This is a genomic window from Streptomyces sp. TAA204 (genome assembly GCF_000424965.1).
The window spans coordinates 285943-343613 of the sequence record NZ_AUKW01000005.1 but is presented as its reverse complement, the minus strand read 5'-3'; the positions used below and the strand labels follow the sequence as shown (position 1 = coordinate 343613).

At 70.3% G+C, this 57671-nt stretch carries 50 protein-coding genes (2 of these 50 only partly in view); 25 read left to right on the top strand and 25 right to left on the bottom strand.

From position 1 onward, the window contains the following. The 3 genes from H343_RS0112300 to H343_RS0112290 form a co-directional block, all read left to right on the top strand. Positions 1-58 carry the 3' end of an ABC transporter permease gene (locus tag H343_RS0112300; protein WP_078505529.1) on the top strand. Its footprint begins 665 nt before the window's first position, so only the last 58 of its 723 coding nucleotides appear in the window; the start codon falls outside the window, past its left edge; its stop codon occupies positions 56-58. Between the two features lie 125 nt (positions 59-183). After that, positions 184-1257, top strand: coding sequence for a COX15/CtaA family protein (locus tag H343_RS30280; RefSeq protein WP_051265109.1), 1074 nt, complete (start codon positions 184-186; stop codon positions 1255-1257). Positions 1258-1414: 157 nt separating this feature from the next. After that, on the top strand, positions 1415-1744 hold the full coding sequence (locus H343_RS0112290; RefSeq protein ID WP_028431393.1) for a hypothetical protein: 330 nt from the start codon (positions 1415-1417) through the stop codon (positions 1742-1744). A 116-nt stretch (positions 1745-1860) separates the two neighbouring features. Here the strand turns inward: H343_RS0112290 and H343_RS0112285 are convergent, their stop codons facing one another. After that, a complete protein-coding gene (locus tag H343_RS0112285; RefSeq protein ID WP_028431392.1) occupies positions 1861-2802 on the bottom strand; it encodes a heme o synthase in 942 nt (313 codons plus the stop codon). 401 nt (positions 2803-3203) lie between these two features. Between H343_RS0112285 and tkt the strand changes: the two genes are divergently transcribed. From tkt to H343_RS35280, 11 genes are all read left to right on the top strand, one after another. Beyond that, a complete protein-coding gene (gene tkt, locus H343_RS0112280; RefSeq protein ID WP_028431391.1) occupies positions 3204-5279 on the top strand; it encodes a transketolase in 2076 nt (691 codons plus the stop codon). Between the two features lie 50 nt (positions 5280-5329). Further along, positions 5330-6472, top strand: coding sequence for a transaldolase (gene tal, locus H343_RS0112275; protein WP_028431390.1), 1143 nt, complete (start codon positions 5330-5332; stop codon positions 6470-6472). A gap of 5 nt (positions 6473-6477) precedes the next feature. Next, entirely contained in the window at positions 6478-8004 is a 1527-nt protein-coding gene (zwf, locus tag H343_RS0112270) for a glucose-6-phosphate dehydrogenase (protein ID WP_028431389.1), read from the top strand. Then, entirely contained in the window at positions 8001-9125 is a 1125-nt protein-coding gene (gene opcA, locus H343_RS0112265) for a glucose-6-phosphate dehydrogenase assembly protein OpcA (RefSeq protein WP_028431388.1), read from the top strand. Before zwf ends, opcA begins: the two co-directional genes overlap by 4 nt. Positions 9126-9166: 41 nt before the next feature. Further along, on the top strand, positions 9167-9910 hold the full coding sequence (gene pgl / locus H343_RS0112260; protein WP_486586888.1) for a 6-phosphogluconolactonase: 744 nt from the start codon (positions 9167-9169) through the stop codon (positions 9908-9910). Positions 9911-10175: 265 nt separating this feature from the next. Next, a complete protein-coding gene (locus H343_RS0112255) occupies positions 10176-11003 on the top strand; it encodes a Scr1 family TA system antitoxin-like transcriptional regulator (protein WP_028431386.1) in 828 nt (275 codons plus the stop codon). Further along, complete coding sequence (locus H343_RS0112250) at positions 11000-11206, top strand: DUF397 domain-containing protein (RefSeq protein ID WP_028431385.1); 207 nt, start codon at positions 11000-11002, stop codon at positions 11204-11206. Before H343_RS0112255 ends, H343_RS0112250 begins: the two co-directional genes overlap by 4 nt. 246 nt (positions 11207-11452) lie before the next feature. Continuing rightward, on the top strand, positions 11453-12112 hold the full coding sequence (locus tag H343_RS0112245; protein WP_028431384.1) for a hypothetical protein: 660 nt from the start codon (positions 11453-11455) through the stop codon (positions 12110-12112). Then, positions 12112-16713 (top strand): putative T7SS-secreted protein, encoded by a 4602-nt coding sequence (locus tag H343_RS30275; RefSeq protein WP_051265050.1) that lies wholly within the window; start codon positions 12112-12114, stop codon positions 16711-16713. Before H343_RS0112245 ends, H343_RS30275 begins: the two co-directional genes overlap by 1 nt. Before the next feature lie 4 nt (positions 16714-16717). Then, positions 16718-17134: a hypothetical protein gene (locus tag H343_RS0112235; RefSeq protein ID WP_158679556.1), complete on the top strand. Its 417-nt coding sequence runs from the start codon at positions 16718-16720 to the stop codon at positions 17132-17134. Positions 17135-17245: 111 nt separating this feature from the next. Next, positions 17246-17614 carry a hypothetical protein gene (locus H343_RS35280; protein ID WP_158679555.1) on the top strand — a complete coding sequence of 123 codons (369 nt, stop codon included), beginning with the start codon at positions 17246-17248 and terminating at the stop codon, positions 17612-17614. A gap of 167 nt (positions 17615-17781) precedes the next feature. Here the strand turns inward: H343_RS35280 and pgi are convergent, their stop codons facing one another. From pgi to H343_RS0112175, 12 genes are all read right to left on the bottom strand, one after another. Further along, positions 17782-19431, bottom strand: a complete 1650-nt coding sequence (gene pgi / locus H343_RS0112230) for a glucose-6-phosphate isomerase (protein WP_028431382.1) — start codon at positions 19429-19431, stop codon at positions 17782-17784. Positions 19432-19706: 275 nt separating this feature from the next. Beyond that, complete coding sequence (locus tag H343_RS0112225; RefSeq protein ID WP_028431381.1) at positions 19707-19994, bottom strand: RNA polymerase-binding protein RbpA; 288 nt, start codon at positions 19992-19994, stop codon at positions 19707-19709. 288 nt (positions 19995-20282) lie between these two features. Continuing rightward, entirely contained in the window at positions 20283-20513 is a 231-nt protein-coding gene (secG, locus tag H343_RS0112220) for a preprotein translocase subunit SecG (protein WP_028431380.1), read from the bottom strand. 170 nt (positions 20514-20683) lie between these two features. Next, complete coding sequence (tpiA, locus tag H343_RS0112215; RefSeq protein ID WP_028431379.1) at positions 20684-21460, bottom strand: triose-phosphate isomerase; 777 nt, start codon at positions 21458-21460, stop codon at positions 20684-20686. Between the two features lie 127 nt (positions 21461-21587). Continuing rightward, positions 21588-22802 carry a phosphoglycerate kinase gene (locus H343_RS0112210; protein ID WP_028431378.1) on the bottom strand — a complete coding sequence of 405 codons (1215 nt, stop codon included), beginning with the start codon at positions 22800-22802 and terminating at the stop codon, positions 21588-21590. 202 nt (positions 22803-23004) lie between these two features. Continuing rightward, complete coding sequence (gap, locus tag H343_RS0112205) at positions 23005-24009, bottom strand: type I glyceraldehyde-3-phosphate dehydrogenase (RefSeq protein WP_028431377.1); 1005 nt, start codon at positions 24007-24009, stop codon at positions 23005-23007. 153 nt (positions 24010-24162) lie between these two features. Beyond that, the gene (whiA, locus tag H343_RS0112200; RefSeq protein ID WP_028431376.1) at positions 24163-25140 is read right to left on the bottom strand and encodes a DNA-binding protein WhiA; all 978 of its coding nucleotides are present in this window, start codon (positions 25138-25140) and stop codon (positions 24163-24165) included. Continuing rightward, positions 25131-26165, bottom strand: coding sequence for a uridine diphosphate-N-acetylglucosamine-binding protein YvcK (locus tag H343_RS0112195; RefSeq protein ID WP_028431375.1), 1035 nt, complete (start codon positions 26163-26165; stop codon positions 25131-25133). Before H343_RS0112195 ends, whiA begins: the two co-directional genes overlap by 10 nt. A 17-nt stretch (positions 26166-26182) precedes the next feature. Then, complete coding sequence (rapZ, locus tag H343_RS0112190; RefSeq protein WP_486586882.1) at positions 26183-27145, bottom strand: RNase adapter RapZ; 963 nt, start codon at positions 27143-27145, stop codon at positions 26183-26185. Between the two features lie 25 nt (positions 27146-27170). Then, the gene (gene uvrC, locus H343_RS0112185; protein WP_028431373.1) at positions 27171-29207 is read right to left on the bottom strand and encodes an excinuclease ABC subunit UvrC; all 2037 of its coding nucleotides are present in this window, start codon (positions 29205-29207) and stop codon (positions 27171-27173) included. Positions 29208-29293: 86 nt separating this feature from the next. Further along, positions 29294-29416, bottom strand: a complete 123-nt coding sequence (locus tag H343_RS35900; RefSeq protein WP_486586881.1) for a DUF397 domain-containing protein — start codon at positions 29414-29416, stop codon at positions 29294-29296. After that, the gene (locus tag H343_RS0112175) at positions 29379-30293 is read right to left on the bottom strand and encodes a Scr1 family TA system antitoxin-like transcriptional regulator (RefSeq protein ID WP_028431372.1); all 915 of its coding nucleotides are present in this window, start codon (positions 30291-30293) and stop codon (positions 29379-29381) included. Before H343_RS0112175 ends, H343_RS35900 begins: the two co-directional genes overlap by 38 nt. A gap of 269 nt (positions 30294-30562) precedes the next feature. Here H343_RS0112175 and H343_RS30270 point away from each other — a divergent pair, with 269 nt between their 5' ends. Continuing rightward, the gene (locus H343_RS30270) at positions 30563-30958 is read left to right on the top strand and encodes an ATP-binding protein (RefSeq protein WP_037903569.1); all 396 of its coding nucleotides are present in this window, start codon (positions 30563-30565) and stop codon (positions 30956-30958) included. 232 nt (positions 30959-31190) lie between these two features. Here H343_RS30270 and H343_RS0112165 read toward each other — a convergent pair whose 3' ends face one another. After that, positions 31191-31847 (bottom strand): MBL fold metallo-hydrolase, encoded by a 657-nt coding sequence (locus H343_RS0112165; protein WP_028431371.1) that lies wholly within the window; start codon positions 31845-31847, stop codon positions 31191-31193. A 96-nt stretch (positions 31848-31943) separates the two neighbouring features. Continuing rightward, positions 31944-32675 (bottom strand): maleylpyruvate isomerase family mycothiol-dependent enzyme, encoded by a 732-nt coding sequence (locus H343_RS0112160; protein WP_051265048.1) that lies wholly within the window; start codon positions 32673-32675, stop codon positions 31944-31946. Positions 32676-32874: 199 nt separating this feature from the next. Here H343_RS0112160 and uvrA point away from each other — a divergent pair, with 199 nt between their 5' ends. Together uvrA and H343_RS0112150 are read left to right on the top strand one after the other, a co-directional pair. Continuing rightward, complete coding sequence (gene uvrA / locus H343_RS0112155; RefSeq protein WP_037903469.1) at positions 32875-35847, top strand: excinuclease ABC subunit UvrA; 2973 nt, start codon at positions 32875-32877, stop codon at positions 35845-35847. A gap of 511 nt (positions 35848-36358) precedes the next feature. After that, positions 36359-39661, top strand: coding sequence for a phosphodiester glycosidase family protein (locus H343_RS0112150; protein ID WP_051265046.1), 3303 nt, complete (start codon positions 36359-36361; stop codon positions 39659-39661). 79 nt (positions 39662-39740) lie between these two features. Here H343_RS0112150 and H343_RS30265 read toward each other — a convergent pair whose 3' ends face one another. The 4 genes from H343_RS30265 to uvrB form a co-directional block, all read right to left on the bottom strand. After that, positions 39741-40751, bottom strand: a complete 1011-nt coding sequence (locus tag H343_RS30265; RefSeq protein WP_051265044.1) for a TerC family protein — start codon at positions 40749-40751, stop codon at positions 39741-39743. Between the two features lie 231 nt (positions 40752-40982). Continuing rightward, the gene (locus H343_RS0112140) at positions 40983-43061 is read right to left on the bottom strand and encodes a TerD family protein (RefSeq protein ID WP_028431367.1); all 2079 of its coding nucleotides are present in this window, start codon (positions 43059-43061) and stop codon (positions 40983-40985) included. 57 nt (positions 43062-43118) lie between these two features. Next, a complete protein-coding gene (locus H343_RS0112135) occupies positions 43119-43697 on the bottom strand; it encodes a TerD family protein (RefSeq protein WP_028431366.1) in 579 nt (192 codons plus the stop codon). Positions 43698-43853: 156 nt separating this feature from the next. Next, complete coding sequence (gene uvrB, locus H343_RS0112130) at positions 43854-45989, bottom strand: excinuclease ABC subunit UvrB (RefSeq protein WP_028431365.1); 2136 nt, start codon at positions 45987-45989, stop codon at positions 43854-43856. Positions 45990-46148: 159 nt separating this feature from the next. Here uvrB and H343_RS0112125 point away from each other — a divergent pair, with 159 nt between their 5' ends. The 3 genes from H343_RS0112125 (at position 46149) to H343_RS0112115 (ending at position 49344) form a co-directional block, all read left to right on the top strand. Further along, complete coding sequence (locus tag H343_RS0112125; protein WP_028431364.1) at positions 46149-47039, top strand: glycerophosphodiester phosphodiesterase family protein; 891 nt, start codon at positions 46149-46151, stop codon at positions 47037-47039. Between the two features lie 173 nt (positions 47040-47212). Further along, entirely contained in the window at positions 47213-47818 is a 606-nt protein-coding gene (locus H343_RS0112120) for a methylated-DNA--[protein]-cysteine S-methyltransferase (protein WP_028431363.1), read from the top strand. A 221-nt stretch (positions 47819-48039) separates the two neighbouring features. Continuing rightward, on the top strand, positions 48040-49344 hold the full coding sequence (locus H343_RS0112115; protein ID WP_037903562.1) for an MFS transporter: 1305 nt from the start codon (positions 48040-48042) through the stop codon (positions 49342-49344). 104 nt (positions 49345-49448) lie between these two features. On the opposite strand, the gene H343_RS0112110 is transcribed toward H343_RS0112115, so the two are convergent. The 3 genes from H343_RS0112110 to H343_RS0112100 all read right to left on the bottom strand — a co-directional run bounded on the left by H343_RS0112110 (position 49449) and on the right by H343_RS0112100 (position 51903). Beyond that, positions 49449-50201, bottom strand: a complete 753-nt coding sequence (locus H343_RS0112110; RefSeq protein WP_028431361.1) for a PIG-L deacetylase family protein — start codon at positions 50199-50201, stop codon at positions 49449-49451. A gap of 85 nt (positions 50202-50286) precedes the next feature. Continuing rightward, a complete protein-coding gene (locus H343_RS0112105) occupies positions 50287-51111 on the bottom strand; it encodes an MHYT domain-containing protein (RefSeq protein WP_486586880.1) in 825 nt (274 codons plus the stop codon). 321 nt (positions 51112-51432) lie between these two features. Then, the gene (locus H343_RS0112100) at positions 51433-51903 is read right to left on the bottom strand and encodes a type II toxin-antitoxin system PemK/MazF family toxin (protein WP_199778915.1); all 471 of its coding nucleotides are present in this window, start codon (positions 51901-51903) and stop codon (positions 51433-51435) included. Positions 51904-51975: 72 nt separating this feature from the next. Here H343_RS0112100 and H343_RS0112095 point away from each other — a divergent pair, with 72 nt between their 5' ends. Further along, positions 51976-52713: a type 1 glutamine amidotransferase gene (locus tag H343_RS0112095; RefSeq protein ID WP_028431358.1), complete on the top strand. Its 738-nt coding sequence runs from the start codon at positions 51976-51978 to the stop codon at positions 52711-52713. A gap of 25 nt (positions 52714-52738) precedes the next feature. Here H343_RS0112095 and H343_RS0112090 read toward each other — a convergent pair whose 3' ends face one another. Further along, a complete protein-coding gene (locus H343_RS0112090) occupies positions 52739-53380 on the bottom strand; it encodes a uridine kinase (protein WP_028431357.1) in 642 nt (213 codons plus the stop codon). A 174-nt stretch (positions 53381-53554) separates the two neighbouring features. Between H343_RS0112090 and H343_RS0112085 the strand changes: the two genes are divergently transcribed. After that, positions 53555-54031: an excalibur calcium-binding domain-containing protein gene (locus H343_RS0112085; RefSeq protein WP_037903467.1), complete on the top strand. Its 477-nt coding sequence runs from the start codon at positions 53555-53557 to the stop codon at positions 54029-54031. Here H343_RS0112085 and H343_RS0112080 read toward each other — a convergent pair. Next, the gene (locus H343_RS0112080) at positions 54028-54480 is read right to left on the bottom strand and encodes a GNAT family N-acetyltransferase (protein ID WP_028431355.1); all 453 of its coding nucleotides are present in this window, start codon (positions 54478-54480) and stop codon (positions 54028-54030) included. The two genes, H343_RS0112085 and H343_RS0112080, sit on opposite strands and share 4 nt — an antisense overlap. 217 nt (positions 54481-54697) lie before the next feature. Then, on the bottom strand, positions 54698-55045 hold the full coding sequence (locus H343_RS30260; RefSeq protein ID WP_037903560.1) for a hypothetical protein: 348 nt from the start codon (positions 55043-55045) through the stop codon (positions 54698-54700). A 189-nt stretch (positions 55046-55234) separates the two neighbouring features. Between H343_RS30260 and H343_RS0112070 the strand changes: the two genes are divergently transcribed. The 3 genes from H343_RS0112070 to H343_RS0112060 form a co-directional block, all read left to right on the top strand. Then, on the top strand, positions 55235-55543 hold the full coding sequence (locus H343_RS0112070; protein WP_028431354.1) for an acylphosphatase: 309 nt from the start codon (positions 55235-55237) through the stop codon (positions 55541-55543). Between the two features lie 13 nt (positions 55544-55556). Further along, positions 55557-56348, top strand: coding sequence for a Mut7-C RNAse domain-containing protein (locus H343_RS30255; protein ID WP_078505459.1), 792 nt, complete (start codon positions 55557-55559; stop codon positions 56346-56348). A gap of 222 nt (positions 56349-56570) precedes the next feature. Next, positions 56571-57671, top strand: the 5' portion of a protein-coding gene (locus H343_RS0112060) for an alpha/beta hydrolase (RefSeq protein ID WP_028431353.1). The gene runs 576 nt beyond the window's last position; 1101 of the gene's 1677 nt are visible here — the first part of the coding sequence; it begins with the start codon at positions 56571-56573; the stop codon falls past the right edge of the window.

Below are 57671 nucleotides of genomic sequence, written 5' to 3'. Positions count from 1 at the left end.
GGCCGTCTGGGCGGTGGCCTCCCTCGCCGCCGCGGCGCGCTTCTTCAGGTGGGAGTGAGCGGGGCGGGGCCAGCTGCTGGAACGGGCCCGGCCGCACCCGGTGAGCAGCCCGCGGGGGCGGCCCCGCCGGCGGACCCCGCCCCTCGTGAAAGTGCGCACAAGCACCAGCCGTACGATGTGCCCGTGCCGAATCTGCTCGAACTGCTGCGCAACCCCGTCGCGTACATCGCAGCCCGCTGGACGCCCTCCCGGCGCACTCTCCGGCGGGCCACCCTCTCCGCGCTCGCCATGAGCGTCTTCATCATCGTGACCGGCGGCGCCGTACGGCTGACCGGTTCCGGCCTGGGCTGCGACACCTGGCCCAAGTGCACCGGCGACAGCCTGTACGCCACCTCGGAGATGGGCCTGCACGGCGCGATCGAGTTCGGCAACCGGATGCTGACGTACGTGCTCAGCGCGGCCGTCGGCTGGGCCATCGTCGCCTCGCGTTCCGTGAAGCCGCGGCGGCGCGGCCTCAGCCGCCTGGCCTGGTCGCAGTTCTGGGTGGTGGCGGGAAACGCCGTCATGGGCGGTGTCACCGTACTGACCGGTCTCAACCCCTACACCGTCGCCGGGCACTTCCTGCTCGCCCTCACGCTGCTGACCGTCACCACGGTCACCTGGGTGCGTGCCGGCGAGGGCGATGCCGAGCCACGGCCGCTGACCGGCCGGACGGCCCGGCGGCTGGTGCTGGCTCTGACGTTCTTCTCCGGGGCGCTGGTCGTGGCCGGGACGGTCGTCACCGGTGCCGGGCCGCACGCCGGGGACAGCAGCGACGTGCCGAGGATGCCGGTCGACTGGAACTTCGTCGCCCAAGTGCACGCCGAACTCGCCTGGGCCGTGGTGGCTTTGACGCTCGTGCTGTGGTTCGTCCTGCGGGCGCAGGCCGCCCCGGCCGGCCCGCGCCGTCGTACGGCCGAACTGATGGCGGTCCTGCTCGCACAGGGCGCCATCGGCTATGCGCAGTACCTCACGGAGCTGCCCGAGGTGCTGGTGGGCCTGCACCTGTTCGGAGCGGCGGTGACCTGGATCGCGGTGCTGCGGCTGCTGCTGTCGGTGCGCGAGCGCGGGCTGCCGCCGGGTGCCGGCGCGGGCGACGCGGACGGTGAGGACGGTGAGGTCTCAGGCGCGGGGAGCGGCGAGGGAGCATCTCTCCCCTCCCCGTCCCCCTCCCCCGTCGGCGGCGAGCGGGAGCAGTCCGCCACCGCCACCTCCTGACGGCCGGCCCGGCCACCGCCGCCGAGATGACGCGGCTGAGCGGGGCTGCAGCCGGGCGGCAGCCCAGCGAGGTCCCAGGAGGGCCGGCGTGTGTCGTGGGTCTCCCGGCCGCGCGAAGGCGTGGCCAGGTCGCTTACCCCTCGGTAGCATCGGTGTCATGGCAGAGAGCAGCAAGCGGGCGGCCAAGCTCGCCGGTCAGATCACCGCGTTCGCGAAGCAGCACGGCGGCGGCGCGGAGGGCCAGATCGCCTACGTGGGACAGGCCGGGGCCCGCATCGTCCTCGTCGGGGCGGACGGCGTCTGGGGCGACCTGATGGCGGACTCCGTCGCCACCGCGCGGCAGGCGGCCGAACAGGCAGGCATCACCGTGCAGGAGACCTTCGACGGCGCGATGGCGGAGAAGGTGCGCACGGGCCCGTACGAGTGGAGCCGGATGGCCGGCATCCAGCTCGGCGGACCGCCGCAGCCGACGGCGCAGGCCGGCTGAACACACCGGCAGTGAGGGCCCGGACCACCGTCACAGGTCCGGGCCCTCACACGTGTGCACGCCAGGGCGCAGAGAGTTCCCCCGCAGCGCGCGGCCCTTGTCCCCCGGTGCGGGAATCAGCGCACGAAGGGGTCGATCGCGACCGCCACGAACAGCAGTGAGACGTACGTGATCGACCAGTGGAAGAGGCGCATCTCCTTCAGCTTCGCGCCGTTCGCACCGGCCTTCGCACGGGACTGCAGCGCGTGTGCCTCCCAGAGCCACCAGCCGCCCGCGGCCAAGGCCACAGTGGTGTAGAGCCACCCGACGTACCCCAAGGGCCACAGCAGCAGCGAGACCGCGACCATCACCCAGCTGTAGAGCACGATCTGCCGGGCCACGGTCACGTTGCCCGCCACGACGGGCAGCATCGGCACGCCGACCCGCCGGTAGTCCTCCCGCACCTTCATCGACAGCGGCCAGTAGTGCGGCGGAGTCCAGAAGAAGATCACGAGGAAGAGGATGACGGCGGCCCAGCTCAGTTCGTTCTCGACGGCGGACCATCCGATGAGTACGGGCATGCAGCCCGCGATCCCGCCCCAGACGATGTTCTGCGACGTGCGCCGCTTGAGCACCAGCGTGTAGACAAGGACGTAGAAGAGCAGCGCGCCCAGGGACAGCGCCGCCGAGAGCCAGTTGACGAGCAGTCCGAACCACAGCGTCGAGACGACGGCCAGCGCGAGACCGAAGACGAGCCCCTCGCGGGGGGTGACGATCCCCGTGACCAGCGGGCGGCTCTCGGTGCGGTGCATCAGCGCGTCGATGTCGCGGTCGGCGTACATGTTCAGGGCGTTGGCGCCGCCCGCCGAGAGGTAGCCGCCGACGCAGGTGGCAGCCACCAGCCACAGGTCGGGCACACCCCGCGCGGCAAGGAACATCACCGGAATCGTGGTGATGAGCAGCAGCTCGATGATGCGGGGCTTGGTCAGCGCGACGAACGCACCGACCCGGGCGACGAACGACCGGTCCACGGTGCTGTCCTCGCGCACCCCCGCAGGACGGGATCCGACGGCCGTCACGAACACCCCTGATCACTCCAAGAAAAGCGAGCGTTAACGGTGCAGAGTCGTAAAGCTCGCGCGTACCACGCCACTTTAGACGGCGCCGGAACCGGCTCCTCGCGCGGGGTGCTCCGTGTTGACGGGCCTGCGCCGGCCCGGCGGAGCGCCGCGTGAACTGCCCGTGCCGCGGCGCTCCCACGCACGACGGCGAGTGAGCGGGCACCGGTACACCGGCGGCCTCGCGGGGTACACGGACAAGGCCGGGAGGGAATGCGACCTGCGCTGTTCCTGTTCCAGCAAAGCGGGGTCACCGTAGTGCGAACACCGGACGGCACGGGCGTAGCACAGGGGTACGCTCGACACCGCCGGTGAGCGAAACGCACCGGCCACCGACATGTGGAGAGGAGCCCTGACGCAGGGTGAGCACCAAGCCGACCACCACAGACCTTGAGTGGACCGATCTGGACCAGCGGGCCGTCGACACCGTACGCGTCCTGGCCATGGATTCCGTGCAGAAGGTCGGCAACGGCCACCCCGGCACGGCCATGGCACTGGCCCCCGCGGCGTACCTGGTCTTCCAGAAGCTGATGCGGCACGACCCCTCCGACCCCGCCTGGACCGGACGCGACCGCTTCGTGCTCTCCGTGGGCCACTCCAGCCTGACGCTCTACATCCAGCTCTACCTCGCGGGCTACGGCCTGGAGCTGGAGGACCTGGAGAGCTTCCGCACCTGGGGCAGCAAGACCCCCGGGCACCCCGAGCACGGTCACACCGTCGGCGTCGAGACGACCACGGGTCCGCTGGGCCAGGGCGTCGCCAACGCGGTGGGCATGGCGATGGCGGCTCGCTACGAGCGCGGCCTCTTCGACCCCGGCGCCGCCGACGGCGAGTCCCCCTTCGACCACACCGTCTGGGCGTTCGCCAGCGACGGCGACCTCCAGGAAGGCGTCTCCGGCGAGGCGTCCTCGCTCGCGGGCCACCAGAAGCTCGGCAATCTGGTGGTGATGTGGGACGACAACCACATCTCCATCGAGGGCGACACCGAGACGGCCTTCTCCGAGGACACCGTCCAGCGGTACGAGTCCTACGGCTGGCACGTCCAGCGCGTCGACCCGCTGCCCAACGGGGACCTCGACCCCAAGAGCCTGTACGCCGCGTTCGAGGCGGCCAGGCAGGAGACCTCGCGTCCCTCCTTCATCGCCGTGCGCTCCATCATCGCCTGGCCCGCGCCCAACGCGCAGAACACCGGCGCCGCGCACGGTGCCGCGCTCGGCGCGGAGGAGGTCGCCGAGACGAAGAAGATCCTCGGCTTCGACCCGGAGCAGAACTTCCAGGTCGGCACCGACGTCCTGGAGCACGCCCGCAAGGCATGGGAGCGCGGCCGGCAGGCGCGGGAGTCCTGGGACAAGCGGTTCGCGGAGTGGCGCTCGGCCAACCCGGAGCGGGCCGCCGAGTTCGACCGCATCCGCGCGGGCGAACTGCCGGACGGCTGGGAGAAGGCGCTGCCGGTCTTCGACGCCGGTGAGGCCGTGGCCACCCGCAAGGCGTCCGGCGCGGTACTCAAGGCGCTGGGCCCGAAGATTCCCGAGCTGTGGGGCGGCAGTGCCGACCTTGCGGGCTCCAACAACACCTCCTTCGCGAAGAGTTCCTTCCTTCCGGAGGGCAACCCGCTGCCGGGTGCCGACCCTTACGGCCGTACCGTCCACTTCGGCATCCGCGAGCACTCCATGGGCGCGACCATGAACGGCATCGCGCTGCACGGCAACACCCGCGTCTACGGCGGCACCTTCCTCACCTTCTCCGACTACATGCGTCCCGCCGTCCGTCTCGCGGCCCTGATGCGGGCGCCGGTGACATACGTGTGGACGCACGACTCGATCGGTCTCGGCGAGGACGGCCCCACCCACCAGCCGGTCGAGCAACTGCCCGCGCTCCGCGCCATCCCCGGGCTCAACGTCGTCCGCCCCGCGGACGCGAACGAGACCTCCATCGCGTGGGGCGAGGTGCTGCGCCGCCACACCCGGCAGCCGGCGCCGCACGGCCTCACGCTGACCCGGCAGAACGTGCCCACCTACGAGCCCGATCCCGAGGCCGCCAGGGGCGGTTACGTGCGCTTCGAGGCCGAGGGCGGCGAGCCGCAGGTGATTCTGATCGGCACCGGTTCCGAGGTTCAGCTGGCCGTGGAGGCACGGGAGACGCTGCAGGCCGCGGGGGTGCGTACGCGCGTCGTGTCGATGCCGTGCGTGGAGTGGTTCGAGGAGCAGGACCAGGCCTACCGGGACTCGGTGCTGCTGCCGGGGGTCCGCGCGCGGGTCGCGGTCGAGGCGGCGGTCGGCCAGACCTGGTACCGGTACGTCGGTGACGCGGGGCGGATCGTCTCGCTGGAGCACTACGGCGCGTCCGCCGACTACAAGACGCTCTACCGCGAGTTCGGTCTCACCGCCGAGGCCGTGGTCACGGCGGCGAGGGAGTCCCTCGAGGCCGTGGAGCGCTGACGCCACACACGGACAGCTGCGAACTACGACAAGCAGGAGATGCAATTCCCATGACAGACGCTCTCAAGCGCCTCTCCGACGAAGGCGTCGCGATCTGGCTGGACGACCTGTCGCGTCACCGGATCACGTCGGGCAACCTCGGCGAACTCATCGACGAGCAGCATGTGGTGGGTGTCACCACGAACCCGACGATCTTCCAGAAGGCCATCTCGTCCGACGACAAGTACGACCAGCAGGTCTCGGACCTGGCGGCCCGCGGCGTCACCGTCGAAGAGGCCCTCCGCATGATCACCACCTCCGACGTACGCGACGCGGCGGACGTCCTGCGTCCCGTCTTCGACGCCACCGGCGGCAAGGACGGACGGGTCTCCATCGAGGTCGACCCGCGGATGGCGCACAACACCAGGGCGACCATCGCCGAGGCTCGCCAGCTGGCCTGGCTGGTGGACCGGCCCAACACCTTCATCAAGATCCCGGCCACGAAGAAGGGCCTCGCCGCGATCACCGAGACGATCGGCAGGGGCATCAGCGTCAACGTCACGCTGATCTTCTCGCTGGAGCGGTACCGCGAGGTCATGGACGCCTTCCAGTCGGGCCTGGAGAAGGCCAAGTCGCTGGGCATGGACCTCTCCACGATCCACTCCGTGGCGTCCTTCTTCGTCTCCCGCGTCGACACCGAGATCGACAAGCGTCTGGACGCTCTGGGCACCGACGAGGCGAAGGAGCTGAAGGGGAAGGCCGCCATCGCCAACGCGAGGCTCGCCTACCAGGCGTACGAGGAGGTCTTCGGCTCCGCCGACCGGTCCGTGGAGCCTTCCGAGCGCTGGCAGACCCTGGAGCGTGCGGGCGCCAACAGCCAGCGGCCGCTGTGGGCCTCCACGGGCATGAAGGACCCCTCGCTGCCGGACACCCTGTACGTCACGGAGCTGGTCACCGCCAACACGGTCAACACCATGCCCGAGGCCACGCTGAACGCCGTCGACGACCACGGCGAGATCAGCGGTGACACGGTGCGCGCGAACTACGCGGACGCCAAGGCGGCGCTGGAGGCCATCGGCGAACTCGGGATCTCCTACGACGACGTCGTGCAGGTCCTGGAGGACGAGGGCGTCGAGAAGTTCGAGGCGTCCTGGAACGAACTGCTCGCCTCCACCGAGGCGGAACTCAAGCGCCTCACGCCGAAGGAGGCGTAAGCAAGTTGAGCAACGCAGCCAATCCGCTGCGTGACGCACTGGACCGGCGGCTCCCGCGCATCGCGGGGCCGTCGGGCCTGGTCATCTTCGGCGTCACGGGCGATTTGTCACGTAAGAAGCTGATGCCGGCCGTTTACGACCTGGCCAACCGGGGTCTGCTCCCCCCGGGCTTCTCACTCGTCGGCTTCGCCCGGCGCGACTGGGAGCACGAGGACTTCGCACAGGTCGTGCACGACTCCGTCAAGGAGCACGCCCGCACTCCGTTCCGCGAGGAGGTCTGGCAGCAGCTCTCCCAGGGGATGCGGTTCGTGCCCGGCGTCTTCGACGACGACGCCGCCTTCCAGACGCTGAAGGCCACCATCGAGGAGCTCGACAAGTCCCGCGGTACGGGCGGCAACTTCGCCTTCTACCTCTCCGTACCACCCAAGTTCTTCCCCACCGTCGTCTCCCAGCTGAAGAAGCACGGCCTCTCGGACGGCGGCGAGGGCTCCTGGCGGCGCGCCGTCATCGAGAAGCCCTTCGGGCACGACCTGCGCAGCGCACAGGAACTCAACGCGGTCGTCCACGACGTCTTCAAACCCGACCAGGTCTTCCGCATCGACCACTACCTCGGCAAGGAGACCGTCCAGAACATCCTGGCGCTCCGCTTCGCCAACACGATGTTCGAGCCGCTGTGGAACCGCAGCTACGTCGACCACGTGCAGATCACCATGGCCGAGGACATCGGCATCGGCGGCCGCGCCGGCTACTACGACGGCATCGGCTCCGCCCGCGACGTCATCCAGAACCACCTGCTGCAGCTCCTGGCACTGACCGCCATGGAGGAGCCGGCGTCCTTCGGTGCCAAGGCGCTGCTCGCGGAGAAGCTGAAGGTGCTCAACGCCGTACGGCTGCCGCGCGAACTGGGAAAGCACACGGTGCGCGGCCAGTACACCGCGGGCTGGCAGGGCGGCCAGAAAGTACGCGGGTACCTGGAGGAGGAGGGCATCGACCCGCACTCCAAGACGGACACCTTCGCGGCGATGCGCCTGGAGATCGACAACCGCCGCTGGGCGGGCGTCCCGTTCTACCTGCGTACCGGCAAGCGCCTCGGGCGCCGCGTCACCGAGATCGCGGTCGTCTTCCAGCGGGCGCCGCACTCCCCCTTCGACGCCACCGACACCCAGGAACTCGGCCAGAACGCCCTGGTGATCCGTGTGCAGCCCGACGAGGGCATCACCATCCGCTTCGGCTCGAAGGTGCCCGGCACGCAGATGGAGATCCGGGACGTGACCATGGACTTCGCCTACGGCGAGTCCTTCACCGAGTCCAGCCCGGAGGCCTACGAGCGCCTCCTGCTCGACGTGCTCCTCGGCGACGCGAACCTCTTCCCGCGCCACCAGGAGGTCGAGCGGTCCTGGGAGATCCTCGACCCCGTCGAACACTACTGGGACAAGCACGGCAGGCCCGAGCAGTATCCCGCCGGGACCTGGGGCCCCCGGGCCGCCGACGAGATGCTCGCACGAGACGGACGGAGCTGGCGCCGGCCATGAACATCGACCTCACGGACACCACCTCCAGCCAGATCAACACCGCGCTGGTCAAGGCGCGCCGCTCCATCGGCTCGCCCGCCGTCGGCATGGTGCTCACACTCGTCATCGTCACCGACGAGGGCAACCACTACGACGCGCTGCGAGCCGCCAGCGAGGCGTCCAAGGAACACCCCTCGCGCATCCTCGTGGTGGTGCGCCGTCCCGGCCGCTCCCCGCGCGACCGTGCCGTGGCCCGGCTCGACGCCGAGGTGCGGGTCGGCAGCGACTCGGGGACGGGCGAGACCGTGCTGCTGCGTCTGCACGGCGAACTGGCCTCGCACGCCTACAGCGTGGTGCTGCCGCTGCTGCTCCCGGACGCCCCGGTGGTCGTCTGGTGGCCGGAGGACGCACCCGGACACCCCTCGGAGGACAAGCTCGGCACCCTCGGCCAGCGCCGGATCACCGACGCCGCGGCGGCCGAGGACCCCATCGCCGCCCTGGGGCAGAGGGGCGAGACCTACGCGCCCGGCGACACCGACCTGTCCTGGACCCGTCTGACGCCCTGGCGCAGCGTGCTCGCGGCGGGACTCGACCAGCAGTCGCTGAAGGTGCGCGCCGCGGTCGTCGAGGGCGAGGGCTACAACCCCTCGGTGGAGCTGCTCGCGCTGTGGCTGTCCGAGCGGCTGCGCGTCCCCGTGGACCGGAAGGTCACCGAAGGCCCCGGCATCACCGCCGTACGGATGGAGACCGCGAACGGCCAGATCTGCCTGGACCGGGCGGACGGTTCCCTCGCCGAACTCGCCGTCCCCGGACAGCCGGACCGTCATGTGGCGCTGCACCGGCGCGGCACGGCCGAGCTGATCGCGGAGGAGCTGCGGCGTCTGGACCCGGACGAGGCGTACGCGACGGCCGTGCAGTACGGCTCGAAGCAGCAGGGCAAGGGGCCGCGCGAGGGCGGCACCAGCGGCAGCCCCGCCCGTGGACGGGCCCGGGCGAAGACGCAGGCGGAGCCGGAGCAGGACCCGGCACCGGCGGAGGGAGAGCCGGAAGAAGGCTCCGGCCGGGGGCGGCGGCCCGCGAAGCAGTCACCGGCGGCGAAGAAGGCCGCCAAGCAGTCGCCGAAGGGACGGGCGAAGAAGTGAGCGGTACGCCCGAGGTGTTCGTGCACCGCGACAAGGAGGAGATGGCGCGAGCGGCCGCCGCCCTGCTCGTCGCCCGCGTCGCCGACGCGCAGTCCGCACGCGGAAGCGCCTCCGTGGTGCTGACCGGCGGCCGCAACGGCAACGGCATGCTGGCCGCCCTCGCCTCGGCCCCCGGGCGCGACGCCGTCGACTTCTCCCGGCTGGAAGTGTGGTGGGGTGACGAGAGGTTCCTGCCCGAGGGCGATCCGGAGCGCAACGTGACCCAGGCCCGGGAGGCGTTCCTGGACCAGGCGCCGCTGGACCCGGCACGGGTGCATGCGATGCCGCCCTCGGACGGCCCGTACGGCAGCGACGTCGACGCCGCGGCCGAGGCGTACGCGGCCGAACTCGCCGCCGTCGCACGGGCGGAGGACGCCGCGTCCGCTGTCCCCTCCTTCGACGTGCTGCTGCTGGGAGTCGGCCCGGACACCCACGTGGCGTCGCTCTTCCCCGGGCAGCCCGGTGTGCGGGAGGCGGAGCGTCCGGTGGTCGCCGTGCGGGACGCGCCGAAGCCGCCGCCCGTGCGCATCTCGCTCACGCTGCCCGCGATCCGCTCCGCCCGCGAGGTGTGGCTGCTCGCGGCCGGCGAGGACAAGGCGGAGGCGGCCGCGCTCGCCCTGTCGGGCCCGGCCCCGGAGCGGGCGCCCGCTGCCGGGGCGTACGGGTGTGAGCGCACCCTGTGGCTGCTGGACGAGGCGGCGGCGTCCGCGCTCCCACCGGAGCTGCGGCCTGCGACCGGTTCCTGAACGGACCTGCGCCGCAGCCTGGTTCGCACTCGCGAAAGCGAGCAGGTCCCTCAGCCGTCCTGCCGGTCTCCTTATGCCCATTGAGCACCGCGAACCGCAGCGGAGCACCCGTCCCGTGCCTGCGGTAGACCAGCACGGACGCGCAGACGGGGAGCGTTGTACGCGCCGGGCGTGGGCGCTGTCGGCGAGACGGAGCGTAACCGGTGGCGGGGTGCGGCACGTTGGGCCGCGCGAGGGCGGTGCCGACACGGGAGGAGCGGGGCACATGGAGGAACAACAGGAGTCCGAGCCCACAGGAGGATCGGGCATCCTGCGGGTCTTCGGACAGCAGCTGAAACTCAGCCGTCTACGGGCGGGGCTGGAACGGCCCGAACTGGGAGCGCAGACCGGCTACTCGGCCTCGACCATCGCCTCGTACGAGCAGGGCCGCCGCATCCCACCGCCCCGCTTCATCGACCAGGCCGACGAACTCCTCGACGCGGGCGGCATGCTGCGGGCCGGCAAGGAGGAGGTCGCACGGGCCCAGTACCCGGCGTTCTTCCAGGACGCGGCCCGGCTGGAGGCGGAGGCCGTCGAACTGCACGTGTACGCCACACAAGCCGTGCCGGGGCTGCTGCAGACCGAAGAATACGCGCGGTCGGTGTTCGCCATGTGGCGCCCGCTCCTTGATGACGAGACCATCGAGCGACGGGTGGCGGCACGCCTTGCGCGGCAGGAAGTCTTCACTCGACGCCCGGCACCTCATCTGAGCTTCGTCCTCGAAGAGGCTGTTCTGCACCGTCAGCTCGGCGGACAGACCGTATGGCACAACCAACTTGAGCAGATGCGGCTCGTGAGCCTGAAGCGAAACGTAGAGATCCAGATCATGCCTCTGGCACGCGAGGAGCACGCCGGGCTGGCCGGTCCCTTCACCTTGATTGAGGACGACGGAGGGCAGAGGATCAGTTACACGGAAGTGCAGGGGGACAGCCGCGTCCGTACGGAACGCGGCAAGGTCCGAGAACTGGAGGCGGCGTACGGAGTTCTCCGTGCCCAGGCCCTTGCTCCGACTGAGTCCCTTGCCTTGATCGAGAGGTGGCTGGGAGAGCGATGAGCGCGGCAAAGACCGGGCAGGCCGGCAAGGGCCTGACATGGGTCAAGAGCAGCTACAGCGCCGGTGACGGCGGCGAATGCGTCGAGGTGGCTGCCCAACCAGGCACCGTGCACGTCCGCGACTCGAAGGCCGCAGCAGGCCCGATGCTGTCCGTGTCCGACGCTGGCTGGGCGTCGTTCGTCGCCTTCGCCACGCGGCGCTGACCCCGCACGGACAGCACCGCCACCGGACGGTCCTGTGGCGGGGCGCATTGCTGTGTACGCGCCTGTGCGCGCGGCCGATCCGTCTCGTCCCGTTGCGTCATTCACCAGGACTTGACCGCGGCTCAACTCCCGAACGCAACGGTGTTGAGTACTGGGTCGGCAACAGGTCTTCATTCCTGCTTGCTCGTGCCTCTTCGGCTGTGGGTATTTTTCTGTGGTGAGGGTCATCGGGGATGGGGGCCGGGTGTGGGTGACGACGGGGATCTGAAGTTCGACAAGGAGTCGCTGGCTCTGATCACGAAGGGCCTCAACTCGGCGATCGGTGAGCTGAAATCGGCCGGTGGCGGGGCGACGGGGTCGTTGCAGGGCAGCGGTTTCGATGAGCTGTCGCTGTCGAAGATGGAGGCCGGGGACAAGGGCCTGGCCGATGACTTCGAGGGGTTCTGCGAGCGCTGGGAGTGGGGGGTGCGGGCGCTGATCCAGGACGCCAACACCCTTGCCGCGAAGCTGGGGTTGGCCGCGGGGATGCTCCATGAGGAGGACGAGTACTGGGCGGGGACGTTCAAGGTGGGTGTGAACTCCCTGATCGGCAACCCTCATGCGACGGAGGAGGAAGTCGCCGAGCAGAGCTGGGGCGAGACCTTCACGCCGGGCTATCTGAATCCGGACTACAGCCAGGAGTCGTTCGAGACGGCCCGGCAGGAGATGGGCCAGACGTGGAAGGACACGGGCCGGGCGCTGACCGAGGACGGCATGGGCGGGGCCCAGCACGACTTGTTGATGGACCGTGCGGGCATCTCGGAGGAGCAGCAGGAGCAGGCGCGTGACGACCTGTTCGGCCCGTCGCCGGAGGAACGCGCCGAGCAGCAACAGCAGCCAGGTCGGGATTCGGGGGGCGAGGGCTGATGGGTCTGGGGGATCTGGTTCCGGACTCGGTGGAGGACTGGGCCGAGGACCGGGTCGAGGACGTCGGTGAGGGCATCGACGTCGCCTCGGACTGGGGTGCGGACCAGCTGGACGACGTGGGCTGGGAGTCAGGCGCCGACTGGGTACGGGACAAGGGCGACTCGCTGGCCAACACCCTGGGCGCGGACGTCGACGAGATGCAGCTGGGGCAGACGGAGGACGAGAAGAAACTCGTCCACGGCAGCCCGGACAAGCTGCGCTCCACGGCGTCTCATCTCTCCGATTTCCAGAAGGCGTTCACGAACGTCGGCAACGGCCTGAAGGGCCTGGACTCCTCCAGCGTGAAGGGTGCGGCGGCGGACGCCTTCCGGGAGAAGGTGGCGGTCGAGCCGAAGAAGTGGTTCACGGCGGCGGACGCGTGCGAGAAGGCGGCCAAAGCGCTGAAGGACTTCGCCACGACGGTCTCCTGGGCCCAGGGTGAGGCAAAGGAGGCCATCGCCCTCTACAACAAGGGCAAGAAAGCCTCCGACGCGCATCAGGGGAAGGTGGATTCGTACAACAAGGCCGTCGACTCCTACAACGCGAAGCCGGCCGCCGACCGGGACCCGAAGTCGCTGCCGGACAAGCCGCCGGAGAGTGATCCGGGGGCGGCGGATGTCAAGGCGGCGCAGGAGAAACTGGCCGAGGCGCGGCGGCAGCGCAACGAGGCGGCCTCCCCTGCGCGTTCGGCGGTGCAGGCCGCGCGGGACGCGGCTCCGGACAAGCCGTCGTACTCCGAGCAGGCCATGGACGGCCTGGAAGGTATGGCGCTGGACTCCTCGCACCTGCTGGGCGGTGTGGTCAAGGGCACCGCCGGGGTGGTGAACTTCGCGCGGAGCGTGAACCCCACCGACCCGTACAACATCACGCACCCGGCCGAGTACGCCATGAACCTCAACAGCACCGCGGCCGGCCTGGTGCGGATGGGCAACGACCCGCTGGGCACGGCCAAGACGATGTACGACGAGTTCAAGAAGGACCCGGCCGAAGGCATCGGCCGCCTCATCCCGGAACTCCTCGGCACCCGCGGCATGGGCGCCGTCAAGAAAGCCGCCACCGCCGCCAAACACCTCCCGGACAACAAGCCGCCCGGGCGGGGGCAGTTGGACAGCGACGGCCCAGGGCAACACGACACCCCGGACGCTCAGCGTGACACGAAGGGCTCGGACCCGGTCGATTTCGCGACGGGGAAGATGTTCCTGCCGCAGACCGATGTGACCCTGCCGGGGACCCTGCCTCTGGTGTTCCGGCGGCGGGTGGAGTCGGGCTACCGGGCGGGGCGCTGGTTCGGCCGGTCCTGGTCGAGCACGATCGACCAGCGCCTGGAGATCGACGCGAAGGGCGTCGTCTTCATCACCGAGGACGGCCTGCTGCTGCACTTCCCGCACCCCGCACCCGGAGTACCAACGAAGCCCGACAGCGGCCCGCGCTGGTCGCTGGAGCACGATGGTCAGGGCGACTGGACCGTCAACGACGCCGCGACGGGGCGCACATGGCACTTCACCGGCCCCGCCGGAGGCGAGGACGGCGAGGCGCTGCCGGAGCAGATCACCGACCGCAACGGCAACCGCATCACCTTCGAGTACACGCCCGAGGGGACCCCGCTCGGACTGGTCCACTCCGGCGGCTATCACCTCAAACTCACCACGGCCGAAGACCGCGTCACCGCCCTCTCCCTGGCCGGAGCCGGCCCGGACGGCACGGACCAGGTGATCAAGAACTACGGCTACACCGACGGCAATCTCACGTCCGTCACCAACTCCTCCGGTCTGCCACTGCGGTTCGAGTACGACGAACGCCGCCGCGTGATCGCCTGGACCGACAGCAACGACCGCCGCTACGACTACGTCTACGACGACCAGGACCGCTGCATCGCCGAAGGCGGCACCGAAGGCCACGTCTCACTGCGCATCAGCTACGACAACACCGACCCGGCCACCGGCTACCGCATCACCGAAGTCACCACGCCCGACGGCCACACCACCCGCCACCTCGTCGACCACACCCACCGCACGGTCGCCGTCACCGACCCGCTGGGCCACACCGAACGCACCGCACGCGACCCGGCCGGCAACGTCATCTCCCGCACCGACGCCCTCGGCCGCACCACCACCTGCACCTACGATGAGGCAGGCCGTCTCACCACCCTGACCCGCCCTGACGGGCGCAGGGCCGAGGCCGAAATCAACGACCTCGGGCTGCCCGTCACCGTCACCGAGGCCGACGGCGCCCGCTGGCGGCGCGAGTTCGACGACCGCGGCAACATCACCTCGCTGACCGATCCTGCCGGCCACTCCACTCACTACGCCTACGACTCGCGTGGCCAACTCTGCGCGGCCACCGACGCGTTGGGCGCAACGACCCGGGTGCAGTGCAACCCGGCAGGCCTGCCGGTCGAGATCACCGACCCGCTGGGCGCGACCACGCTCTACCGGCGCGACGCCTTCGGCCGTCCCACAGCCATCGTCGATCCACTGGGCGCCACCACACGTCTGGCCTGGACCGTCGAAGGCGAACTGGCCCGCCGCACGGGCCCGGACGGGGCGGAGGAATCGTGGACGTACGACGGCGAGGGCAACTGCACGCACCACGTGGACGCGGGCGGCGGCGTCACCTCCTTCGAGTACACCCACTTCGATCTGCTCTCGGCCCGGACCACCCCCGACGGCGTCCGTTACGTCTTCGACCACGACACCCAGTTGCGGCTCACCCGGGTCACCAACCCCCAGGGCCTCACCTGGGACTACGCCTACGACGCTGCCGGACGGCTGATCTCGGAGACCGACTTCGACGACCGCTGCCAGGACTACAGCCACGACGCGGCCGGCCAACTCGCGGCCAGAATCGGCCCGTCGGGTGAGACGGTCATCTTCGACCGCGATGTGCTGGGCGACATCGTCCGCAAACAGGCCGGTGAGAGGGTCACGACCTTCGCCTACGACCCGGCCGGGCGGATCGTCGAAGCGCTCGGCCCGGACGACGAAGTCCGGTGGCAGCGCGACAAGATGGGCCGAATCAAGTCGGAGATGACCTCCAGGGGCGTCCTCTCCCACACCTACGACGCGCTCGGCCGGCGCACCCGCCGGGTGACACCCAGCGGCGCGGTCTCCACCTTCACCTACGACGAGGCCGGCAACCGCACCTCGGTGACCGCGAACGGGCACGGACTCGACTTCACCCACGACGCCGTGGGCCGCGAGACCGGCCGCAGCATCGGCGACCACGTCACCCTCTCCCAGATGTGGGACCCGGCAGGACGCCTGAGCACCCAGACCCTCTCCGGCCAGGACACGCCGAGCATCCAGCACCGGACATACACCTACCGCGCCGACGGCCACCTGACCGGCATCCAGGACCAGCTCGCCGGCACCCGCACCTTCGACCTGGACGCGGCCGGTCGCGTCACCGCCGTCCACGCACGCGGCTGGACGGAGACCTACGCCTACGACGAAGCAGGCAACCAGACCCACGCCGCCTGGCCCGCCACCCACGCCGCACCCGAATCCGCCGGAGCCCGCAACTACACCGGCACACGCATCACTTCAGCGGGCAGAATCCGCTACGAACACGACGACGCCGGACGCATCACACTGCGCCGCAAGACCCGCCTGTCCAAGAAACCCGACACCTGGCGCTACACCTGGGACACCGAGGACCACCTCACCACCGTCACCACCCCCGACGGCACCCTCTGGCGCTACCTCTACGACCCCCTCGGACGCCGCACCGCCAAACAACGCCTCGCAGAAGACGGCGAAACCGTCGTCGAACAGGTCGACTTCACCTGGGACGGCCCCACCCTCATCGAACAGACCACCACCGCACCAAACTTGCCGCACCCGGTCACCCTCACCTGGGACCACGACGGCTTCACACCGCTGGCCCAGACCGAACGCCTCACCGACGCCACCACCCAGGCCGAGGTCGACTCCCGCTTCTTCGCCATCGTCACCGATCTGGTCGGCACACCCACCGAACTCCTCGACGAAACCGGCGACATCGCCTGGCACACCCGCACCACCCTGTGGGGCACCACCACCTGGAACACCCACGCCACCACCTACACACCCCTCCGCTTCCCCGGCCAGTACTACGACCCCGAAAGCGGCCTCCACTACAACTTCCACCGCTACTACGACCCCACCACAGCCCGCTACGCCACCCCCGACCCCCTCGGCCTCACCCCCGCACCCAACCCCGCCACCTACGTCCACAACCCCCACGCAGCGACGGATGCACTGGGGCTGGCACCGGATGCGTGTCCGGATAAGGAGATCTCACCCGAGGCCAGAGAGATCGCCAGGCATGCAAACAACGAGGCGATCCGCCCAGACGGAAATGGCACGCATTACGTCAGGGGCGTACACCCAGATGCCTTGCGATTCTATGTCGACGGCGTCATGGACGGCGACGTCCCCAATGTAGAGAGCAGGTGGGATCTCAGAAATGGAAGAATCGCGCACTGGGACCCTGACAAGGGCGCAGTCGTGATCGAGGACGGCAGCAAGGGCACTGTATTCACTCCTAAGCTGGGTAAGCAGTTCTTCGATGACCTCGAATAGAAGGGTGTTCGTGATGCCAGGTGAAGTAGAAGCGCAACTCAGTCTGAGTCCTGCCGATTTCAGAACGGTGTTGCAACTCACCCACGAGTTGTACAACTTTCCAGACGTTCGACTCAGAGGACTCGGCATCGACCCCGAGGCATTGAGAGAGTTCCTTCTGGCTCTGAGTGCCGCGAAGCGTCAGATTTCGGACGAGACCGAGGAGGTTCGCATCTCTGCGGTGAGCGAGGAGAATCTCCCGTCCTCGAAGGTCCGAGAGAAGGCATTGGTGAGAGCGAGTGCCCCGTACCGGCTCATGCAATTGTGGCCCGAAAGCTTGAGCTATGTTCTGGACAAAATGAGCCCGGAGGAAATGTACCTGCGTACCGGATGCCGAACGGAAGAGCTGCGTCAGGCCATTGAGAAAGTGCGTTTCACTTGATTCCAGAGACCTTGCCTCGGGAATTGCCGCAACTGATACGGCCGAGATTGAGAGAGCAGCTGCAGGAGTCGTGCAGTGAAGGCTGCAAAACCGTGATGTTCAGGAGTTGAATTGCGGGTCACATTCGCACCGAGCAAGTCGCTGGACGAGCACGCACTTCAGGGGTCGGGGGCACTGAGGCAGGGCGAAGAGTACACGGTGCTGGAAGTCTCGGCGCAGCATGGCGGCAGCATGAACTTCAGAATTGAGTACTCCGAGCAAGAGCGTTGTGTGCTCTTCGACAGTCGACTCTTCGTGATGACGTCAACAGCCATCCCGCCAAGCTGGCGCTTTTTTCTACTTCCAGGCGGATCCTTTCGCCTGCGGCCACCTGCGTGGCACGAGGAAGGATTCTGGGAGGCGTTTTTCGATGGTGAGCAATGGGCTCAAGTCGTCTACGAGGAAGAGCGGGAGAGAATTGCCAATGCGCCGAAGGGCTGATCCGAAGCAGACCCCGCCGGTAGGGCGGGGTCTGCTTCTCCGGTCTCCTGTGCCGAACCGAACCACCCTGGGAAACGCAGGCAGTTGAGCAGTCACCGCTCTCCCCGACAACAACCCGACGAGGCCGGGCAGGCTCGGGAACGGCCCCTCAGGCAGCCCCGGCCCCCTCAGCGCCCCCGCAGCTCCCGGTAGCGGCCCACCAGGGACGCCGTCGAGGCGTCCAGGCCCGCCACGTCGGCACCGTCCGTCAGGGCCGGCTCAAGGCGCTTGGCGAGGACCTTGCCCAGCTCCACACCCCACTGGTCGAAGCTGTCGATGTCCCATACGGCGCCCTGCACGAAGACCTTGTGCTCGTAGAGCGCGACGAGCTGCCCCAGCACGGACGGGGACAGCTCCGAGGCGAGGATCGTGGTCGTAGGGCGGTTGCCGGGGAAGGTGCGGTGCGGCACCTGCTCCTCGGCCACGCCCTCCGCGCGTACCTCCTCGGCGGTCTTGCCGAAGGCGAGTGCCTGGCCCTGTGCGAAGAGGTTGGCCATGAGCAGGTCGTGCTGTGCGGCCAGTTGACCCAGGCCGGGTGCGGGGCGGGCGATGCCGATGAGGTCGGCGGGGATCATCTTGGTGCCCTGGTGCAGCAGTTGGTAGTAGGCGTGCTGGCCGTTGGTGCCGGGCGTGCCCCACACGACGGGGCCCGTCTGCCAGTCCACGGGACGGCCCTCCCGGTCGGTGGACTTGCCGTTCGACTCCATGTCGAGCTGCTGCAGGTAGGCAGTGAACTGGGAGAAGTAGTGGCTGTAGGGCAGCACCGCGTGCGACTGCGCGTCGAAGAAGTTGCCGTACCAGAGCCCCAGCAGGCCCATGATCATGGGGGCGTTGGCCTCGGGGGGCGCTGAGCGGAAGTGTTCGTCGACGAGGTGGAAGCCCGCCAGCATCTCGCTGAAGTGGTCGGCGCCGATCGCGACCATGAGGGAGAGTCCGATGGCCGAGTCGTAGGAGTAGCGCCCACCGACCCAGTCCCAGAACTCGAACATGTTCTCCGTGTCGATACCGAACTCGGCGACCTTCTCGGCGTTCGTGGAGACCGCGACGAAGTGCTTGGCCACGGCAGCCTGTTCGCCCCCCAGGCCGGACAGCAGCCATTCGCGGGCCGCTTTCGCGTTGGTGATGGTCTCGATGGTGGTGAAGGTCTTCGAGGCCACCACGAACAGCGTCTCGGCGGGGTCGAGGTCGCGCACGGCCTCGTGCAGGTCGGCACCGTCCACGTTGGAGACGAAGCGGAAGTTCATGTCCCGTTTCGTGTACGGGCGCAGCACCTCGTACGCCATCTTCGGGCCCAGGTCGGAGCCGCCGATGCCGATGTTGACGACGGTCCTGATCCGCTTGCCGGTGTGGCCCGTCCAGTGGCCCTCGCGCACCTTGCCCGCGAAGAGCGCCATCTTGGCCAGCACCGAGTGCACCTTGGGCACGACGTTCTCACCGTCGGTCGTGACGGAGGCCGAGACGGGCGTACGCAGCGCCGTGTGCAGGACGGCGCGGTCCTCGGTGACGTTGATCCGCTCGCCGGCGAACATGGCGTCCCGCAGCCTCGCGACACCGGTGGCGGTGGCCAGCTCCCCCAGCAGCCGAAGCGTGTCGTCGGTGATGAGGTGCTTGGAGAAGTCCAGATGCAGGTCGCCCACCTGCAGGCCGTAACGCTCCGCGCGCCGTACGTCGTTGGCGAACAGCTCGCGCAGATGCGTGCCGCCGAAGTCCTCACGGTGTTCGGCCAGTGCCTGCCACTCGGGCAGTCGGTCGGGCCGGGTGCGGTCTGCTGCGTTCATCTGCGATCGTCACCGTCTTCTCTTGGTCATCTCGTGCGAATCCCGCCGCGCACCAACCTAGATGACCGAAGGCCCGGCTGCGCGCACCGCATGGGCGGTGGCGGCGGCCGGGCCGTGCGAAGGGCCCTCGTCGCGAAGCCGGTGGAGGTGCTGTGTGGCGATGGGGCCGGTGGTACGGGTGAGGCGGATGAGCCGACGGCACGGGTGAGGCGGGTGCTCACGCCTGGGCCGCTCGTGCGGGTGGACGGGCCAGGCAGGACCTCACGCCCGAAGCCTCAGACCTCGCCCCGCAGTTTGGCCAGGGCCTCTGCGAGGATCGCCTCGCCGTCCTCGTCGCTGCGCCGCTCACGGACGTAGGCGAGGTGGGTTTTGTACGGCTCGGTACGCGGCGGGTCCGGCGGATTCTCCTGGTCCTTGCCGGCCGGGAATCCACAGCGCGGGCAGTCCCAGGTCTCCGGAACCTGCGCGTCGCTGGCGAAGCTGGGCTGGGTCTCGTGCCCGTTCGAACACCAGAAGGAGATGCGCAGACGCGGCGCGGACTCGCCCCGCTCGGCCTCCCCCATCGGCCCCGCCCCGACCCGGCTCCCCCGGATCGCGTTGCCACCACCACTTGCCACGGTCGTAACTCCCTGCCTCACGTTGCTGCGGAGCACCGGTAAGGAGCTCCGCTGCGGGCGCCCCGGTGTATGTAGGGCCCAACGCGCGTCCAGTGACCGGAGTTACTGCGTCGGCTCCGGGCGCGAGCCTCATGATAGGCCGCCTTCGGCGACTTGCGGCTGTTCTTGCAAGTCCGGGCACCTTCCGGTGCCCACCGCGGCGGCGGAGGACCGGTCATCCCGCAGGCGCGGTGATCAGGTCTGGAACTTCATCAGCAGCCCGAGCACGACGATGATGGCGAACCAGATCAGACCCACCACGATCGTCAGCCGGTCGAGGTTGCGCTCGGCGACGGACGAGCCGCCGACGGACGACTGCATGCCGCCGCCGAACATGTCGGAGAGGCCGCCGCCCTTCCCCTTGTGCATCAGAACCAGCAGCACCATCAGGCCGCTGAAGGCGAGGAGGGCGATAGAGAACCCCATGATCACGGCTGGACCAACTCTCTCGGTCTGGTCGGAAGACTTGAATCTGTCGGGGCCGGAATCATCTCCGGCCCCGACAGGGTACGACGGGTCACGGCCCGCCGTCATGCGCGTGCCTGTGCCCGTACCGCCTGTGACGCGGAGCGCGCCGCAGGCGGTACGGACCGGGGCTACTGGTCGCGGAAGCGCACGATCTTGACGAACTCGTCGGCGTCCAGCGCGGCCCCGCCCACCAGCGCACCGTCGATGTCGGGCTGCGCCATGATCTGCGCGACGTTGCCGGACTTCACCGAACCGCCGTACTGGATTCGGACCTCGTCGGCCAGGCCCTGCCCGTACAGCTCGGCGAGACGGCCGCGGATCGCACCGCAGACTTCCTGGGCGTCCTCCGCCCCGCAGGTCTTGCCGGTGCCGATGGCCCATACCGGCTCGTACGCGATCACGATGGTGGCGGCGCGCTCGGCGGGCACGTCCTTCAGCGCGCCGTCGACCTGGGCGAGGGTGTGCGCGACGTGGTTGCCCGCCTCGCGCACCGCCAGCTCCTCCCCGACGCACAGGATCGGCGTCAGCTCGTGCTGGAACGCCGCCTTCACCTTCGCGTTGACCAGCGGCTCGTCCTCGCCGTGGTACTGGCGGCGCTCGGAGTGGCCGACGGTGACGTAGGAGCAGTTCAGCTTGGCGAGCATCGGACCGGAGACCTCACCGGTGTACGCGCCGGAAGGGTGCGCCGAGATGTCCTGCGCACCGTACTTGATCTTCAGCTTGTCGCCGTCGACCAGCGTCTGCACGGACCGCAGGTCGGTGAAGGGCGGCAGGACTGCGACCTCCACGGCCGCGTGGTCCTTCTCCGTCAGTGCGAAGGCGAGCTTCTGGACGTGCGCGATGGCCTCGAGGTGGTTGAGGTTCATCTTCCAGTTTCCCGCCATCAGCGGGGTGCGGGTGGTCACGTCGGGCGTCCTCCGTTGTCGGCTCCGCCGCGGGAGCGGTTCTGGCTCGTGTCACAGGCGCCCCTGCGGCGCAGAGGTGCAGGCATCGTAGTGGGCTGTCGCCCGCCGTCCGTACGGGCGGCAGCGCTCACCGGTCCTCCAGAGCGGCCAGGCCCGGCAGCTCCTTGCCTTCGAGGTATTCGAGGCTGGCGCCGCCGCCGGTGGAGATGTGGCCGAAGGTGCTCTCGTCGAAGCCGAGCAGCCGGACGGCGGCCGCGCTGTCGCCGCCGCCGACGACGGTGAAGGAGCCGGAGTCCAGCAGCCCCTGTGCCACCGCCCGTGTGCCCTCCGCGTAGTCGGGGTGCTCGAACACGCCCATCGGGCCGTTCCAGAAGACCGTGGCGGCGTCGGCGAGCTTCGCGGCGTACAGCGCACGGGTCTCAGGCCCGATGTCCAGCCCCATCAGACCGGCGGGGAACGCCTCGACGGAGACGGCAGCCGGGTCGGCCGGAGCCTTGGTCTTCAGGTCCGGGAAACTCTCCGCGGCCAGCACGTCCACCGGCAGCACGAACTCCACGCCCAGCTTCTCGGCCCGCTCCAGGTAGCCCTTGACCACGGGGACCTGGTCCTCCTGCAGCAGCGACGTGCCGATCTCGTGGCCCTGGGCCTTGAGGAAGGTGTAGGCCATGCCGCCTCCGATGAGGATCCGGTCGGCCTTCTCCAGCAGGTGGTCGATGACGCCCAGCTTGTCGGAGACTTTCGCGCCGCCGAGCACGACGGCGTACGGGCGCTTGACGTCCTCGGTGAGCTTCTTCAGCACACCGACCTCGGTGGCGATCAGGCCGCCCGCGGCGTGCGGGAGACGCGCCGGGAGGTCGTAGACGGAGGCGTGCCTGCGGTGTACCGCGCCGAAGCCGTCCCCGACGTAGAGGTCGGCCAGCTGGGCCAGTTCGTCGGCGAAGGCGCCGCGCTCGGCGTCGTCCTTGCTGGTCTCGCCCGCGTTGAAGCGAAGGTTCTCCAGCAGCGTGACGTCGCCGTCCGCGCCGGCGGTGACGGCGGCCCTCGCTTGCTCACCGACGGTGTCGGCGGCGAAGGTGACATCGCGGCCGAGGAGCTCACCCAGCCGCTTCGCGACGGGCTCGAGGGAGAACTGCGGGTCGGGCTCGCCCTTGGGGCGGCCCAGGTGCGAGGCGACGACGACGCGGGCGCCGCCGCCGGCCAGCTTGCTGATGGTGGGGACGGCGGCCCGGATACGGCCGTCGTCGGTGATGGTCGCCCCGTCGAGGGGAACGTTGAGATCGGCGCGGACGAAGACCCGCTTGCCGGCCACGCCCTCGTCGAGAAGCTCGTCGATCGTCTTCATGCTTGCTGGACTCCCTGGACTCCTTGGACTTCGGACCCTGGACTGCTGACCCTCGCGGGGATACCCGCGGACCGCCCCGGCGCCCGGGCGGTCACCACGGCGGTCCCGACGGAACAGGGCCCGCCGGACGCGTCGCCGCGCCCCGCGAGCCCTGCCACGGTCTGCCCTGTACCGACGACGCCGCGCCTGCTGCGGGCAGCCGTCAGAGCTTGCCGCCGACGAAGGTGGTCAGGTCGACGAGCCTGTTGGAGTAGCCCCACTCGTTGTCGTACCAGCCGACGATCTTCACCTGCTTGCCCTGCGACATCGTCAGCGACGAGTCGAAGGTGCAGGACGCGGGCCAGTTGACGATGTCCGAGGAGACGATCGGGTCCTCGGTGTACTCCAGGACGCCCTTGAGCTGGCCCTCGGCGGCCTTCTGGAACGCCGCGTTGATCTCGTCCCTGCTCGCCTCACGGTCGAGCTCGAGGACCAGGTCGGTGACGGAGCCGGTCGGGACCGGGACGCGCATGGCGATGCCGTCCAGCTTGCCCTTGAGCTGCGGGAGCACGAGCGCGGTGGCCTTGGCGGCGCCGGTGGAGGTGGGGATGATGTTCTCGGCGGCGGCGCGGGCGCGGCGCAGGTCCTTGTGCGGGAAGTCCAGGATCTGCTGGTCGTTGGTGTAGGCGTGGACGGTCGTCATCATGCCCTTGACGAGGCCGAAGTTCTCGTCGATGACCTTCGCCATGGGCGCCACACAGTTGGTGGTGCAGGAGGCGTTGGAGATGACGTGGTGCTTGGCGGCGTCGTAGGCGTCCTCGTTGACGCCCATCACCACGGTGATGTCCTCCTCCTTGGCCGGGGCCGAGATGAGGACCTTCTTCGCGCCGGCGGCGAGGTGCTTGGCCGCGTCGTCGCGCTTGGTGAAGATGCCGGTGGACTCCACGACGATGTCCGCCCCGAGCTCGCCCCACGGGAGCTGGGCCGGGTCGCGCTCCGCCATCGTCCTGAAGGTCTGGTTGCCCACCGTGATCGTGTCGTCGGTGTGGCTGACCTCCTGCTTGAGGCGGCCCAGGATGCTGTCGTACTTCAGCAGGTGCACCAGGGTCGCGTTGTCGGTCAGGTCGTTGACACCGACGATCTCGATGTCCGCACCCTGCTCAAGGAGCGCACGGAAGTAGTTGCGGCCGATGCGGCCGAAGCCGTTGATTCCTACGCGGATCGTCACGAACCGATCTCCTCGTTGGTACGCCGGTACGGACACCGGCAAGGCTGTATGGGATGTCCCCGACCGCCCCCGACCCTACCGCGCTCCACTCCTTACGGTGACATCGGCCACCCGGGTGGACGAGCGGGCCGGCGGGCGGCAGGTGGCGGCCGGTCAGCCGACCATCTCCTCGGTGAGGCTGGTCTCCGTGCCCGGAATGCCGAGATCCTGCGCCCGCTTGTCGGCCATCGCCAGCAGCCTGCGGATGCGGCCGGCGACCGCGTCCTTGGTCAGCGGGGGGTCGGCGAGCGCGCCCAGTTCCTCCAGCGACGCCTGCTTGTGGTCCATGCGCAGCCGGCCGGCCGCGGCCAGATGCTCCGGCACGTCGTCCGCGAGGATCTCCAGCGCGCGCTGCACCCGGGCGCCCGCGGCGACGGCTGCCCGTGCGGAGCGGCGCAGGTTGGCGTCGTCGAAGTTGGCGAGCCGGTTGGCGGTGGCGCGGACCTCGCGGCGCATGCGCCGCTCCTCCCACGCCAGTACGGACTCGTGCGCGCCCAGCCTCGTCAACAGCGCGCCGATGGCGTCACCGTCCCGGACGACCACCCGGTCAACACCCCGCACCTCGCGGGCCTTGGCGCCGATCTGCAGCCGCCGCGCCGCACCCACCAGCGCCAGGGCCGCCTCCGGCCCCGGGCAGGTGACCTCCAGCGAGGAGCTGCGGCCCGGCTCCGTCAGCGAACCGTGCGCCAGGAAGGCTCCGCGCCAGGCGGCCTCCGCGTCACAGGTCGCCCCCGAGACCACCTGTGGCGGAAGGCCGCGGATCGGCCGGCCCCGGCTGTCGACCAGCCCCGTCTGGCGCGCGAGCTGATCACCGCCCGCGACGACCCTTACGACATAGCGGCTGCCGCGGCGCAGCCCGCCGGGAGCCATCACCACCAGATCCGACGCGTGCCCGAAGATCTCCAGTACGTCCTTGCGCAGCCGCCGGGCTGCGATGCCCGTGTCGAGCTCCGCCTCGATCACGATCCGCCCGCTCACCAGGTGCAGGCCGCCCGCGAAGCGCAGGATCGACGAGACCTCGGACTTCCGGCAGCAGGTCCGGGTGACGGGGAGCCGGGAGATCTCGTCCTTCACCGCAGCCGTCATCGCCATGGGCCGATCCTTCCATGCATCCGAAAAATACGGTCGTACGCGGAGGCCAGCAGCTCCGGGTCGTGCCTGGCGGCGCCTCCCGGCTGGGAGGCTCCGTCGGCAGCCGCGACGGGCGACAGCTGTGCCGTCGCTCCGAGCCGCTCGGCGGCCTGGCGCAGAGAGTCCTCGTCGGGGACTGCGTCCTCGTCGGCCAGCACCACGTCGAAGGCGAGTTTAGGGGCGTGTCGGGCCAAAACGTCCAAATGACGCTGCGGTGAGAAGCCTTCTGTTTCTCCCGGCTGCGGCGCGAGGTTCAGCGAGAGCACCCTGCGGGCCTTCGTCACCGTCAGCGCTTCGAGCAGTTCGGGGACGAGCAGATGCGGGATGACCGAGGAGAACCACGAGCCCGGGCCCAGCACCACCCAGTCCGCGTCGAGCACCGCCCTGACCGCCTCGCCCACGGCGGGGGGATCGTGCGGCACGAGATGCACCTGCTGCACCTCTCCCCTGGTCAGCGCGACGGTGGCCTGCCCGCGGACCGTTGTCAGCTCCTCCGGCCGCTCCGGGTCGTGGCCGCGTACGAGCGCCTGGAGCTGCAGCGGGACGGCCGACATCGGCAGCACCCTGCCGTGCGCGCCCAGCAGCTTGCCCACCAGGTCCAGCGCCTGCACGTGATCGCCGAGCTGCTCCCACAGGGCGACGATGAGCAGATTGCCCACGGCGTGTCCGTGCAGTTCCCCCCGGCTGACGAAACGGTGCTGCACGACCTCGGCCCAGGTGCGGCCCCACTCGTCGTCGCCGCACAGCGCCGCGAGGGCCTTGCGCAGGTCGCCGGGGGGCAGCACGCCGAGCTCGTCGCGCAGCCGCCCGCTGGAGCCCCCGTCGTCGGCCACGGTGACGACCGCGGTGAGGTCGGAGGTGATGCGGCGCAGCGCGGTGAGCGAGGCCGACAGGCCGGCTCCGCCGCCGAGGGCGACCACCTTCGGCTGCGCGCCGTGCTGCCGGGTGGTGACCAGACGCCGCAGCCGGATGGTCCTACGAGGCATTCGCGTTTCTCACGTCCTCATTCCCGTCCCATGTCCCGGTGGACCACCACGGTCTCCACACCGGCGTCGGAGAGGCGGCGGGCCAGCTTCTCCGACATCGCGACGCTGCGGTGCTTCCCGCCCGTGCAGCCGACGGCGACGGTCACGTACCGCTTCCCCTCGCGGCGGTAGCCCGCGGCGATGAGCTGGAGCAGCTCGGTGTAGCGGTCCAGGAACTCCTTGGCGCCGGGCTGGTTGAAGACGTAGTTGGAGACCTCCTCGGTGGTGCCGTTGTACGGGCGCAGCTCGGGAACCCAGTGGGGGTTGGGCAGGAAGCGGCAGTCGACGACGAGGTCGGCGTCAACAGGCAGCCCGTACTTGTACCCGAAAGACATCACCGTGGCGCGCAGTTCGGGCTCCTCCTCGCCCGCGAACTGCGCGTCGAGCTTGGCCCGCAGCTCGTGCACGTTGAGCCCGGAGGTGTCGATGACGAGATCGGCGTCGCCGCGCAGCTCACGCAGCAGGTCGCGCTCGGCGGCGATGCCGTCGACGATGCGGCCGTCGCCCTGCAGCGGGTGCGGGCGGCGCACCGACTCGAAGCGGCGCACCAGTGCCTCGTCGCTGGCCTCCAGGTAGACGATGCGGCGCTTGACCTGCCTGTCGGCGAGGCCCGCCAGGGACTCCTTGAGGCTGTCGAAGAAGCGCCGGCCGCGGACGTCCACCACGACCGCGATGCGTGCCACGTTGCCCTGCGAACGCGCCCCGAGGTCGACCATGGTGGGGATCAGCTCGGGCGGCATGTTGTCGACGACGAACCACCCGAGATCCTCCAGGCACTTTGCCGCGGTGCTGCGGCCCGCGCCGGACATACCGGAGATGATCACCAGTTCGGGGATGACCGGCTCCTCGGCTGTCGCCGCCGCGCCCATGCTCACCTGCGCTCCCTCTCCGGCCCGGTTCGCTCCGGCGTCTCTGTGCTGCGTCCGTTCTTCACTGCTCATGTCCTCGCCCCCCGGTCCTGTCGGCTCACTCATCTTCAACGATCTCACCGGTCGCGGTGTTCACCGCCGGAGCCGCCGGAGCCGAGGATTTCGTGGCCAGCGCGGCGGCGACGGTCTCCGCCGTCTTGCGGCCGACGCCCGGCACCTCGCAGATCTCCTCAACCGTCGCGGCTCGCAGCCGCTTGAGCGAGCCGAAGTGCTTTATCAGCGCCTGCTTGCGCGCGGCGCCCAGCCCGGTGACGGAGTCGAGGGGCCCGGCCCGCACCGCCTTCGAACGCTTGCTGCGCTGATACCTGATCGCGAAGCGGTGCGCCTCGTCGCGGACTCGCTGAAGGAGGTAGAGCCCCTCGCTCGTACGGGGCAGCACCACCGGGTCGCTCTCGCCGGGCAGCCAGACCTCTTCGAGCCGCTTGGCCAGGCCGCAGACGGCGACGTCGTCGATACCCAGTTCGTCCAGGGCGCTGCGGGCGGCGGCGACCTGCGGCCTGCCGCCGTCCACGACGAGGAGCTGGGGCGGGTAGGCGAACTTCTTCGGCCGGCCGTCCTCGTCGCGCGAGCTGACGTGGGTTTCCTCGGCGGGGCTGCTGCCGGGCTGGTCGGACGGCTCGGGCTCCTCGCCCTCGGCGGAGGAGGGCTCCTCGCTCCCCCACTCGCCGGTGCGGCGCTTCTCCTGCAGGTAACGGCGGAAGCGGCGGCTGATGACCTCGTGCATGGAGCGCACGTCGTCCTGTCCGTCCACGGACTTGATCTGGAAGCGGCGGTACTCACTCTTCCGTGCGAGGCCGTCCTCGAAGACGACCATGGACGCGACGACGTCGTCGCCCTGGAAGTGGGAGACGTCGAAACACTCGATGCGCAGCGGGGCCGAGTCCAGCTCCAGGGCCTCGGCGATCTCCTCCAGCGCGCGGGAGCGGGTCGTCAGGTCGGAGGCACGCTTGGTCTTGTGCAGGGCGAGGGCCTGCTGGGCGTTGCGCCGCACGGTCTCCATCAGGGCACGCTTGTCGCCGCGCTGCGGCACGCGCAGGCTGACCGCCGACCCGCGGCGCTCACCGAGCCACTGGCTCGCGGGCTCCGGCGGGTCGGGCAGCGCCGGGACCAGCACCTCCTTGGGCACGGCGTCGCCGCTCTCCTCGCCGTAGAGCTGCTGGAGCGCGTGCTCGACCAGTTCGGGCGTTCCGATCTCCTCGACCCTGTCGGTGACCCAGCCACGTTGGCCGCGCACCCGGCCGCCGCGCACATGGAAGATCTGGACGGCGGCCTCCAACTCGTCCTCGGCCAGGGCGATGAGGTCGGCGTCGGTCGCGTCGGTGAGCACGACGGCGCTCTTCTCCATCGCCCGCTTCAGCGCGTCCATGTCGTCCCGCAGCCGCGCCGCCTTCTCGTACTCCATCTCCTCGGCGGCCTGGTTCATCTCCCGCTCCAGGCGGCGCAGGTACGAACCCGTGTGCCCGGCGACGAAGTCGCAGAACTCCTCGGCCAGTTCACGGTGCTCCTGCGCGCTCACACGGCCCACGCACGGCGCGGCGCACTTGCCGATGTACCCCAGCAGGCAGGGGCGGCCGATCTGGGCGGAGCGCTTGAAGACACCGGCCGAGCAGGTGCGTACGGGGAAGGCGCGGAGCATCAGGTCGACGGTCTCGCGGATGGCCCACGCGTGCGCGTACGGACCGAAGTAGCGCACGCCCTTCTTCTTGGGGCCGCGCATGACCTGGACGCGGGGGAACTCCTCGTTGAGCGTCACCGCGAGGGACGGATAGCTCTTGTCGTCGCGGTACTTGACGTTGAACCGGGGGTCGTACTCCTTGATCCAGGAGTACTCGAGCTGGAGCGCCTCCACCTCGGTGGAGACCACCGTCCACTCGACGGACGCCGCCGTGGTGACCATCGTGCGGGTGCGCACGTGCAGACCGGCCAGGTCCTGGAAGTAGTTGGCGAGCCGCTGGCGCAGGCTCTTGGCCTTCCCTACGTAGATCACCCGGCCGTGCTCGTCACGGAAGCGGTAGACCCCCGGGGAGTCGGGGATCTCGCCCGGTTCGGGGCGGTAGCTGGAGGGATCTGCCATGCGTCACACCCTACTGGCGCACGGTGACAGCAAGACTCCTCCGACGTGCGGGGAGAGGCCGGGACGGCCTCCCCCACGGGCACGCCTCAGCGGGCGGCTTCGAGACCGCTCACGAACGCCGACCAGGACGCGGCCGGCACCAGCAGCGCGGGCCCCCCGGGGACCTTGCTGTCACGGACGGGGACCACGCCGGGGAACCCGTCGGCCACCTCCACGCAGTTGCCGCCGGCTTGATTGCTGTAGCTGCTCTTGCGCCACGCGGCGCCGCGCAGCGCGGGACGGGATACTCGATTCACGGTGCTTCCCCTCCAAGACGGACCGGATCATGTCGACGGACATGTCCGGGGGCAGGGCCGCTGCCCGGAGCCGATCGTAGAGGAGAGCGTGCCGCCGGACGTCCTCGTTTTCCTCCAGCAGATACCCGTACTCGGAGCCCTCCTTGTAGGCGATCTGCGTGGCGTCGGCCAGGGTGAGCATCGTGAGGGAACCGCCCATCGAACCGTGTGCGCCCTGCTCGAAGCGCAGCACCTGCGCGGTGGCCCGACCCTTGCTCACGGCGTCCAGCAGCCGCCTCAACTGGCCCCGCATCACGGCGTGACCTCCCACAGAACGCCTCAGGACCGCCTCGTCGAGCACGACCCAGAGTTCGGGTCCATCGTCAGCAGCGATCTGCTTCTGCCGCTCCATACGAGCGGCAAGGCGTTCTTCCAGTTTGTTCTCGTCCTCGTGCTCCGGGTGGACACTCAGTACCTCCCGTGCGTAGTCCTCCGTCTGCAGGAGGCCGGGCACCACATGAGCCGCGTACTCATGAATGCTGACCGCTCTCGCCGAGTACTCCATGAAGCGCTGTGACCAGTCGGGGAAGGCCTCCCGGTAGACGTAGGGCCACAGGTCGACCAACAACCCGTCCGCCGCCAGCACTTCATCCAGCGCCCGCGCGAGTTCCCGGGTCGGCCTGGCGCCCGACGATCTCTCCACCTGCGTGATGCGGGTGGAGACCACGTGTGTCCGCCGGCCGAGTTCGGCCTGGGTGAGGCCCGCTGCGTTGCGCAGTCTCCGTACCCGGCTGCCGAAGAGCGCGGCCATCGACGACGAGGGGTCGATTTCCTTGGCCATGGGACGACTTCGACTCCTTACAGCCGGAAGGTTAAGCCTTGACCTTCTTCCCACGGTACGTCCCCGGGACGATCCTTGAGCACGGAAAGTAGCGATCCGCGCACATGGCGGCATCGCGTACGTGACGATGCAACCGGACGGAAGACACCGTGCTCCAGGCCACCCCACTGCCCGAAGACGGCCCCGGCGAGTCGGCGGACACTGCCGCTCACCCGGGCTCAGAACCGCACTCGTTCACCATGCGGTTCACGTCCTCACCGCGGGGCGCTCAGCTCGCGCGGCGCCTCGCGGTGAACCGGCTGGAGCAGTGGGGGCAGCCGCCGGGGTCGGACACCTCGTGCACGGTTGCGCTCCTCGTCGGCGAACTGGCTGCCAACGCGGTGTGTCATGGGCGCGTCCCGGGACGGGAGTTCACGCTCGCCCTCTCCTACGACCTCCCTGCGGGACTGCTCCGCATCGAGGTGGCCGACGCCAGCCCGGTCCGACCACCCGCCCATCCGGCACTGGTGGACCTCGAAGCGGAGTCCGGCCGGGGGCTGTTCCTGGTCGACCTCCTCGCCGAGCGATGGGGCTCCGAACCCCGGAGCCCCATCGGCAAGACGGTCTGGGCGGAGCTGACGGCGGTTTCTCGCTGAGTCATGCCTTCGGCACGAGGCGTGGTCGGAGCGTGCGGCAGCACAGCTCGACGCTCTGCGGACGGGGCCAGGGCCGCGCAGAACGCGCGACCGGTCAGACGTCCGCGGCCGACGCAGCGACTGAGCCACCGAACCCGGAGGGCGGTCCGGCCGCCGCACCGGACGCGCTCCGAACACGGTGCGTCATGAGCGGCGACCGGCCAGGTCCCTCACAGCACGAAGGAGTCCGTCCTCACCAGCCGCGCTCGCGCCACTCCGCCAGGTTCGGGCGCTCGGCGCCCAGCGTCGTGTCCCCTCCGTGGCCGGGGTAGACCCAGGTCTCGTCGGGCAGTTGGGCGAAGAGCTTGACCTCCACGTCGTGGATCAGACTCGCGAACTTCTCCGGATCGTCATGGGTGTTGCCGACGCCGCCGGGGAAGAGGCAGTCACCCGTGAAGAGATGCGGGTGTCCGTGCGGGTCGTCGTAGACGAGGGCGATCGAGCCGGGTGTGTGGCCGACGAGGTGGCGGGCGGTCAGTTCGCTCTCGCCGACGCGGATGGTGTCGCCGTCCTCCACCTTCACGTCCGTGCCGACGGGAATGCCCTCGGCGTCGAAGCGGCCCGCGTACGTGCGTGCACGGGTCGCCTCCACGACGGGGGCCAGTGCCTGCCAGTGGTCACCGTGCTGGTGCGTGGTGACGACGGAGGTGATCCCGTCGGCGCCGATCAGCTCCAGCAGCGTCTCCGGCTCGTTGGCGGCGTCGATCAGCAGCTGCTCTCCCGTTCTGCGGCAGCGCAGCAGGTAGGCGTTGTTGTTCATGGGGCCGACAGCGACCTTGGAGATCATCAGGTCGGTCAGTTCGTGTACGTCCGCAGGTCCCCCGACCTGCACCTCTCCGGTGTAAGCCATGGCGCCACCCTAGGCCCTGCCCGGCGGTCGAGGGCCAGACCGTACGTGTGGCATCGCTGCGGGCTCGCGGTGATGCCACACGGCACACGGCACACGCTACAGCGAGGGCAGGACGGGCAGCGGGTCCTTGGAGGACAGGCCGCTGCCGGAGCTGCGGCCGGTGAGCCAGCCGACCAGGGCGGTGGGGCTCCCGGCGACGACGAAAGTGCCGGTGGCGGTGTTCCCGGGGGCGCCCGTGTGCCAGCTGACGCCGTCCTCCGTGCGCAGTTCGACGGAGGCGGGGACGCCGGGGTGGCCGGAGAAGCGCTCGGCCATGTTGGCCAGCTCGCGCTCGACGAAGGCGCCGGGCAGGTCGTCCATTCCGTAGCCGACGCCGAGGTCGACGTGGTGCAGCTCCACCTCGATCCAGCGCCGGAAGGGCAGGGAATACGCCCGGTCGGTCACGCCGTTACGCAGCTCCACGGTGCGCTCCCAGTCACCCGCGGACCGGGAGGCGAAGGCACCGTCGAGGCGTGCCGCGCTCTCGCGGACGTCGTCGAGGTGTGCGGACGCGCTGCGGTGGGCGTCCCGCTCGATGTCGGCGTCCCGTGCCTCGGCGCTGGCGTACATGGGGCGTGCGGCGAGGACGTCGATGAGGGCGTCGGCGTTGCGCGCGAGGTGGGCGAGGACGTGCCCGCGCGTCCAGCCCGGCAGCAGGGAGGGCTTGGCGGCGGTGGCGTCGTCGAGCTGGGCGACGGCGGCCAGGAGGCGGCCGGTGGCCTCTCTCACGGCGTCGGCGTCGGCGACCGGGTCGGGGGCGGATTCGGCGGGGTTCGCGGACTGCGTCATGATCCCCAAGCTAGTCCGCCACTCCTTCGGGTGGAAGAGCGCACCGCGGGGCCATAATCGAATGCACGTGCTATAGGGTCGGGGAGCGGCACCGGTCCGTTCCGGGACACACTCGGACGGCGCCGCCTCTACTCTTGGTGCGGGGGGCTCCGGCGCAAAACGGGCCACCCCGCTTCTCACACGAAAGGTGCCAACCGGCGTGGCCTCTGACCGTCTTCTCGTCCGTGGCGCTCGCGAGCACAATCTCCGGAATGTCTCGGTCGATCTTCCGCGCGACTCGCTCATCGTCTTCACCGGCCTCTCGGGGTCGGGAAAGTCGTCGCTCGCCTTCGACACCATCTTCGCGGAGGGTCAGCGCCGCTACGTGGAGTCGCTCTCCGCCTACGCCCGGCAGTTCCTCGGTCAGATGGACAAGCCCGACGTCGACTTCATCGAGGGACTGTCCCCCGCGGTCTCCATCGACCAGAAGTCGACCTCGCGCAACCCCCGTTCGACCGTCGGCACCATCACCGAGGTCTACGACTACCTGCGGCTGCTGTTCGCCCGTATCGGCAAGCCTCACTGCCCCGAGTGCGGGCGCCCCATCGCCCGCCAGTCGCCGCAGGCCATCGTGGACCGGGTGCTCGGCCTGGAGCCCGGCAGCCGCTTCCAGGTGCTCTCACCACTGGCGCGCGAGCGCAAGGGCGAGTTCGTCGACCTCTTCCACGAGCTCCAGACCAAGGGCTACAGCCGGGCACGCGTGGACGGGCAGACCATCCAGCTCTCCGAGCCGCCGAAGCTGAAGAAGCAGGAGAAGCACACGATCGAGGTCGTCGTCGACCGCCTCACCGTCAAGGACAGCGCGAAGCGGCGGCTGACGGACTCCGTGGAGACCGCCCTCGGGCTCTCCGGCGGCATGGTCATCCTGGACTTCGTCGACCTGGACGAGGACGACCCGCAGCGCGAGCGGATGTTCTCCGAACACCTCTACTGCCCCTACGACGACCTCTCCTTCGAGGAGCTGGAGCCGCGTACCTTCTCCTTCAACTCCCCCTTCGGCGCCTGCCCGGACTGCACCGGCATCGGCACCCGCATGGAGGTCGACCCCGAGCTGATCGTCCCCGACGAGGACAAGTCGCTGGACGAGGGCGCGCTGCACCCCTGGTCGCACGGCCACACGCGCGACTACTTCGGCCGCCTGACCGGCGCGCTGGCGGACGCCCTCGGATTCCGTACGGACATCCCCTGGGCCGGACTGCCGCAGCGCGCCAGGAAGGCGCTGCTGTACGGGCACAGGACGCAGATCGAGGTGCGCTACCGCAACCGGTACGGGCGGGAGCGCGCCTACACCACCGCCTTCGAGGGCGTCGTCCCCTTCGTCAAGCGCAGGCATCAGGAGGCGGAGACCGACAGCAGCCGGGAGCGCTTCGAGGGCTACATGCGCGAGGTGCCCTGCCCCACCTGTGAGGGCACACGGCTGAAGCCGATCGTGCTCGCCGTGACGATGCATGGGAAGTCCATCGCGGAGATCTCCGCGATGTCGATCAGCGAATGCGCGGACTTCCTGCGGGAGCTGACGCTGAGCGACCGGGACAGGACGATCGCCGAGCGGGTGCTCAAGGAAGTCAACGAACGGCTGCGCTTCCTCGTCGACGTCGGCCTGGACTACCTCTCGCTCAACCGCGCCGCCGGCACCCTCTCGGGCGGTGAGGCACAGCGCATCCGGCTGGCCACGCAGATCGGCTCGGGCCTGGTGGGTGTGCTCTACGTGCTGGACGAGCCCTCCATCGGACTGCATCAGCGCGACAACCACCGCCTGATCGAGACCCTCGTACGCCTGCGCGACCTGGGCAACACGCTGATCGTCGTCGAGCACGACGAGGACACGATCAAGGCGTCCGACTGGGTCGTGGACATCGGCCCGGGGGCGGGCGAGCACGGCGGCAAGGTCGTGCACAGCGGTCCGATGAAGGAGCTGCTGGAGAACGCCGCTTCGGTCACCGGGGACTATCTGGCGGGCAGGAAGAACATCCCGCTCCCCGGGCAGCGCAGGCCGGCCGACCCCGCGCGGCAGCTGACGGTGCGCGGGGCGCGTGAGAACAACCTCCAGGACATCGACGTCTCCTTCCCGCTGGGCGTGCTCACGGCGGTGACGGGCGTGTCCGGTTCGGGCAAGTCGACCCTCGTCAACGACATCCTCTACACCCATCTCGCGCGTGAGCTGAACGGCGCGAAGTCGGTGCCGGGACGGCACACCCGGGTGGACGGCGACGACCTGGTGGACAAGGTCGTGCACGTGGACCAGTCGCCGATCGGCCGTACGCCGCGCTCCAACCCGGCGACGTACACCGGGGTCTTCGACCATGTGCGCAGGCTCTTCGCCGAGACGACGGAAGCGAAGGTGCGGGGGTACCAGCCCGGGCGCTTCTCCTTCAACGTCAAGGGCGGCCGGTGCGAGAACTGCTCGGGCGACGGCACCATCAAGATCGAGATGAACTTCCTGCCGGACGTGTTCGTACCGTGCGAGGTCTGTCACGGCGCGCGCTACAACCGGGAGACGCTGGAGGTCCACTACAAGGGCAAGAGCATCTCCGAGGTGCTCGACATGCCGATCGAGCAGGCGCTGGACTTCTTCGAGGCCGTCCCCGGCATCGCCCGGCACCTGCGGACGCTGAACGACGTGGGGCTGGGCTACGTACGGCTCGGGCAGCCCGCCCCGACGCTCTCGGGCGGCGAGGCGCAGCGGGTGAAGCTGGCCAGCGAACTGCAGAAGCGCTCGACGGGCCGCACGGTCTACGTGCTGGACGAGCCCACGACCGGGCTGCACTTCGAGGACATCCGCAAGCTGATCGGGGTGCTGGACGGTCTGGTCGACAAGGGCAACACCGTCATCGTCATCGAGCACAACCTCGATGTCATCAAGACCGCGGACTGGGTGGTGGACATGGGGCCCGAGGGCGGTTACGGCGGTGGTCTGGTCGTGGCCGAGGGATCGCCGGAGCAGGTCGCGGCCGTCCCGGCCAGCCACACGGGCAAGTTCCTGCGGGACGTCCTGGGTGACCGGGTGAGCGACGCCTCACCGGTGCGCAGGCCGGCAGGGAAGGCCGCGTCGGGGCCGGCAGCCGCAAAGCGCACGCCTGGGCAGGCGCCCAAGGCGAAGCCGAGGGCGAAGGCGAAGCGCGCGGGGAAGTAGCCGAGCAGGCTGCACGAGGGCAGGAAGGGCGCCGCACCGACGTGCGGCGCCCTTCCCGTGCGTGCCCCGCGCCCGCCCCGGTCCGGGCCTCCGGCTCCGGCTCGGGCTCGGGCTCGGGCTCGGGCTCCGGCACACGGCTCCCCCGCGGGCGCTTCCGCATCTTCAACTGAACTGTGCGACACGGGAGTTGACGGACATTGTTCTTCGTCGACTTTCCCCGGGACATCTGGTGCAGACCGGTCCCCGCTGGGACGCTTCGCCACGGTGTGCGCAGATAGCGCATGAAACTCCCGTGTTTGTAGGGGATGTTGTGATACGAGTTCATGTACGCCGAAGAGTCCTGGCCAGGTCACTGCTCCCAGCGGTGGCCTTCTTCTCTGTCCTGACGGTCTGTCAGGCACCGGCACCCGCTGCCGCCGCGCCCACGAAACCCGGCCCTCTCCCCGCAGCTGTCCATGACGCACGGCAAGCTCCCCCCGCCGCCCCCTACGGGGTCGCGGACGGCGACGGCATGGAGCTCTCGCGCACCAGCCGCCCGGTCGCGCCCGGCGCCCGGCTCACCTCCTTCCAGCGGCTGGAGTCCGACAAGTGGCTGCGGGCCGACGCCCTCAGCGTCGAACTCGGCGGCGGCGGGAACGGCACCCGCGCCGAGTACCTCTCCTCCGGCGGAGTCTCCACGCGCGGGACGGTGACCGAGCACGTCGAGAAGCACGACCCGGGCAAGGGGCGGCGTACCGTCGCCGCGCTCAACGCCGACTTCTTCGACATCGACGAGACCGGCGCGCCCCTCGGCCCCGGAATACGCAACGGCCGCGTCACCCACTCCCCCGCCCCCGGCAACAGCGAGGCGCTCGGCATCGGGCCCGGAGCGGCCGGCCGCATACTCGACCTCTACTTCGAGGGCAGCCTCACCCTCCCCGGCGGGAAGGAGCCGCTGGCCGCGTACAACGCCGCCGACGTCCCCGAGGGAGGCATCGGCGCCTACAACTCCCGGTGGGGCGAGGCCGACCGTGCCCTGACCACGGACCACGACCCCGACTCGGCCGAGGTGCGAGTGCGGAACGGGCGTGTCTCTGCCGAGGCCGGCGAGCCCGGTACGGGCCCGATAGCGAAGGGCACCACCGTCCTCGTCGGCCGGGACGCCGGGGCGAAGGCTCTTGAGGAGCTGGAGCGGGGCGAGCCCGTCTCGCTGCGGTACGACCTCCGTACTGACGACGGCAGTCCGCTGCCCCGTACGGCGGTGGGGGGCCGTGGGGTTCTGGTCGCCGACGGCAGGCCCCAGGACTGGGAGGGCAGGCCGAACAACGCGGCGGCACCCCGCACGGCGGTCGGCTTCTCCAAGGACGGCTCACGTATGCACGTACTGACGGTGGACGGCCGGCAGGCTGCCTCCGGAGGCGTCACCCTCACCGAACTCGCTCTGATGATGGAGGACTTGGGGGCGCACAACGCCCTGAACCTGGACGGCGGCGGCTCCTCCACACTGCTCGCACGCGAACCGGGCGCCCGTGAACCGCAGTTGGAGAACGCGCCCTCCGACGGCGAAGAGCGTGACGTGCCCAACGGGCTCGCCCTGACCGCGCCGGAGGGCAGCGGAGAGCTGCGCGGCTTCTGGGTCGAGACGGCCGCCGACCCCGGCTCCGCCCCCACCGCCGACACCATGCCCGTGGGTCACCCGGAACGGGTCTTCCCCGGCCTGACACGGAAGTTGACGGCCGCCGGGTACGACGAGACCTACGGACCGGCCGCAGGCAGTCCGCACTGGTCCGCCGCACGGCCCGACCACGGCAGGGTCGACAGCGCCGGTGTCTTCCACGCCCGCGCCGCCGGAACGACGAAGGTCACCGCCCGTCAGGGGCACGCCCGCGGCTCGGCCGAACTCACGGTCATCGGCGGACTGGACCGCATCCGGCCCACGGCCGAGCGTGTCGGACTTGCCGACGGCGACGCCGAGGGCTCGTTCGGCGTCATCGGGTTCGACGCGCAGGGCACCAGCGCGCCGGTGGACCCGGCCGACGCCCGCCTGGACTACGACCGTTCACTCTTCACCGTCTCACCCGACGCGAAGCGCGGCGGCTTCACCGTCAGGGCACGCGAGGGGCAGGAATCGGCCTCGGGCGTCGTCACCGTCACGGTCCAGGGCCGCACCGCCCGGCTCGCCGTCACTGTGGGTCTGCACGACCAGAACGTCGCCGATTTCGAGGACGCCGCGGACTGGCAGTTCAGCGCCGCACGCGCCGAGGGCTCACTGGCGGCGGAACCGGAGGGCCGGGACGGTACGGGCCTGAGGATGACCTACGACTTCAGCCGCTCGGCCGCCACCCGCGCCGCCTATGCGGCCCCTCCCCGGGAGGTGCCGGTCCCGGGTCAGCCGCAGAGCTTCACCATGTGGATCAGAAGCGACGGCAACGGCGCGTGGCCCTCGCTGCAGCTGAAGGACACCGCCGGCACCGACCACGTGCTGCGCGGTGAACACCTGACCGGGGAGGGCTGGCAGCAGCTCACCTTCGACGTCCCGGAAAGCGCCGCCTATCCGCTGCGGCTGCACCGCTTCTATCTCGCCGAGACCCGCCCGTCCGAGCAGTACACGGGCGAAGTGGTGATGGACGAACTGGTGGCCCGTACGCCTCCCGACGTGGACCTGCCCTCCACAGCCCGTCACCCGGACCCGCTGATCACGACCGCCGCGGACGTCGCAGGCCGCGACTGGCGCTTCGCCGTGATCTCGGACGCGCAGTTCGTGGCACGGTCCCCCGACAGCGAGGTCGTACGGCAGGCACGCCGGACCCTGCGCGAAATCCGGGCCGCCGAACCCGACTTCGTCATCGTGGGCGGCGACCTGGTCGACGAGGGGACGAAGGAGGACCTGGCCTTCGCCCGCCGTGTGCTGGAGGAGGAGCTGGGTGACGCCGTCGACTGGTACTACGTGCCCGGCAACCACGAGGTGATGGGAGGCAGCATCGAGGAGTTCACCGGTGAATTCGGCCCGGCGCAGCGTACGTTCGACCACAAAGGCACCCGGTTCATCACCCTGGACACCTCGTCCCTGACGATCCGCGGCGGCGGCTGGGCACAACTGCGGGAGCTGCGGCAGCAGTTGGACGCGGCGGCGAAGGACGCGGCGGTGACCTCGGTGGCCGTCGTGCAGCACGTACCGCCCCGCGACCCGACCGGACAGCAGGCGAGCAGGCTGACGGACCGGATGGAGGCCGACCTGCTGGAGAAGTGGCTCAGCGGATTCCGCGCCCGTACGGGCAAGGGAGCGGCCTTCGTCGGGGCTCACGCGGGGGTCTTCGACGCCTCCCGTGTCGACGGCGTGCCGTACCTCGTCAACGGCAACTCCGGCAAGTCACCCGCCGCGCCGCCCGGCCGGGGCGGCTTCACCGGGTGGTCGCTGCTCGGTGTCGACCAGGACGCCCCGCGGCGCCAGGCGCACGGCAACACAGGCAGGGAGTGGATCGCCGTCCAGACCAGGCCACATGTCGACGCCCTCACGCTGGAGGCTCCGGGCGGGATGCGGGTGGGCACCTCTGCCCGGGCGTCGGCCACGGTCACGCAGGGAGAAGGGGAAGCGGCGCGGAAGGTGCCGGTCGCCTGGCCGGTCAGCGCCGACTGGTCCGGCAGCGGGGGCCTGTGTGTCAAGGACAGCCGGGGGCCCGGCCACCGGGACGCCGCGGACCGGAAGGGGAAGCCTTGCGCCGCCACCTACGATCCGCGGACGCAGACTCTCACCGCACGGCGGCCGGGCACCGTCACCCTCGCGGTGGAGGTGAGCGGTGAGCGCGCCCTCACACGCGTGACGCTCACCCGGTGACGGCGGGGCGCCGGTGCGCAGGGCCTCGCGGGCCCGGCGCACCGGCGCCTCTCTCCTCCCCCGGGACATGGGGCACCGCTCAGACATCGGCATCCTGCTTGCCGCCGCCCGGGCCGTCCTTGCCACCAGGGCCCTGTCCGTCGCTCTCGGCCTTGCGGGAGGCGTAGAGGCTCGTGGCGGTGGTGACGAGGAGGACGGTGCCGATGACACCCAGCGAGACCGGAATGGTGATCTCCGGTACGTGTACGCCCTGCTCGTGCAGCGCGTGCAGCACCAGCTTGACGCCGATGAAACCGAGGATGACGGACAGGCCGTAGGAGAGATGCACCAGCTTCTTCAGCAGGCCGCCGATGAGGAAATACAGCTGCCGCAGGCCCATCAGCGCGAACGCGTTGGCGGTGAAGACGATGTACGGGTCCTGGGTCAGACCGAAGATGGCGGGGATGGAGTCGAGAGCGAAGAGGACGTCCGTCGAGCCGATGGCCAGCATCACGATCAGCATCGGCGTCATCAGCCGCTTGCCGTTCTCGACGATGAACAGCTTCGTGCCGTGGTACTGGTCGGTGGAGGGGACCTTGCGCTCGATCATCTTCAGGAAGCGGTTCTCCTCGTACGCCTCCTCCTCGTGCTCCTCACGCGCTTCCTTGATCAGCTTCCAGGCAGTCCAGATGAGGAACGCGCCGAAGATGAAGAAGACCCAGGAGAAGGTCGAGATGATCGCCGCACCCGCGGCGATGAAGACCGCCCGGAGCACCAGCGCGATCAGGACGCCCACCATCAGCACCCGCTGCTGGTAGATCGTCGGCACGGAGAACTTCGCCATGATCAGGACGAAGACGAAGAGGTTGTCGACGCTGAGGGACTTCTCCGTGACGAAGCCGGCGAAGAACTCCCCGGATGCCTGCGCGTTCCCGAAGAGCAGGAGCCCGACCCCGAAGAGCGCCGCGAGGACTATCCACACGGTGGTCCACGCCCCGGCCTCCTTGAGGGAGACCTCATGCGGCTTGCGGCCGCCGACGAAGAAATCGACGGCGATCAGGGCGCAAAGACCGACGATGGTCAGCGCCCAGACATTCAGAGATACATCCATGAACGCATCCTCCGGCTCGCGAGCTCGCTTCGGCCGGAGGTCTCTTCCACCCGGCGCGCTCAGCGCACTGCCGGGCCGACGCCCCGGGTCCGGTCACAGCCGGTCCGTACTGACGGGCACGCCGCAAGGTTCCGGGAATACTCCCCTCCGCACAAAGGACAGTAAAGCAACACCAAGGAAACGCAAAGAGAGCCTGGTCAGCGGCCCCGCCGCGAGGCGGCCGCGTCCGGCTCAGGCGCCGGTGCCATGACTGCGCCGAGCCAGCGCGACCTGCCGCAGCACCTGTGTGAGCACGCGGCTTCCGGCGGGCACCGACAGAGGTTCGTACGTCCAGTGATGGCCGACCCAGGGGTCGGCCAGATGGTCGTCCGGCACCGGCGTGATGCGCAGCAGGGCACGCCACAGCGGGCTGAGCACCGGCCCGTAGGCGCTGGCGTCCTCGCGGTCCGCCACCATCAGCAGGCTGACGCCGACCGAAGGGCCCTCGTCGGCGAGATAGCGCAACTGCGTGACGGCACGGTCGTCGAAGCCGTGCGGGAAGTCGTGGACGACCAGCAGCTGTCCGGCCGTGTCGAGACCGGGAGGCAGCGCGTCCGCGGCACCGCTGCGTACGGCCATCTGCACCAGGTCGACGCGCTGGGTGAGCTTCTCCAGCAGCCTGCTCACGCCCGCGGCACCGGCGGCGGGAGGCTCCGTCAGCACGCCGGTCTCCGTCAGCGGCGCGAGGGCGGCGGTCGCGGAACCGGCCGGATCGATGACGTTGAGCGTGAAGTCCCCCACGGGGTGGACCGCCGCCAGCCGGGCGGCGACCGCTGTCGCCGCCTCGGCGGCGAGACGGCGCATCTCCTCGGAGCTCACGGCGGCCGAACCGGCCGAACCGCCGCGGCCGCTGTCGATCCACAGGCCGCGCTCCAGCGGCAGCCGAACCAGCATCGGAATCCGCAGGCCGATGCTCTCGGGCAGGCTCAGATCACCCAGACGCATCGCCATGGGCGTCTCCATCGGCGCCGAGTAGGCGTGCCAGACGGGGTTGTCCCAGCGGGCGTAGGCAGGCGGCAGTGCCGGCTCGACGACCTCGGCCTCCGCCTTGAGCTGTCCCAGGTCGCGGTCGAGCACGGCACGGGCCTGACCGACGAGTTCGGCGTGTCTGGAGCGTGCCTCGCCGCGGGCCGCCTCGGCGGCGGTGCCCAGGCGGGTGCGCGGATCGGAGAGGACCTCCTCCAGCTCCCGTTCCATGCGCGATTCGGCGAAGTCGACGGCGGAGCGGTAGGCCGCGACCGTACGGGCCAGGTCCTCGAACATGTCCCAGGTCTGGTTGTAGAGCCGCTCGTCCATGCTCCAGCCGTTGGCGTCGCCGGCGACCGGGGCGTACGCGCCCTCGTCCGCGGACGCGCCGGAGCCAGAGCCGGAGCCGGAGGAGGAGCCGGAGGAGGACGCTGCCGCCACGGCCGGGGTCGGCTCGGCCGCCGGGCCTGCAGTGCGGGACGTGGCAGGGCGGCCGGGGTGCCGGTAGCTGATGCGGCTGGCGCCGGAGGCCGCGGAGCCGGTCGGCGACGGCTGCGGCCCGGCGGCCGGTGCGGCGCGGGAGGAGTCCGCCGAGCCGGGGCCCGTGCCGGGTGAGCCGCGTTCGGCGGTGCCCGCACCCGCCGTCGGAACTCCGCCCGAAGCGCCCGCGACGCCCTGCGCGCCGCCGACCGTGGCGCCCCGGCGCGCCCGGTCCTCGTCCGTCCGGGGCGGCGGCGCCGCCACCGAACGGGCCATGCCCGCAGCGACAGCCTCGTTGATCCGCGCCGCCGACTCCCGGGCGCGGGGCAGCCCCTGGTCGGCGAGCATCGCCGCGAGCCCTCCCGCGTACCCCTGTCCGACCGCACGGACCTTCCAGACGCCGCCTCTGCGGTACAGCTCCACGGCGACGACGGCCGACTCCGCGTCGAGTCCGCTCGCGCGGTAACTGGCGATTGCCTCACCGCCGAGCCGCGTGACGGCGACGGAGGGGGCCTCCAGCGCACCGAAGTCCGCCGGCCCGCCGACCCCCGTGGGCAGCGCGAGAAGTACATTGACCCGGTGCACGTCCACGGGCAGGGCGTCGAGATCGACCGCGAGCCGGTGCTCGGCCGCCGCCTGCCGGGAGACCTCGACCCCGGGCAGATGCGGCTCGGCGGGATGGGCCATCCACCCTGCCTCGCGCATACGGCCGTGCTCGTCGTTGAGAGTCACCCCGGCGATGACAGGCTTCGCCGCCGACACCCGGATCTCCAGTCGGGCTCCGGGCAACGGGTGGTTCTGCCCCCGTACCAGCTCGGCCGTCATCCTCGCGCCCCCCTTGTCGCGCTGTGCTTCCCCCGCGTGCGCCGTCCTGCCCCCGCGTCAGAGGTGCGGCACCATCGCGGGCATCAGGTCCTGGAACGTACGGCCGTTGGTCGGCGCGCCCACCGCGGTCATCTGCCAGCCGTTGCCCTGCCGGTGCACCTTGGCCATGATCTGGGCGGTGTACTGGCCGCCGCCGGTGAGCGTGTAGCGCGCCAGCTCCTGGCCGTTGGACTCGTCGACGAGACGGCAGAAGGCGTTCTCCACCTCGGCGAAGGTCTGCCCGGTGAAGGAGTTGACCGTGAAGACGATCTGGTCGATGTGGACCGGGACGCGCTGGAGGTCCACCATGATGGCCTCGTCGTCACCTCCCTGACCGGCACCGCCGACGAGGTTGTCACCGGTGTGCCTGACCGAGCCGTCGTCGCTGACGAGGTGACGGAAGAAGACCACGTCCTTCGGCTCCTTGCCGGCGAAGAGCACGGCGGAGGCGTCGAGGTCGATCTCCTTGCTGCGCTTTCCGAACAGCCCGCGGCGCGGAGCGGCCTTCCATCCGAGCCCCATCCGCACCGCCGACAGGGCGCCCCCGTCGCTCTTCTCCAGACTGATGGCCTGTCCCTTGGACAAGTTCACCGACACGTGAGTCCCCTCTCGACTTTCCGCCGCCACCGTCGCTCCCGATGACCGTCACACTCCGCAGCCTACGCATTCACGCGAAGCCGCCGGTCAGAGCAGTCACCTTTGTGTCGCTCCTGCAACACTCCGCGACCGCCCCCCTCTCCGCCGCAACAGGGGCTACTTCAGCCCCGCCTCCTTCATCTGCCGCAGCTCCTTCTTCAGCTCCGACACCTCGTCCCGCAGCCGTGCGGCCACCTCGAACTGCAGCTCCGCCGCCGCAGCCCGCATCCGCTGCGTCATCTCCTCGATGGTCTCGGCCAGTTCGGCGGCAGGACGGTCGGTGAGCACCTCGGTGCCGCCACGCGCCGCCCTGCCTCCCGCCGGCTTGGCGGGAGTGGGGGCCCTGCCCTTGCCCGTACGCTCGCCGCCGCCCTTCTTCTCCTGCCGGTAGCCGGAGCCGAGGAGCTGCTCGGTGTCGATGTCCTCGCGGGCGATGTCGGCCACGATGTCGCCGATCTTCTTGCGCAGCGGCTCCGGGTCGAGGCCGTGCTCCGTGTTGTAGGCGATCTGCTTCTCGCGGCGGCGGTTGGTCTCGTCGATGGCCTTCTCCATGGCCGGAGTGACCTTGTCCGCGTACATGTGCACCTGACCGGAGACGTTGCGCGCCGCACGCCCGATCGTCTGGATCAGGGAGGTGCCCGAGCGCAGGAAGCCCTCCTTGTCGGCGTCGAGAATGGCCACGAGCGACACCTCGGGCAGGTCCAGGCCCTCGCGGAGCAGGTTGATCCCGACGAGCACGTCGAACTCCCCCGACCGCAGCTCCCGCAGCAGCTCCACCCGGCGCAGCGTGTCCACGTCGCTGTGCAGATAGCGGACCTGGATGCCCAGCTCCAGGAAGTACTCGGTCAGGTCCTCCGCCATCTTCTTGGTGAGCGTCGTGACCAGGACTCTCTCGTCCTTCTCCGAGCGGGTCCTGATCTCGTGCACCAGGTCGTCGATCTGGCCCTCGGTCGGTTTGACCACCACCTCCGGGTCGACGAGCCCGGTCGGACGGATCACCTGCTCCACATGGCCGTCTCCTCGGGAGAGCTCGTAGGACCCGGGGGTGGCCGAGAGATAGACGGTCTGGTCGATCCGCTCCAGGAACTCCTCCCACTTCAGCGGCCTGTTGTCGATCGCCGACGGCAGCCGGAAGCCGTGCTCGACCAGCGTCCGCTTCCGCGCCGCGTCGCCCTCGTACATCGCGCCGATCTGCGGGACCGTCTGGTGCGACTCGTCGATGACGAGCAGGAAGTCGTCGGGGAAGAAGTCGAGAAGGGTGTGGGGGGCGGTGCCGGGCTCACGGCCGTCGATGTGGCGGGAGTAGTTCTCGATGCCGGAGCAGGTGCCGATCTGGCGCATCATCTCGATGTCGTAGGTGGTGCGCATCCGCAGCCGCTGCGCCTCCAGCAGCTTTCCCTGCTTCTCCATCGAGGCGAGCTGCTCCTCCAGCTCGGCCTCGATGCCCGCGATGGCCCGCTCCATGCGCTCCGGGCCCGCCACGTAGTGGGAGGCGGGGAAGACGTAGAGGTGCTCGTCGTCCGAGATGACCTCGCCGGTGAGGGGGTGGAGCGTGGAGAGCGCCTCGATCTCGTCACCGAACATCTCGATGCGGACCGCCAGCTCCTCGTACACGGGGAAGATCTCGATCGTGTCGCCCCGCACGCGGAAGGTCCCCCGCGTGAAGGACATGTCGTTGCGCGTGTACTGCACCTCGACGAAGCGGCGCAGCAGATCGTCCCTGTCGATCTCCTGGCCGACCCTGAGCGGCACCATCCTGTCGACGTACTCCTGCGGGGTGCCCAGACCGTAGATGCAGGAGACCGAGGCTACGACAACCACGTCGCGCCGTGTCAGCAGTGAGTTCGTGGAGCTGTGGCGCAGCCGCTCGACCTCCTCGTTGATGGAGGAGTCCTTCTCGATGTAGGTGTCCGTCTGGGGGACGTACGCCTCGGGCTGGTAGTAGTCGTAGTACGAGACGAAGTACTCCACCGCGTTGTTCGGGAGGAGCTCGCGGAACTCGTTCGCCAGCTGCGCGGCCAGAGTCTTGTTCGGTGCCATCACCAGCGTGGGCCGCTGGAGCTTCTCGATCATCCACGCGGTGGTCGCGGACTTGCCGGTGCCCGTCGCGCCGAGCAGCACGACGTCCTTCTCACCACCGCTGACGCGCCGCGCCAGATCGGCGATAGCGGTGGGCTGGTCACCGCTGGGCCGGTAGTCGCTGACGACCTCGAAGGGCGCCACGGTGCGTTCGATCTGGGTATGGGGCCGCATGCCGACAACGGTACGACCCGCCGCTGACAACGGCTGCGGACAGTGACCACGAACAGTCGCGGCCCGTTTACACTCACGCCATTCCGCTTCTGCTTCCGTGTATCGCACAACGGGAATGCTCCTGGCTGACAGTGTTCGCACGAACGCGAGGAGTCCCGAATGTCGATGCGCCGTGCCGTAGCTGCCGCAACCGGCGTGCTGCTGGGAGTGTCCGCGCTCACCCTCACCGCGAGCCCGGTGGCCCACGCGGCTCCCCAGCAGGAGAAGAACGACCGCCCGCCCGTGACGGTCGCCCACCGAGGAGCTTCCGGTTACGCGCCGGAGAACACCCTCAGCGCCGCCGAGAAGGCCGACAGCCTCGGCTTCGACTGGGTGGAGAACGACGTACAGCGCACCAAGGACGGCGAACTCGTCGTCATGCACGACACGACACTCGCCAGGACGACCGACGCCGAGCAGGTCTTCCCCGACCGCTCGCCCTGGAACGTCTCCGACTTCACGGCCGCGGAGATCGGCCGTCTGGACGCCGGAAGCTGGTTCAGCGACGACTACAAGGGTGAAAAAGTCCCCACCCTGGAGCAGTTCCTGGAGAAGCTCACGGAGAACGACCAGCGGCTGCTCCTGGAGCTGAAGTCCCCCGAGATCTACCCGGGCATCGAGAGCCAGACGCTCAAGGAGCTGGCCGGCAACGGCTGGCTGGACAGCGAGCACATGAAGGACAAGCTCATCATCCAGAGCTTCAACGCCACATCGGTCAGGACGACCCACACCCTGAACCCGGCGGTCAAGACCGGGTTCCTGGGCAATCCCAAGGTCTCCGAACTGGACTCGTACGCGAAGTTCACCGACCAGATCAACCCGACCCACCGGGCGGCGACGAAGGACTACGTCAAGGCCGTGCACGCGCGCAAGGGGCCGCTCGGGAAGCGGATGGAGGTCTTCACCTGGACGGTGAACGACGCCTCCACGGCCCGCACGGTCGACAAGGCCGGCGTGGACGGGATCATCTCCAACTACCCGGACGTCGTGCGGGACGCGACGCGAGGCTGAACGTTTCCCCTGGCGGAGCTCTCCGCCACAGGCACGGCCGGACCCCCACCCGGCCTCTCTCCCCACCCCTCCCCTGCTCCCCGTCCGTGCGACCGCACGGCTGACGAGGACGGCCGTCCCGGGCCCGCCCGGGACCAGGGGCCCTTGTCAGAGGGTGCCTCTAGGGTGCCCGCATGAATGAGACTCCGGCGAGTACGGCAGCCCGCACCAGCATCTGGACACTGCGGGAGACCCCTGTCGGCCCCCTGCTGCTCGCCGCCACCGACGAGGGCCTGGCCAACGTCGTCTTCCACGCCGACGCCGCTGCGGCCGACCGGGCCCTTTCGCGGCTCACCGCCCGTCTCGGAGCACCCCCGGTCCATGCCGGCGCCGACGCCGCTGCGGCAGCCGCATCCGCGTCCCCTCCCCCGTCCGCACACCGTGCGCTCGCGCTGGCGGACGCGGAGCTCGTCTCCTACTTCCGTGGAGACCTGCGCGTCTTCACCGTCCCGCTGGACTGGTCGCTGACCGGCGGCTTCAACGAGCGGGTGCTGCGGGAGCTCTTCACGTCCGTACCGTTCGGCACCACCGCCGGATATCAGGATCTCGCCCGGCGGGTCGGCGAGCCGGGCGCCTCACGTGCCGTGGGGGTGGCGATGGGTTCGAATCCGCTGCCGGTGGTCGTCCCCTGCCACCGCGTCGTGGAGAGCGGCGGCGGCCTGGGCGGGTTCGGCGGCGGCAGGGAGACCAAGCGTGAACTGCTGGCACTTGAGGGGCTGTTGCCGCAGCCCTTGTTCTGAGGGCCGGTTACTCCGTGGAGGACCCGCACCACCGCTGGCAGACTGCACACGTGACCGACACCGACAACCCCGCCGACACTCCTGACACCGGCCCCGGCGGCACCGGCGCCGCGGCCGGCTCCCCCGCCGCGTCCGCACTGCCCGGCGGCGCGGAGCTGCCCGGCGGCGTCAGTACGCCCGGAGGCACCGGCCCCCACGGCCGCCCCGCAGCTCGCGGACGGATACGGCCGGAACTCTCCGCACCCCCGTACGGGCCGGAGCTGGCCGCGCTTCGCCGCCGCACCACGGCCGTACTGGCGATCGGGCAGATGCTCGGCGGTCTCGGCGTGGCCACCGCCGTCACGCTCGCGGCGGTACTGGCCAAGGAGATCAGCGGCTCCGAGGCGCTGTCCGGCCTCGCCTCGACCTCGTCCGTCATCGGGACGGCACTGCTCTCCCTCCCCCTCGCCTCCCTGATGGCGGCCCGTGGACGCCGCACCGGCCTCACCGCCGCCTACCTCATAGGAGCCGCCGGCGGCACGGTCGTCGTCGTCGGAGCCGTGCTGGGCAACTTCCCGCTGCTGCTGATCGGCATGACGGCCTTCGGGGCGGCGAGCAACGCCAACCTCCAGGCCCGGTACGCCGCCGCCGACCTCGCCGAGGCCGGGCAACGGGCGCGGGCCATCTCCTTCGTGGTGTGGGCGACCACGATCGGCGCCGTCCTCGGCCCGAACATCGCCGCGCCCGCCGGACGAAGCGTCGCCGGACTGGGCATCCCCCCGACAGCGGGGGCGTTCGTGTGGGGGACTGCCGTCTTCCTCGTGACCGCCGCCCTGATGCATCTGCTGCTGCGTCCCGACCCGCTGCTGACGGCGCGTGCGCTGGCCGCGGCGGATCCCCCCGCGGACCCCGCGGAGGGCGCCGGGGAGACGGCGGCGGACAAGTCCTCCGAGAAGGAGGAGCGTTCGCTGCGCGCCGGCTTCGCCGCCGTCACCGCCTGCTCCCACGCCCGTCTGGCGCTGGTCACGATCGCCGCCGCGCACACCACCATGGTCTCGATCATGGTGATGACGCCCGTGGACCTCGGCCACCACGGTGCGGGCATCGAGCTGATCGGCCTGGTCATCAGCGCACACATCGTCGGCATGTACGCGTTCTCGCCGGTCATGGGCTGGCTCGCCGACCGCTTCGGACGGCTCGTCGTCATCTCCGGTGCCGTGGTGCTGCTCGCGTGCGCGGCGGCCCTCGCGGGCACCGCGGACGGATCGCACGTCCAGTCGGCGGTCGGGCTCTTCCTGCTCGGCCTGGGCTGGTCGGCGGGTCTCGTCTCGGGTTCGGCGCTGCTGACGGACTCCGTGCCGCAGCCCGCCCGCGCCGCTGTACAGGGCCTGTCCGATCTCGTCATGAACGCGGCGGCGGGGGCGGGCGGCGCCCTGTCCGGACTGGTCGTCGCCCAGGCGGGCTACGGCTGGCTCAGCGCGCTGGCAGCGACACTGCTCGTACCGGTGGTGGTGCTGCTCCTTGCCGGTCTGACACGGCGCACGTAGGCAGACGGCGGCAGACGCTCACAGGCAGCAGAGCGCGCAGGACACGCAGACAGAGCGCAGGCGCGGGCCCGGCCGCCCCCGCGCGGGGTGCTCGCGCCCCGCAATCACCGCGGGTACAGCTCGAAGGCGACGCAGTCCCGGCCGCCGTACCGCTCCGCGCCCATGCCCACGCCCCACTCGACGATGCCGCGCGCGTACTCCTCCACCGGTTCCTCGCTCAGCGCGCTGATGTACGCCCGGTGCTCGGCCAGCGAAGCCACGGCCCGCCGTTTGGCCTCCTCCCCCACCGGCACGGCGTGCGTCGGGTCCGAGGCACCGGCGACGGCGACCCACCGCACCCCGCCCCAGGGTGCGAGGTCGCCGGAGGAGAGCTGCTCCGGGAAGATCCAGCGGTTCCCGGCGTCACCGACGGCGTCGAGCACGGCCCTTCCCACGACTCGGTGGTCCGGCGTGTTCCAGGCACGCCCGCCCCAGGTCTCCCGGTGGTTGAGCGTGATGACGAGCTCCGGCCGGCTCCTGCGCAGGACCGCGGCGACGTCCCGGCGCAGCGGCACCCCTTCCTCGATCACGCCGTCCCGGTGGTCCAGGAACTCCAGCGAGGTGACACCCACGGCACGGGCGCTCGCCCGCTGCTCCTTCTCCCTCACCCGGGCGCACTCCCCGGGTTCGAGGTTGTCGATGCCCGCCTCGCCGCGTGTGACGAGGAGGTAGCTCACCTGCTTGCCAGCCGCCGTCCACTCGGCGACGGCCGCCGCCGCCCCGTACTCCATGTCGTCGGGGTGCGCGACGACGGCCAGTGCGCGCTGCCAGTCCTCCGGCATCGTCTCCAGCCGCTTCTCGGTGCTCGTCGTGGCCATGCCCTCACTCCGCCTTCCGCCCGTGGTGATCGCTCCTCGCGCCGTACGGTGGTCACGCGGGCGGCCGGGGAGGCGGCCGCGCAGGTCACCGGCGCTCGAACGGTGTCCACTCCAGCTTCTCGCCGGTCCCCTCACCGCGGCGACTTCCCCACTGCCGTCTGCCGTCCCGCTCCATCATCGGGTCGAGGCTGACGAAGAGCGTGATGAGCAGCAGCAACAGCACCGGCACGATCAGCATCGGTGCCAGTGTGCCCAGCGGGGAGGGGGCTCCCGGGCTGGAGGCGTCGCTGTAGAGGCGTACGGACATCGCTGCCATGCCGGTGTAGTGCATGCCGATGAAGGCGGTTCCCATGATCATGGCGGCGCCGAGTGACGCACCGAGGTGCTTGGCCTTCGTGGCGCACCATGTCGCGACGGTCGCCACGACGACGGCGACGGCGACGGAGACCGCGACGAGCCGCGTGTCGTAGCGGACGGCGCCGGCCACGTGCATGCCCGTCATGCCCAGGTAGTGGGTGGAGGAGACGCCCAGGCCCAGGATGGTGCCGCCGCCGAGCACGGTCGCCCAGTTGGGCCGCCGGTGTCCCACCAGGAGGAGCGCGGCCACGGAGACGAGGACGGCGAGCAGGAGTGTCGCGTATGTGGTGACCATGTCGTACTCGATCTGGGCCTCACCCACGCTGAACCCGATCATCGCGACGAACTGCATCGTGAATACGCCGACTCCGACCGCGACGGCCCCCAGCACCAGCCATCCCGCCTGTTCTCGGCGTTCACCGGCACGGGCCCGCATGGCGCACCTGAACCCCACGGCGCTGCCCAGGGCGGCCATGGCGAACGCCAGGACCGGCGTGACCGGCCCGTAGGTGAAACCGTCCGCAGGCACTGCCGCGGCTGAGAACATCGACATCCCCACCAGGAAACGCGTGTGATCACAGAATCGTCACTCTGCGAACACATATACGGAGACCTCATGTTAGGGACAGCGGCGCCCGCGTGCCGCCGTTTCGGCCAAGACCGTCCGGGCGCACCCGGGTTCGCGCGGGATTGCCCGCCCCGTGCGGAAGCCGCCGGAGCCCGCGGCGGTCTCCCGCCCGTCCGAGGGGCCGGCCCTGCCGCCACGCCGGCCTCCCCCACCGGGGGCTGACCACGGCAGGGGTTCACAGCGAACTGCGAACCGCGTTCACCACAGCCCGCGTTCACCGCCAACCGCGTTCACCACAGCCCGCGTTCACCGCCAACCGTGCACCTGCTGCAGTCTGTGCACGACGCGGTTGAACCTCGCCCGGTCCAGCGCGCACGCCTCACGGCGCATCCCCTCCGGATGGACGCGCAGCACCCTTCCCGTACCGACCCACGAGTCCCGTCCGGTGCGGTCCCAGGGGCCCGAGCCGAGCGGCAGCCACTCCGGGTGCCCCTCGCGCTCCCGTGAGGTCAACTGCACGCCGAGCAGAGTCCCCCGGTCCTCACGGGCCACGATCAGGACCGGCCGGTCCTTGCCCCTGCCGTCGCTCTCCTCGTAGGGCACCCACGTCCAGATGATCTCGCCGGGGTCCGGTTCGCCGTCGGGGTCGGGCGCGTAGGTGGTGCGCACCCTTCCCACGCGGTCCGGCCGCACCTCCGAGGTCGCCGTGCTGCCGCTCCCGCCCGGCAGCACGGAGGCCGTGCCCTGCGCATCCGTCTCGTCCTCGGTGTGACTCATGCGGGGGAACCTACCGCCACACGGGTGAGATCCTTGTCCCCGGGATCGCGACCGGGCGAGGTGGACGGAGAGATGGAGCGGACAGTGCGTGTGCTCGTGGTGCAGAACACCCCCCGCGGAGGGCCGGGCCGGCTCGGTGCGTGGCTGGAGGAGAACGGGCTCGCACTGGACGTCGTGCACGCCTACGACGGGAGCCCGCTGCCGCACGGCATCGCCGGCCACCAGGCGCTCCTCGTGCTCGGCGGCGGCTTCATGCCCGACGCCGACGACCGCGCGCCGTGGCTCGCACCGGCCCGGGAACTGATGAGCGAGGCGCTGGAGGCGGATGTGCCGGTTCTGGGCGTCTGTCTGGGTGCCCAACTGCTCGCCCACGTCGCGGGCGGCACCGTACGGGCCGAGCACGGCAAGCCGGAGGCGGGCAGCACCGCCCTGACACTGCGGACGGAGGCGGCCGGCGACCCCCTCTTCCGCGGACTGCCCACCCGTCCCACGGCGATCGAGCGCCGCGTCGACGCGATCACCCGGCTACCGCCTGGCGCGAGCTGGCTCGCGGAGAGCGAGCGGTGTCCGGTGCAGGCGTTCCGGATCGGGGAACGGGCGTGGGGCGTGCAGTTCCACCCCGAGGCGAGTGTGGAGAGCGTCCGCGGCTGGGACGAGTGGAAGCTGAGCGAACTGGGCTTCGATCACCAGGAGTTGATCCGATCGGCGGAACGGGACGAGCCCGCGTCGACCGAGATCTGGCACGAACTGGCGCGCCGCTTCGCCGCCGTCGTGACGGGGGCGGCCACGCCGCAGGTGCCGCGGGGCTGACACCTGGCCGCCGCGCGGAGGACCCTCAGTCCTGTGCGCCGTTCCAGGCCGGGCGGCGCGGGTCCTCCGCGCGTACGAACACGTCGGCGGCCTGCGCGGGGGCGACCTCGTCCGCGTACCGGGCGAAGGCCGGCAGCTTCCAGCGCTCCTCCTCCCGCGTCTGCCGCTCCAGCGCGGCGGCGGAGAGCCCCAGATGCACCGCGAGGTCGAAGGGGAACCAGTGCCCGAGCAGGAACGGGCCGTGGAGCAACAGCACGCCGCCCGGCGGCAGCAGTACGTACGGGGAGCGGGTGGGCCGGTCGGCCTCCGGACGGCGCAGGTCCGGCAGAACGCGTCCGTCGCCGCCCGGCTCCAGGGGGCCGAAGACCTCACGCCACAGGGCTCCGGTGTCGTACCAGAGGTCGTAGTAGGCGTCGGGGTCCTGCTTGCCGTACTCGAAGCGCAGCGAGGCGGCCCGCAGAAAGCCGTCGGCGGAGACGACGAGTGGCTGCCGGCCGCGTACGCGCAGGGCCTCGGCCAGCCGGGCGGCGAGAGCGTCCGGACGTACGGGCGGCGGACCGTCCAGGGCGACGCGGTGCCACGGACCGCCGCCGGACGGTGCCTGCTGAACGACGCGGTCGGCCAGTTTCCCGGTCAGCCGCTCCCAGGTGATCGGTTCGAGTCGCACACCCCCATGGTCGCGCGACCGCTGCGGCAACTCCTGACGAGGCCCGGGGCACAGCCCACGACGGCTGACTCCGGATATCAACTTGGTCTACTTACGCACTTATTTGGCGCTGATTCACCTCAAACACCACAAGAGTGGGACACACTTGCTCCCTCACATCACGAAGGGGTCCTCATGTATCCGAACCAGCAGCCCCAGCCCCAGCCACCGCACCCGTTACCGCCCACGCGGCCGAGGTGGGCGCGCAAACGCGTTCTGATCCCGGCCCTCTTCCTGAGCTGGTTCATCGGTGTCGCCATGGGTGGCGCAGGAGCAGCGGATTCACCGGGCACGACCGAGGCGTCGGCGACGGCACCCCGTCCCAGCGCCACGGCGACGGCGACGGTCACCGAAACGGCCGAGGCGGAGCCGGAGGCGGCTCCCACCGTCACCGCGACGAAGAAGGTGAAGGTACGGAGCACGGTCACCGTCACGGCGAAGGCGCCGGCTGCCGACCCCGGCACGGGCACCGGCACCGATGACTCCGCCTCCGTGTACTACGGCAACTGTGACGAGGCCCGGGCCGCCGGCGCCGCGCCGGTGCACCGCGGTGAACCCGGCTACGCGAAACACCTCGACCGCGACGGGGACGGCGTGGGCTGCGACATCTAAGGCGCCCCGCGGCCCGGCCGCACAACGAACCGGTAGACCCGGGAATCACGGCTCTGGAATCCCAGACGTTCGTACAGCCGGTTCGCCGCCTGCCGGGACGGACGCGAGGTGAGGTCGACGGTCCTGGCCCCGGCCTCTTCGGCCAGACGCAGTGCCTCCCCGATCAGCGCCGCTCCGGCACCGTGTCCCCGGGCCGCATCGTCGACCACGACATCTTCGATGCGGCTCCGCAGCCCCGACGGCAGCGGAAACATGATCAGCGTCAGCATGCCGACCGCTCGGCCTCCGGTCCGTGCCAGCAGCAGAGTGTTGGCATCACTGCGCACCAGCCGGGCCACCGACTCGTGGTCAGGCACGGCGGCCATGCTCGAGAGTTGGGGCAGCAGGCGTGTGACTGCTTCGACTGCCTCGTCGGTCGGCGCGCGGACGACTTCCACCTCGACGCTCATGATCGTGACTCTATCGACTGGCGCCGAAGCGCAGGGCGATCCGCCCAGTCCGGGCTCTCCCGGGCCGGGACCGGGCCGGCCCCCCTTCAGCCGGGCGCGGCGGCTCTCCGGTGGATCAACTGAGGTCCCTGGTCAGTACGCCAGGGGGCGGTGTTTGCGGGGTCGAACAGGCCGACTTCCTGTCGCGCTGGACGCCCCGTGACGAGCCGTCGGTTCGCTACGACGGCCAGTCGACGAAGCCGTGGAAGAGAGCGCAGAAGAAGGGGACGCCGAGGAACGCGCCGGCAGCCAACACGACGCGGCGCCGGGCGTACCGCTGCCGCCACGGCAGCATCCAGCTGACGAGCAGCAGTACGGCGGAGACCGCCAGGCCGCACAGGAAGAAGACGAACGAGGGCGCGAAGGTGGCGTCGAAGCGTCTCTGATCAGCTTCGCTGCACGAGTCGCAGGCCATCGGGGAGAGCATCACGAATACGAGGGCGAAGAAGCCCGCGAAAAGAGTCAGCCCGGTGGCGACCAGCGGGCCGATCCACGCTCGCGGTGTGCGGGTATCGGGTGCGGTCACTGCTTTTCCCATGAGCCCCATGCAAGCGCGGTGCAGGCGCCCGCACATCCGCGCTCCTGCTCAGGCGCCGTACTCAACCGCCCCGCTCCGGCGCGCGTGCGCTGCCCGGTGGATCACCTGCCCGCAATGTCCGTATCCTGGGCCGGTGATCCACTGGCGTCGACCAGGTGCCACCGGAGGTGCCCACCGATGACCCGCAAGCGCGTGACCGTCTCAGGCGCCGTGCAGGGCGTGTTCTTCCGCGACTCCTGCCGGAGCGCGGCCGCGTCCCACGGAGTGTGCGGCTGGGTGCGCAACCTGCCGGACGGCAGCGTCGAGGCCGTCTTCGAGGGCGAGCCGGGCGCCGTCGGCAAGCTCGTCGACTGGACGCACGAGGGCCCCTCCGCGGCACGGGTCGAGCAGGTGCGGGTGCACGAGGAGGAACCGCAGGGGCTGACAGGCTTCGAGGTGCGTCCGACGCCGCCGCCCGGCTCCGCGCCGCCGCGGGCGAATCCGTGACCGTGCCCGCCCGGTGACACCCGAACCGCCGCGGGTCGGCCTGCGCTTCGCCGGGGAGCTGCGCTTCTTCCTCGCCGCCGGGCACCGGCGCGCGGAGAGCGTCCAGGTCGCTCACGACGGGACCTCCACTCTGGGTCACGTCGTCCAGTCACTCGGCGTGCCGCTGACGGAGGTGGGTGAACTGACCGTGCACGGCTGCCGGGTGGGCCCCTCGTACCGTCCGCGGGGCACGGTCACGGCCGTCGTGGACGCCCCGCACCGTCCCCAGCCCGTCGCCGCGCCCGCCCCGCTGCGCTTCGTTCTCGACGTGCATCTGGGCGCGCTGGCGAGACGGCTGCGTCTGGTCGGGCTCGACGCCGCCTACGCCAACGACGCCTCGGACGACGCGCTGCTGGAGCAGGCAGGCACCGAGCGCCGCGTGCTGCTCACCCAGGACCGGGGCCTGTTGCTGCGCAGGGCACTGTGGTGCGGCGCGTACGTACGGGGCGACCGTCCGGACGCCCAACTGCTGGACGTGCTGGACCGGTTCGCTCCCGGCCTCGCCCCGTGGAAGCGCTGCGTGGCGTGCAACGGCGCGCTCACGCCCGTCGCCAAATCCGAGATCGCTCCACTGCTGCGGCCGGGCACGCGCCGTACGTACGACACCTTCATGCGCTGCCGGGACTGCTCGCGGCTGTACTGGCGGGGTGCGCACAGCGGCAAGCTGGAGGCAGTGGTGGCGGCGGCGTGGGAGGCCGTACGGACGAGTGGCGGGGGTGACCTTCCGAGCGCGGAGACGGACACCGCGCACGCCCCCCGGGAGTGACCGGCGGAGGCTAGGCGAGCGCCTGACCACGGCGCGAACTGGCATACCGCGATGGGCTGTTGCAGCGCTCTTGCAGGGCCTCGGCGCCTCATCACGGGATACGCCCCGCGATGTCCGGCCAATCGAATTCACGCGGAACCGTCCCATGTGAGGCCCGTGTGCTGCACGATGCGGTATGGCCGCGGGATGTGCGGCCTTGACTCTCTCCACACGGGAGCTCGGATGAGAAGACGCGTCATAGCCCTGCACAGCGCCGCCGTGGTGATGCTGGCCGGGGTGCTCACGGCCGTACCGGCGTCGGCGAACGCCGGTACCCCCTCTGCTGCCGCACCGGCGGACAGCGCGGGCGAGGCGGACCGTACCGGCAGGGGCGGGGGCGGATCGCTGAAGTGGACCGACTGCGGAACCGAGAGCTATCCGGAGCTGCAGTGCTCCACTGTCCGCGTCCCGCTCGACCACTCGCGCCCCCACGGCAGGAAGATCTCCCTCGCGCTCTCGCGCATCCAGCACACCGCCTCGAAGTCCCAGGGCCCGCTTCTGGTCAACCCCGGCGGCCCGGGCGGCAGTGGACTGACCCTCGCCGGGTATGTCGCAGGCTCGCTGCCGAAGAAGGTGGCCGCGCAGTACGACGTGATCGGCTTCGACCCACGCGGCGTCGGCGAGAGCGAACCCGCACTCGACTGCGAGCCGGGCTACTTCGACCCCGTCCGTCCCGACAGCGTCCCCCGCAGCGCCAAGGACGAGCGGAGGAACATCAAGCGCGCCAAGGGCTTCGCCGAGGCATGCGGGAAGAAGCACGGGAGTCTCCTGCGGCACATCGACACGGTGAGCGCCGCGCAGGACATGGACCTCATCCGCCGCGCCCTGGGAAGCAAGAAGATCAACTACTTCGGCTATTCCTACGGCACCTACCTGGGCGCCGTGTACGCCAAGCTCCACCCCGACCGTGTGCGGCGTGCCGTGCTGGACAGCGTCGTCGACCCGGACGGCGTCTGGTACGACAGCAACATCACCCAGGACTACGCCTTCGACGCCCGCCACAAGGCGTTCACCGCGTGGGTCGCCGAACACGACGCGGAGTACGGCCTCGGCACCGATCCGGCCGCCGTGGAGAAAGCCTGGTACAGGATGCGCGAGGAGGTCCGCGACGACCCCGCGGGCGGGAAGGTCGGCGCCGCAGAACTCGAGGACACCTTCATCCCCGGCGGCTACTTCAACGGCTACTGGCCGGATCTGGCCTCGGTGTTCGCCGCCTACGTCAACGACGGCGACCCGGAGCCGCTGGCCGAGGCGTACGACGCCTTCGCCTCCGTCGACGCCGGC

Bases quoted from the DNA above. Each gene is read 5' to 3' on its own strand.
- H343_RS0112290 (WP_028431393.1), top strand. From the start codon at position 1,415: ATGGCAGAGAGCAGCAAGCGGGCGGCCAAGCTCGCCGGTCAGATCACC.
- tal (WP_028431390.1), top strand. From the start codon at position 5,330: ATGACAGACGCTCTCAAGCGCCTCTCCGACGAAGGCGTCGCGATCTGG.
- opcA (WP_028431388.1), top strand. From the start codon at position 8,001: ATGAACATCGACCTCACGGACACCACCTCCAGCCAGATCAACACCGCG.
- pgl (WP_486586888.1), top strand. From the start codon at position 9,167: ATGGCGCGAGCGGCCGCCGCCCTGCTCGTCGCCCGCGTCGCCGACGCG.
- H343_RS0112255 (WP_028431386.1), top strand. From the start codon at position 10,176: ATGGAGGAACAACAGGAGTCCGAGCCCACAGGAGGATCGGGCATCCTG.
- H343_RS0112250 (WP_028431385.1), top strand. From the start codon at position 11,000: ATGAGCGCGGCAAAGACCGGGCAGGCCGGCAAGGGCCTGACATGGGTC.
- H343_RS30275 (WP_051265050.1), top strand. From the start codon at position 12,112: ATGGGTCTGGGGGATCTGGTTCCGGACTCGGTGGAGGACTGGGCCGAG.
- pgi (WP_028431382.1), bottom strand. From the start codon at position 19,431: ATGAACGCAGCAGACCGCACCCGGCCCGACCGACTGCCCGAGTGGCAG.
- H343_RS0112225 (WP_028431381.1), bottom strand. From the start codon at position 19,994: ATGGGGGAGGCCGAGCGGGGCGAGTCCGCGCCGCGTCTGCGCATCTCC.
- secG (WP_028431380.1), bottom strand. From the start codon at position 20,513: ATGGGGTTCTCTATCGCCCTCCTCGCCTTCAGCGGCCTGATGGTGCTG.
- H343_RS0112210 (WP_028431378.1), bottom strand. From the start codon at position 22,802: ATGAAGACGATCGACGAGCTTCTCGACGAGGGCGTGGCCGGCAAGCGG.
- whiA (WP_028431376.1), bottom strand. From the start codon at position 25,140: ATGGCGATGACGGCTGCGGTGAAGGACGAGATCTCCCGGCTCCCCGTC.
- H343_RS0112195 (WP_028431375.1), bottom strand. From the start codon at position 26,165: ATGCCTCGTAGGACCATCCGGCTGCGGCGTCTGGTCACCACCCGGCAG.
- rapZ (WP_486586882.1), bottom strand. From the start codon at position 27,145: ATGAGCAGTGAAGAACGGACGCAGCACAGAGACGCCGGAGCGAACCGG.
- uvrC (WP_028431373.1), bottom strand. From the start codon at position 29,207: ATGGCAGATCCCTCCAGCTACCGCCCCGAACCGGGCGAGATCCCCGAC.
- H343_RS0112175 (WP_028431372.1), bottom strand. From the start codon at position 30,293: ATGGCCGCGCTCTTCGGCAGCCGGGTACGGAGACTGCGCAACGCAGCG.
- H343_RS30270 (WP_037903569.1), top strand. From the start codon at position 30,563: ATGCGGTTCACGTCCTCACCGCGGGGCGCTCAGCTCGCGCGGCGCCTC.
- H343_RS0112165 (WP_028431371.1), bottom strand. From the start codon at position 31,847: ATGGCTTACACCGGAGAGGTGCAGGTCGGGGGACCTGCGGACGTACAC.
- H343_RS0112160 (WP_051265048.1), bottom strand. From the start codon at position 32,675: ATGACGCAGTCCGCGAACCCCGCCGAATCCGCCCCCGACCCGGTCGCC.
- H343_RS0112150 (WP_051265046.1), top strand. From the start codon at position 36,359: ATGGAGCTCTCGCGCACCAGCCGCCCGGTCGCGCCCGGCGCCCGGCTC.
- H343_RS30265 (WP_051265044.1), bottom strand. From the start codon at position 40,751: ATGGATGTATCTCTGAATGTCTGGGCGCTGACCATCGTCGGTCTTTGC.
- H343_RS0112140 (WP_028431367.1), bottom strand. From the start codon at position 43,061: ATGACGGCCGAGCTGGTACGGGGGCAGAACCACCCGTTGCCCGGAGCC.
- uvrB (WP_028431365.1), bottom strand. From the start codon at position 45,989: ATGCGGCCCCATACCCAGATCGAACGCACCGTGGCGCCCTTCGAGGTC.
- H343_RS0112125 (WP_028431364.1), top strand. From the start codon at position 46,149: ATGTCGATGCGCCGTGCCGTAGCTGCCGCAACCGGCGTGCTGCTGGGA.
- H343_RS0112120 (WP_028431363.1), top strand. From the start codon at position 47,213: ATGAATGAGACTCCGGCGAGTACGGCAGCCCGCACCAGCATCTGGACA.
- H343_RS0112110 (WP_028431361.1), bottom strand. From the start codon at position 50,201: ATGGCCACGACGAGCACCGAGAAGCGGCTGGAGACGATGCCGGAGGAC.
- H343_RS0112105 (WP_486586880.1), bottom strand. From the start codon at position 51,111: ATGTCGATGTTCTCAGCCGCGGCAGTGCCTGCGGACGGTTTCACCTAC.
- H343_RS0112100 (WP_199778915.1), bottom strand. From the start codon at position 51,903: ATGAGTCACACCGAGGACGAGACGGATGCGCAGGGCACGGCCTCCGTG.
- H343_RS0112095 (WP_028431358.1), top strand. From the start codon at position 51,976: ATGGAGCGGACAGTGCGTGTGCTCGTGGTGCAGAACACCCCCCGCGGA.
- H343_RS0112085 (WP_037903467.1), top strand. From the start codon at position 53,555: ATGTATCCGAACCAGCAGCCCCAGCCCCAGCCACCGCACCCGTTACCG.
- H343_RS0112080 (WP_028431355.1), bottom strand. From the start codon at position 54,480: ATGAGCGTCGAGGTGGAAGTCGTCCGCGCGCCGACCGACGAGGCAGTC.
- H343_RS0112070 (WP_028431354.1), top strand. From the start codon at position 55,235: ATGACCCGCAAGCGCGTGACCGTCTCAGGCGCCGTGCAGGGCGTGTTC.